Genomic DNA, 57,671 nt, shown 5'->3' on the forward strand with positions numbered 1-57,671 from the left:
TATCACGAACTGGAGTTGGGATGTAGGAGTCTACAGCATCCATCAATTCGTCGATTTTAGCTACATATTGAGCATCGCCTTCCAAAGCTTTCAACGCAGAACCTACAACGATAGGTACTTCGTCGCCAGGGAATTCGTAGGAAGAAAGAAGTTCACGAACTTCCATTTCTACCAATTCGATTAATTCTTCATCGTCAACCATGTCAGCTTTGTTCAAGAATACTACGATTGCAGGAACACCAACTTGGCGAGCCAACAAGATGTGTTCGCGAGTTTGTGGCATAGGGCCGTCAGCTGCGGAACATACCAAGATAGCGCCGTCCATTTGAGCCGCACCAGTGATCATGTTTTTAACATAGTCAGCATGGCCTGGGCAGTCAACGTGTGCATAGTGACGGTTAGCAGTTTCGTACTCAACGTGTGCAGTGTTGATTGTGATACCGCGTTCACGTTCTTCTGGAGCTTTATCGATCATGCTGTAATCTTGGAAGTCAGCTTGGCCTTTTTCAGCCAATACTTTTGTGATTGCAGCAGTCAAAGTAGTTTTACCATGGTCAACGTGACCGATAGTACCAATGTTAACATGCGGTTTCGTACGTTCAAATTTTTCTTTTGCCATTAGGAAATAATCCTCCTTCACAAAAACAAAATACTTTTATAGTAATACTATAATATAATAACCTAATTTAATCAACGGAATATACATTCCTACAGAATATTATATCATAATCTATAAAGATCAATAAACAAAAAATCATATCTAAGTTACAAATGTGTGTAGTTAGATATGATTCATTATTTAAATATAGATATAAAAAAAGCCTCACCAACGTGAGGTTTAATGGTGGCGGCACACGGATTTGAACCGCGGACACACCGGGTATGAACCGATTGCTCTAGCCAACTGAGCTATGCCGCCATGTATGGAGCTAGTGACCGGGATTGAACCGGTGACCTTATCCTTACCAAGGATACGCTCTGCCGACTGAGCTACACCAGCACAATGAACGTTCACTTCACTGCGAATATTTGTGGTTGCGGGGACAGGACTTGAACCTGCGACCTTCGGGTTATGAGCCCGACGAGCTACCAACTGCTCCACCCCGCTATAGATGGTGGAGGGAGAAGGATTCGAACCTTCGAAGTCGAAGACGGCAGATTTACAGTCTGCTCCCTTTGGCCGCTCGGGAATCCCTCCAGAAATAAAATGGAGCTGGCGATAGGAATTGAACCCACAACCTGCTGATTACAAGTCAGCTGCTCTACCTATTGAGCTACGCCAGCATCATTACGACAAAATGTATTGTAACATCCGCCTCACTAAGTGTCAAGAACTTTTTAAAAACTTTTTTAAAGTTTTTTCGTTCATTGCGGTGTCCCTTAGTGCTATATCAATATATCATGAAAGTTTTTTCGATGCAAGTATTTTTTTGAATTTTATTCAATTTCATTTTTCCCTCATAGGAAATCATAAATACAGGTGCATAATCGCTAATATAGGCACTATAATTCTATAATATCCAAAAGTAGATAAAGACGAACGGTTAAGGTACCACAAGAATACACTCTGTTATACCTTCTATAATACCTAAAATAAGGGCAATTATATATTAATCCATGATATCCACCCACCTTTTTATATGCGGTCATAACTCATGGCAATATATAATGCCCTCATCAATCAATATAACTGTAATTAGTCAATAACCATGACACGCTCAGGTTTTGTAATAGTAACCACTGCATGTTTTGGATCATTATTGTGTTCTAAGTACAATTGGTCACCTTCAAGATGACCACGCCAACCTACAACAATCGGATATGTTTTACTAATGGTCTTTAATAGTTCAAGAGGATTTAAGTTTAAAATAGGAGCAAATAATACATTAATGCCATCTAAAAGAAGTACTTCCGTATCACTACGACTTAATGCACGGCGAATAACATCTTCTGCAAGTTTTGGACGTTCATCACGAGGAACCAACAAAAATTCTTCTTCAATAAGTTGTTTTGCTTCTAAATATTTCCACCCTTTTTGCTCTGATAACTCACGAATTAACAAACTTTTACCAGAACCAGGGCCACCAACGATGAACAATATACGCTCATCACCATTTTGAATTTGTTCCCACCGTTCTTTCACATCTTGTACAGTAACCATATCCTTGCCTCCTCACTTAAGATGACCTACTTAACAGGTCGGTCAGATAACATCACTGATTTGATATATTGATTTTTATCATCTAAGGCGAACTGTAAATAAGAATTACTCGACCTTGGATTTTTATACTCATACACCGTTGCAGTGCCTGTATTTGTTGCAGACTCCACTATACGCGTCGGCATACCATATACAAATAGCAATAGATATTTTGTATCACCCATGGCAATACCACGACGTGTCGGTGTATAGACGTTTAACAACACACGATTGATAAGCGACTTATCATCTACGCTAACGCCATACTCATTATAGCCAATGAATGTAGCACCAAATAGCATTCCTTGAGTTCTCCACTCTGCATCCGCATCATTCACAAAATGTTGATTCAATCGTAAACCACGCAACACAAAATCATCGTCACTCAATTGCCCAGCATGGAAATGATACATCGGAGCCTTTGGCAATCCGAAACGGGTCCAAACCTGTCCATCCAAAATATCAACAGCCTCTATCACATTATTTTTAACGGTGAAAGCCACATAGGATTTTCCGTTTTGAATAGAATCTGGAGATTGGCTATTATTATTTGTATTCGCTACGAGAGAAGTAAATTCCTTTTTTTCTGTCCATGAATTTTCCGCATGACCTTCATATAAAAAGATATATGATTCATCGGATTGGTTCCGCCACATCGCATTAGGACTACCATAAGAGAAAATCATCTCCATGCGGGAACTACCTACACCAATATCACGAACAGTAACCAAACCTTTTTCTGTAGTATGTAAATTAGTAATAGTACCTACAGGAAATAAGTATGTAGCACCTTGTCCACGCAACTGATTTCCTTCTAGACGTGATTTATCCGGTCCAGTATACACCGTTATATCCATATCTTTTTCATGATACGTTGTAAATACACCTTTCACGGTCTTTTTAGTAGTAGCACTAGGCTTATATACATCACCAACGCGATATACAGGACCTATACTCGCAGTATCCTCGTCCGATTTCAAAGCTAAACTGTAGTCATCTTCTACACCAAGAGCTGGTAAATTATTAGATGTATACGAATGTCCTATATCAGATAAATTATTTTTTGAATCCTGTGGCATAACACCATCATTTTCGCTAGCAGCCTGCCAATATTGCAAAGAATCACCAAAAGCAGTAACTGCTAATTGTTCAGCTAGCCATCCACTTTTTGAGCGACTATCTGCAGCAGGTTCTTTCACAACAACTATAGTATTCTTGATTTCTGGCACCGTTGTTTCTGCATCAACAGCCCCTACCGATACAGTTCCCATTGCACTTAGCACGGTTATAGTCAATGCTGCATGAGATAAGATTTTTTTCATTATCGACTCTCCATTTGTTTTCTAAGCCATGTTAACCATGGTACCAGACCATCTTTAACGGTACAACTGATTTCAAACACTTGGCCTTGAGGATTTAAATTACGAATATCTTTGATTGCCTTTTCCTTATCGAATGGTACATATGGTAAAAGATCAATCTTATTGAGCAATATAGCCTTTGATTCTTTAAAGATAAGTGGATATTTTAAGGGCTTATCTTCACCTTCTGTAACAGACAACACTGTGACTTTCACAGCCTCACCTATATCGAATTCTGCAGGGCATACTAAATTCCCAACATTTTCTATAATTATCATATCTAATGCATCAAGATCTAAATCAGATATAGCATCTTGAATCATATTAGCATCTAAATGACAGCCGCCTACCGTGTTGATTTGAATGACAGGCACTCCAAGAGCATGAATGCGCTCAGCATCTTTAGAGGTAAATAAATCGCCTTCAATAACAGCCACATTATAATCTTTTGCTAAATCTTGTAATGTTGCTTCTAATAACGACGTCTTACCCGCACCTGGAGAGCCCATTAAATTAAATACAAAGATATGTTTTTCTTTAAATATTTGTTGCAACGATGATGCAATGGCATCATTTTTTGCCAATACATTTGTTTTTACTTCTACTTGCATATATACCTCAATCTATATCAATAGATGTCACTTGTAGTTCTCGACCACCTATAGTGTTCACAAGACGACTTTCACAATGAGGACAGATAAATTTATAGTCTTGCACATCAAAGATAGTATCACAGTCTAAACATTGTCCTGTAATAGGGATGGTGTGAATATCGATTTTAGATGTTTCTGCCGGAGTACCTTTTGTTACCGCATCCCAGCAAAAGAACAATGCATCAGGTTCTACGCCACTCATTAAACCTAAATCAAGTTGTACGGAATGAATGATAGATGCATCATTATTTCTCATTGTTTCTAAAGCGATATCTAAAATCCCCTCAGCGATTGACATTTCGTGCATGATACGCCTCATAAACTGCTTCCAACATCATCGTCGTTGTAACGGAACCAACGCCACCAGGAACCGGTGTCATAGCAGATGCAACACTACTCACCGCATCATAATCAACATCGCCTACTGTTTTACCATCTAGCTCATTGATACCTACATCAATAACAACGGCACCAGCCTTTACCATGTCTGCTGTAATCATATGTGCACGACCAGCTGCAGCGATTACGATGTCCGCCTCTTTAACATGACACGCCAAATCAGTCGTACGCGAATGACAGATGGATACTGTAGCATGACGTTCAAGAGCCATCAACGCTACTGGTTTACCAATAACTTGACTTCGACCCACAACAACTACATGTTTTCCTTCTAAAGAAATCCCATAATGATCTAATATAGCTAAACAAGCCTTAGCTGTACAAGGTGCAAAACCACCTTTACTAGCTGTTACGAGACCAATATTATAGGTCGTAAGACCATCGATATCTTTTTTAGGACTTAAAGCATCAATTAATTGCTCCGTATCGATATCCTTTGGCATCGGCATAAGTGGCAAAATACCATGTACTGCATCATCGTTATTTAATGACATCAATGCTTCATATACCTCTTCGTGACTTGCCGTACTAGGTAGTTGAGTGCGCACAAATCCATAGCCAAAATTCTTGGCTGTTTTTTCCATAAAATCAGCATACATGTTTGCACCATGATCATCACCAACAAGTAATACCGCCATTGTAATAGTACCCGCTTCAAGGTTTGTCATTTTTTCTTGCAAAATAGCTTTATGTGCATCAGCTACAGCTTTACCACGTAATTCAATCATAGTTATCTCCATTCTATTATACGCTATACAGAATTCTTATATAAAAAGGTGCCTATAGAGGCACCTTTAGTAATCTCTTATTCTATTATATAACGCTTTGTCTATAGTTGTAGGTTTAATTCCTATACTATATAAGTCATCAGTGACTAAATTGGACGACAATAGCGGTACCGGGAGACACCACTGTTCCTGGCAGTTGCTCTTGTGAAACCGCAGTCCCTGTACCATCAGGTTTAAAGTACAAGCCTGCCGTATGCAACCAATCGCGTACCTCCCCAAATGTATATCCTCTAAAGTCTGGCAATACTACATCACCATCACTATTTGGTTTTACTGACGGAAGTTTTGCTACTGGCGAGGCCACAACTGTAGCACCATCTTTAACAGATGGCGACATTTGATAGTATCTAACCAATTGAGACATGATATTTTTAAATACTGGGGCCGCAATTTGACCACCATAGATAGAACCTTTTTGAGGGTCATCAATAGCAACAAGAACTACAAACTTAGGATCTTCTACTGGGCCAAATCCAATAAAGGATGCTATATAATGGCCTGCTAAATAGCCTCCTCGTTTAGTATCGAGCTTCTCGGCAGTACCTGTTTTACCTCCAAAGTGATAGCCTTCTACCAAAGCTTTTGAACCGCCCCCCTCAGACACTTCTTTTTCAAGAATATCCGCAATTGTTTTTGCCGTTTCCTCTGGTATCGGTTGCCCCACTACTTCTGGATCAGTAGTACTCGTAATATCTCCCTTAACATTACTATAGGATTTAATAATGTGAGGCCGCATCATCTTACCACCATTAGCTACAGCTCCAAAAGCACGTACCATTTGTAACGGAGTAACCGCAATCCCTTGTCCAATAGACATAGTAGCTACGTCAAGCTTACTCATGTCTTCTGGTTCGTACAAGATACCTGCACCCTCACCAGGCAATTCAATACCTGTTGTAGAACCAAATCCATAATCACGAACATATTTAGACAATATATCTGCACCAGTAGTCGTACCGATTTCAGCCATACCGGTATTAATGGAGAACTTCAAAATATCGACCAATTTAACAGGGCCATAACCTTCACCATTCCAGTTTTGCATCACATGTCCATTGGCTACAAAGGCGCCCTTATCGTTATACACTTGATCTAGTTTCCATTTGCCAGATGCTAATGCGGCAGAGGCGATAAGAGGCTTAAATGTGGAACCTGGTTCATACAAATTAGTTACCGCAATATTCTTAAACGCTTCGTCAGAACTTTGACTATAATGATTAGGGTCATATGTAGGGCGATTGGCCATCGCTAAAATCTCCCCTGACTTAGGGTCCATAACAATAACACTCGCATGTTTAGCCCCCGTATCCTCCATCGCTTTATCCAGAGCTCGCTCTGCAATAAATTGAATACTTGCATCGATAGTTAAGGTCACACTTTTACCCTTATCAGGCAAATATTTGGACAACACGGAGCCAAAAATAGCATTCCCGTTTCTATCGGTCGCAACGAGTTCCTTTTGAATACCGCCTTTTAATTCATCGTCAAGTACCATCTCAAGACCATCAAGACCTTTATCATCGGTTCCAACAAAGCCTAATACTTGAGCTGCTAAATTACCATTTGGATAATATCGCTTTGATTCCTCTACGAAATTAAGACCTTTTAGCTTTTTCTCCTTAATCAACTGAGCTATAGCCTTCGATTTTTCTGGTTCCATCATACGGTCAATCCACACAAAGGCAGTATCCTCTTGTAAGGATTTTACAATATCCCCTTTTGCCATCGTTACATAAGGCTCAATAAGGTCAGCAATTTCATCGGGGGGTCTATCAATCATCTTCGGATCTGCATACAAGGATTTTGTAACAACGCTCATCGCTAATGGTCGGCCATTACGGTCATAAATCGTACCGCGAGGAGATTGTAATTTTCTATCCACCTGTACTTGGCTCAAATTCTTAGCCTGCAAATCAGACTTATCTATAATTTGTAAAAAGAATAAGCGCCCTACCAAAACAACGGCAATACATAGGAGTACGCGCACCGTATATTCAATTCGCTTATTATCATTCCCTGAAATATTCATTATGGTCTCCCACTAAAAGTATTAATATGATGTGCGTTGCAACTTGTGAATAATTGCATCATACAAATCATCAGGTTCATTTTTAACAACGCCATTTTGTACTTGTTGCATCAAATACTGTAGACATTGCGCTATATTTTCACCACACGCTGCAAGAACGCGCTTATCATATCGTAAATCCTTTGTATGAACAGGCATCTCCAAGCTCAAATCCGCCATACATTCTCCAAAGGCCAAAGTACCATCTGTAACGGAATACGGTTTCCCACAACCGAGAACATCGGCTGCACACACCTTAGCCAACTGTTGCCACGCTTCACGCATGCCTTGACTATCCCTAAACTCACCGCTACGAGCTTCCTTGCGAATCCATTTTTTCTCATCTGCCTCTTCATTTTGAACAAAGAAATGAAAACGCATATGATTCTTAACAATCCAAGATACACGACTGGCAAATTTTTTATTATACCCAAGGCGAATCAATATGTCATAAGCCATCTGAGATCCTAGATTATCATGTCCACGATCCGTATAACGTCCATTAATAACTTGTCTAATACTAGGCATCCCCTTTGCTACATCATGCAACAAAGCACCCCAACGGAGTGTCAAATCAGGTTCTGTTTCAGATACGACTGCTAATGTATGATACCATCCATCAAACTCATGAAATGCCTTTTCTTGTGGCAAACCCACTAGATGATATAACTCAGGTAAAATAGGAATTTCTCTACTTTCCCCATTTTCCACCATGCGACAGGTACATTCAGCCAAATGAGATTGTACGAATACATCTAAACCCTTTGCCACTGCAGGTTCTAATAATAGACGATCTATTTCACTTCGCACGCGTTCTAGTGAAAGTCCCGATACACGATGAAATGCTGTTGGCATTGCCTTTAATAATGCTTTATCAGGCATAAAATCGAGTTTTGCGATAAAGCGACAAGCTCTAAACAAACGCAACGCATCCTCTTGAAAACGTTCCTCAGGATTACCGATAGTGCGTAGCACCTTATGTTTAATATCATGACGTCCGCCAACAAGGTCAATAATCTCCTTATAGCGATTCATAGCCATACCATTAACAGTGAAATCACGACGCTTTACATCTTCTTCGAGTGTATCTGCATAGACGATTTTCTCTGGACGATGACTATCCACTCCATACCGTTCACTACGATACGTAGCAACTTCATAATGTTTATCCCCCACAGTAGCCACTACTACGCCGAACGTTTTCCCTATTAGACCCTTTGTCTCAATACCAGCATTAGCTAAAACAGACATAACCTGTTCTGGTCGGGCAGATGTAACGATGTCAAAATCGTGAGGCTCCACATGCATGAGCATATCTCGTACTGCACCGCCGATAATAAAAGCCTCAAAGCCCGCTTCTTCTAAAATTGTCAGCAAACGGATAGCCTGTTCCATACATCCACCCTCCCTTCTATTCATCTTTTTATTGTACTACAAATACGATAACGAAAAAAGGTTCACATGGTCTATGTAAGACAGTTTTTATCTTACCCAAACTATGTGAACCTATATATTATATAGTAGTTTATACTAGCTTTTATAAAGAACGCACCTTTTCAGCTATTGCTAAGCCAGTTTCCGTAACGGCCAACCCTCCATCACTAGTTTCACGAAGAGCTGCTGGCATTGCACGCCCAATATTATTCATGGCCTCAATAACCTCATCCGGTGGAATTTGACTTTCAATACCAGCCAATGCAAGCTCAGCCGCTGTAATGGCATGAACAGCATAGACACCATTCCGTTTAACGCAAGGCACCTCGACGAGACCTGCCACTGGATCACATGCAAGGCCTAATAAATTTTTCATACAAAGTGCAACAGCATGACCAACCTGACGAGCAGTCCCACCCATCATTTCTACTATAGCAGCGGCAGCCATACAAGCTGCAGTACCAACTTCGGCTTGGCACCCACCGACCGCACCTGCTACACAAGCTCGATTGGACACCACATTACCTACGCCTGCTGCAGCAAGAAAACCTTTCACCAATGTAGGTGTATCTAGTTCATAATGCTCCGCTACAGCCTGAACCGCACCTGGCATGACACCACAAGAACCAGCCGTAGGACAGGCTACGACCTTAAACATCTTCGCATTAGCTTCATTGACCGCAATAGCATACGACATAGCTTTATACGAAATATCACTCATGAATAGTGGTTTTCTTGCAATTAAACGAGCGGCCTCACCACCGGACATATTGGATTGGGTTCGTTTCAAATTACGTACCCCATCCTTGATAGAAGCCTTAAAAATATCTAAGCGATGTTTGATTTCTTTAGTAATCTCCTTTTCATTACGATCATACTGTTCCAATTCAGTGCGCATAACCACATCTCCAAAAGACAGGTTATGCTCTTCGCTAAGTCGGATAATATCAGCTATCGTTTCATAAGCGTAACTCATCATCTCCTCCTACAAAGCCTCAAAGGTCATTACATCTTGAATGCCTGGACACTCACGCATAAACTGTACAGTAATAGGGTTAACAACAGAATCGGTGGTAATAACCATAACCGCATCTTTATATTTACCCTTTCTAAAAACACGCATAGACGCAATATTGATGTCAGATTCACTTAAAGCCTGACTAATGAGCGAAATGGCACCAGGCTTGTCCTCATGAAATACAACAAGTGTAAATTCATCGCCTGTAATAGACATATCATTGCCGTCTACTTCAGTAATCATAATTTGACCACCACCGATGGAACGTCCTACTACAGACATATGACGCTCTTTTTCACCATACAAATCAAACTTCACTACATTAGGATGACCTATATCGAGTGGTGATTCGATGAAAGTATAATCTAAACTAGCTTCATCAGCTAATTCCTTCCCATTACGAATTCGCTTGTCGTCCTCTTTAAAACCTAATAATCCACCTAACAAGGCACGATCTGTACCGTGACCTTTATATGTTTTCGCAAATGACCCATACAAGGTCATCTCTACCTTTTTCGGCACACTCCCAAATATACAACGAGCCATCTTGCCAAGCCGCGCCGCACCAGCGGTGTGCGAGCTAGACGGACCAATCATAACGGGGCCGATAATATCAAAAATACTGTTCATATTGAACCTCTATACATACATAAATAAAGAAATAATTCACTTCTTAGCTATAGTATAGCAATCAATATTCATAGATGTCTATATACACAATAGAGGTATGTTTGTCCACTGTTGACAAACATGTTTGTTCACCCTCTCCATTAAAACCTTTATATACAATTTTATATGATTGAGACAAAAAAGGCTATACCATCAAAAGATGGCATAGCCTAATTTATATAGCAACAGCCCGAATCATATAAGAGAGAGGGGATTAGGGCCGCTGTTATTAAGATTTAATCCGATTAGCCCAAGATAGCTTTCATATCAGCTTCTGGAGTTGTAATTGGATGTAATTGGAATTTTTCTACCAAAATGTTCAATACATTGCTGGAGAAGAATTTAGGCAAGGAAGGTCCGATGTAGATGTTGCGGATACCCAATGCCAACAATGTTAACAAGATACATACTGCTTTTTGTTCGTACCAGGACAATACCAATGTTAATGGCAAGTCGTTTACATCACATTCAAAGGCACCAGCCAAAGCTACTGCTACTTGAATAGCGGAGTAAGCATCGTTACATTGGCCCATATCAAGGATACGAGGGATACCACCGATTTCACCGATGTTAAGGTCGTTGAAGCGGAATTTACCACAAGCCAATGTCAATACTACAGTATCATCTGGAGTTTGTTTTACGAATTCTGTGTAGTAGTTACGGCCTACTTTAGCACCGTCGCAACCACCAACTAAGAAGAAGTGTTTGATTGCACCAGCTTTTACAGCGTCGATTACTTTATCAGCAATCCCCAATACTGTACCATGACCGAAACCAGTAGTTACTTCGTGACCACCGTTGATACCAGTGAATTCTTGAGCTTCTTTGTAGCCGCCCAATTCGATTGCGCGTTCAATAACAGCGGAGAAGTCTTTAGTGCCATCAGCTTTTTCTTCTACATGTGCACAGCCGTCGAAACCTACCATATCTGTAGTGAAGATATTTGCTCTGTAGTTTTCTTTTGGTGGCATAATGCAGTTTGTAGTGAACAAGAATGCGCCAGGAACGTCAACGAATTCTTTTTGTTGATTTTGCCATGCAGTACCGAAGTTACCTTTCAATTGAGGATGTTTTTTCAATTCAGGGTAAGCGTGACAAGGTAACATTTCACCATGAGTATAGATGTTTACACCTTTACCATCAGTTTGTTCCAATAATTGATTCAAGTCGTGAAGGTCATGACCAGTTACAACGATGAAAGGACCTGGTTCTACAGTCAAAGGTACTGTAGTTGGTACTGGAGTGCCATATGTTTCAGTATTAGCTTTATCAAGAATAGCCATACATTTCAAGTTGATTTCGCCGAATTCCATCAAAAGACCAAGCCATTCTTCAGCGCTGTGATCTTTCGCCATTTCTACTAAACCTTTAACAAACCAAGCGTCAACGTCAGCATCGTGGAAACCAAGGCGAGCAGCATGCCATGCGTATGCAGCCATACCACGCATACCTAACAATAATGTGGAACGAAGGGATACGATATCTTCTTCACCTTTCCACAATTGTTCCCAATCGAAGTTTTGTTGAGTGCTGTCCACTTGTGCATGGTAAGCGTTTACTTCGTCGATGAACGCTTGAACGCGGTCTTCAGAGAAGTTAACGTTTGTTACACACATGAACAAACCACGCATTAAATAATCGATACCTTCTTTAGTGTGGCCTTTTACGTCTAAAGCGCGAGCCAAGCCCACCAAAGCAGCAGTTAATTCGTCTTGTAAGTTTGCAACTGGTGCAGTTTTACCGCATACACCTTGTACTGTACAACCAGCTGGTGCCGCAGATTGTTCGCATTGATAACAGAACATGCTCATTTAAAATCCTCCTTTGCGAGACTTTCTCGCATTCAAGCTAGATAATATAAAACCTATACATTACACTGATGAATTATCAGGTGTCTGATTGATTACATTTGAAAGTATAACGTAAAGGTGGTACAATTTCTGTAGCTTGAGCAACAATTAAAAACTTTTTCATTTTTTTGCTTTAATCCAACATTTATATTGGATTAAATGCTCATTTGAGCTATATTATTATACAATAATCATTACAATTTGCCTATAACAATCATCACAATCCAAGGATGAAATACTATGCTATCTAGGAGGTATATATGATCAAACAAGTTTTATCAGATGATATCATCAAACAATATCTACCTGTTTTAACAGCATGTCCTCTATTCAATACATTAGGGACTTCGGAATTAACAAGCTACTTACACAATGCAAAGGTCATTATAAATAACTATAAAAAGAATGACTTTATCGCCATATCTGGAGACCCTATGGAAGGTATCGGCATTATATTGGAAGGCAGTGCCATGCTAACTCGTGAAAATGTTCTCGGACAGCGTGTTATTATGGCAAATCTAGAAGCATCGTCCCTCTTTGGAGAAGCGCTTCTATTTAGTAAACGACCTCTCTGGCCTGCTACTATAAAAGCAATGAAGTCTACCAAAATCATGTTCATCCCACTAGAAACATTCATTGAAACATTGCCAGATTGCCACCAATGCCAAACAAAAATCCTTTCAAATTTATTAGAAGATTTATCTGAAAAAGCAATACTCCTCACCAAGAAGGTTCACTATTTAACATTAAAAGGGATGCGAGAAAAGATTTACGCTTACCTTACTGATATTTATACGATGCAACATACGGAAAAACTCCTTCTACCACATAACCGAGAACAAATGGCAGAAGCCCTTAATGTATCTCGTACAGCATTAAGTCGTGAACTTGGCCGACTACGTGACGAAGGTATCATCGAAATCAACGGACGCCATGTTACATTATTGGATCCACAAGAAATTATAGAATTCGGCTTTAATAATTAAACAATAAGATTTACATAACACAAAACCGCCCAAGACTTACCTGGGCGGTTTGTTTTATATATAAATGTAATTAGAACCAATGAGATAAATCAAATTCTTCTCCAATGGTAGCTTTCACATGAGCTCGACCTAAATAGAGGCCTAGCAAGGTAAGTGAAATAGAGCACATAGGACTCGCATCATAGACGCTAGCTAAATCTGAAAGAACTGGACTAATATCATCCATGATTTGACGAGCCTCTTCACCTCTAAACGCAGTAGGCTTACTCTTCATCAAAGCTAGGAGATCACGTTGTATCATCGCATCAGAAATACGTGCTTCTCTAAAGAAGCGCGGTGCTAATGATTCATCAACGACAGCGAGTTTATACAGATTAGAATTTAAGCTACGTACCACAAATCGTGGATCTACACCGCGACCATCAGTAGCACGAAATAATTCTTCCTTCGTAAAACCACGATAGTTAAATACGAATGGATACGAATTTCCCAACAGTTGCGTCAAGGACACCGGTTCGCGTTCTTGCTGTGTACAACGCAAATAATCAAGTTGACGATAGAACGATTGATCATAAGGCAAATCAGAAATAAATGGCTCAATATATTTCTCTACATAATGTTGGAAATGAATACGACCATAATTGTTAGAGTTTCTAGAGTACTGCAACAGCAAAGTCAATGCCATGACTTGGAAGTGGCCAAGTGTAAGATGTGGCAAGACACGCAATGCATCAAAGGCCACCAAATACGGCGTGCTAGACTTAGGCGATTGTACTACATCTAAAAAAGCCTCTAGAGCAGCCGTCTTCATCCATGGAGTTGGAGTACCCGCATAGGCTTTTTGCATCGACATTAACGCTTCTTGAATTACAATATTTTGCAATAGTAAATTAACTTCACTGCCTTTAGTGATTCCTAATGCAATTAAAGCATCTCGTGTAATCTCACTAACAACATGCATCGTATCATTTTGAACAACACCAAAAGCATGAACAAAAGGCTCGACCGCCATAGCGACACGTTTATCCTCTTGTGCAATTTGAGCCCATGGGCCACTCACCTCTGGCTCTACCTCTTCTTCTATATTACCCAAATGTTCATTGATTTCATCAGCATTAAACATTCTTGTTTCTTCTAAAGCAGATGGGCCTTGTGGTTGTGCAACCTCGCTAGACTCATTGCCAAACATTTGCGTTGCATCCGCTTCAAATTGACTGGTAGCAGACATCATATCTGGAGATTCACCTAAGGCAATCGTATCCTCTGTAAAACTATCGACTACAGGAATTTCCAATGTTTGCTCTGTAATAATTTCATCCTCAACAGCATATACGTCAACGCCATCATGGGGTTGTTTTTGCGTTACATGTATTGTTTCTTCTTCATATACATTTTGCTTACGCACATCTTTGTGTGAAACATCTTTTTCTAGATTTGTTTCATTATCACTTTCACTCTTATTAAAAACTGCATAACACACAGCAAAGAAACCGAGTATCACAACAGCTAATACAACATATGGAATAATCCCAGACATTATCTTCTCCTCTTACAATAATGCGTCATTATAAACGGCACGACTACCGCCAATACTCTTAGGTCGAACGCGACAAGCTGTCACATGAGCTTCCCCAATTTTCTTAATGTCTAAACGCACAGGAACTGCTACATGTTTCATATGCATACCTATGAAAGTATCCCCAATATCAATACCAGCATCAGCTTGTACAAATTCAACAATAACAGGGTCTTTAAAGCGATTATAAGCCGTCATTGCCATAGCACCACCTGCATGAATTTGAGGTATTACATTACATTCTTCTTCCCAAGTTAGCGCATCTCGTTCCATTACTAGCGCACGATTCAAATGTTCACAACATTGAACAGCTAAGTGTAACCCTTTATCTGTTACAAGCTTGTATATTTCATCAAATAATACAGCAGCTACATCCTCATGTGAATCTGTGCCAATCTTTTTACCACACACTTCACTAGTCGAACAACCAACTACCAATAATTGTCCTTCACGTACCTTTGCTACTGTTAATAGTTCATCTATAGCAGCATGCACCTCTTGTCTAATTGATTCAATAGAATGCATTATATCGCCCCTTTTTTAATATTCAAATATATAAATATATTATCATAAAAAATATGTCTTTTATAGACCAAACTATGTTGTAACTGTGTGAAATTCCTTTAATAAACCTGATATATCCTGTAACTATACGGTTTTATACGAAAACAACAAAAAGAGGCTCGCGAAAGCAAGCCTCTTTTAATCGCTCAATGGCGAATATTAGATTCTTCTGTAAGGTTTTTGACCTTCTTCGTAGAAGTTGTTACCTTCAGTATCACCAACTACGATGCATGGGAAGTCTTCAACTGTCAATTCAGCCAAAGCTTCTGGACCAAGTTCACCATATGCAAGTACTTCGTATTTTTTGATGGATTTTGCAATCAATGCTGCAGCGCCACCAACTGCTGCGAAATATGTGCAACCATTTTTCTTCATGGATTCAACTACTTCTGGTTTACGGGAACCTTTACCAATCATGCCTTTGATACCTTGATCAAGCATTGTTGGTGTGTAAGCATCCATACGACCGGAAGTTGTAGGACCAGCGGAACCAATTGGATCACCAGGTTTTGCAGGTGTTGGGCCAAGATAGTAAACGAATTTATTAGTCCAATCGATTGGTAATTTTTCACCACGTGCCAAAGCTTCAGTCATAACTTTATGAGCAGCGTCACGAGCGGAGTAAATTTTGCCAGTGATAAGAACGCTATCACCAACTTTTAATTTACGGGAAAACTCTTCATTATATTCTTCAGTATTAATGCGAATTGTTTCAGACATATTATTTACCTCCTATCGATTAAAGTTCTACGTGAGCATGACGAGCAGCATGACACATAATAGTAACTGCAACAGGAAGACCTGCGATATGAGTTGGGCCCCATTCGATGTTTACACCAAGGCAAGTTGTAGTACCGCCCAATTGTGGTCCGATACCAGTTTTGTTAACCATTTCCAAAATTTCTTCTTCCAATTTTGCATAGTCTGCATCTTTGTGAGGTGTGCTAATGTCGCGAAGCAAAGCTTTTTTGGACAATACAGCAGCTTGGTCCATAGTACCACCGATACCTACGCCAAGTACGATTGGAGGGCATGGGTTAGGGCCAGCTTTTTTAACGATTTCAAGAACCGCATTTTTAACGCCTGCAACGCCGTCAGCTGGAACAAGCATAGCTACGCCAGATTTGTTTTCGGAACCGAAACCTTTAAGTTCTACTTGGATATCTACTTTATCGCCAGGAACGATGTCTGTGTAGATGATAGCAGGTGTATTGTCTTGTGTGTTTTTACGGTTGAACAATGGTTCACCTACAACGGATTTACGAAGGTAACCTTCGATGTAACCAGCTGCAACACCAGCATTGATAGCTTCAGTAAGATCGCCACCAACGAAATGTACATCTTGACCTACTTTTAGGAATACCATTGTCATACCAGTATCTTGGCAGTATGGACGATCTTCTTTATCAGCAATTTCTGCATTTTCGATAAGTTGATCAAGAACAATACGACCTACTGGAGACTCTTCTGTTTCGCGGCCTTTTTTCAAGCCTTCATAAATGTCTTTTGGCAAGTGGTAAGCTGCATCCATACATAATTGACGGATTGTTTTTGTGATTTCAGATACATTAATCTCGCGCAAGATAATCCCTCCTCAGGAAAATAATTGGATATTAACTCTAATACCATGAGATACATTTTTCTCAAAGCGTTAAGCTAAGATTAACTCTATGCCTCCATACTAGCACACTACTGAAAGGCTTTCAACGCTTTACCTATACACTTTTCACAATGAAATTTATCGATTTGATAATTATTTTCACTGATTAATTATACCAAATTTATGCACTTTAATAACTATCTCGAGACCCTTTAAAAGCCTGTTTAACGCGTTATATCTGTAACTAATATCACATATTACACTTGTATATGATTCGTTACCAATCATTAGATACCTTATCTATGAACCATATTTCATCAATTAATGAGATTAGCTATCAATTTAGAGAGAAAAGATTTTAATTATGAGTGCATATAATATCTATGCTCAATACAATTTATTTACTAACTTACCTCTATTCCAACAGCATAAAAAAGCCAGGAATACGCTTAAACACTGAATTTATGGTTACACAATATGTTTATCATATTTTATTGCTAACTCATCAATTTTATTTATCACGTTAAAAACTCATTGTATTATGTGTTTTAGTTATAGCATATGCTAAAAATTTTTAACTTTTTATATCATTTCCTCTTGCTATTCTTGTACGGTTCATTTATAATAATCACTATATTATTCCTCGATAGCTCAGTCGGTAGAGCAATCGGCTGTTAACCGATCGGTCGTAGGTTCGAGTCCTACTCGGGGAGCCAATATTGGCCCGTTGGTCAAGCGGTTAAGACACCGCCCTTTCACGGCGGTATCCCGGGTTCGATTCCCGGACGGGTCACCACATGGACGATTAGCTCAGCTGGGAGAGCGCCTGCCTTACAAGCAGGATGTCGGCAGTTCGATCCTGTCATCGTCCACCACATTAAGAAGCAAGCTGAGGCTTGCTTCTTTTTTATTATAACTATGGTATACTGTTACATATAGTTAAAGATTTATTCATCTCAAGGAGAGTTTGACATGAAATTAAGAGAAGTCACAACGCGTGTCAGTCTCTGTCTAGCACTAGCTTTTGTTTCTACTTTTACAATTGCTAACGCTGCACAAAATGACACACAATCTAAAAACACTCGTTCTATTCCTATTGCACCAGTAAAAATTATTCCCGCGCCTAGTACAATTGGTACTTCATCTATTCAAATTACATCTACAACATCTAATACACCTTCAACAATTGGAAAAGCCAATTATGATGGTCATCTAGATAATTTTCCATCCCGCAAAGCAACACTTGTAGTACCTACTACACTACGTAATGAAAGCACAGCAGCTTTTAGGAAATATTTATCTGATTCTGTAGCAAGTGTATTACGCTACCCTTATTATGATACGGTTGTAGTTAGTACAAACACTCCTCTCAGCCAAATTACAGCTGTTGATTTAGCTGAAATTGCAGCTACGCAACAATCTGAAATCGTAATCATGCCGGTTCCTATGCAAGATATTTATGTTCAATTACCTGTAACATATCTTAGCCAATACCACCGCGATGATAGTGATGATATTCACATCCAAGCAAAAGTAAATGCTATGATTTATTACTACGATACTAACGAGGGTATTGTGCATACCATTCGCAGCGGTTTTAATCAAGTAGATGATTCTCTCACTATGCCTACCCATAAATCTGTATGGAATAAGGTTATCAAGGATCTACTCGACAAACTACCATACAAACGTGTTCCTACAGATCGTGACCGTTATCAATCTCCTGGTATCAACGCGGAAATGCCTGTTGTACCAGACTATGAATTCCAAGTTGAACAACCTAAAAATACCGCTTACTCCTTAAGAGGCGTTAGCGTATTATAATAAAAACGAAAAAAGCAGATATAGCATGCCTATTAGGCATGCTATATCTGCTTTTATTTGTAATTGCATAATTATATGCGTTTTGTTACTTTTAAGCGAAGCAAAGCTCGAGCTAACGCATGTTCAGCACGTTCTACATCAATATCCGGTGTCGGATTCGACAAACGACCTTCTGCACGTTCTTTTGCACGTTCCGCACGATCTATATCGATGGCTTCAGGACTTTCACAATTTGGTGTAATGATACTTACCTTATTGTTTTCAATCTCAACAAATCCACCAAAAACAGCGAAGGTTTGTTTTTTCCCTTCAGGGTCATCAATGCGTAATGGCGCCACATCAAGGGCGATAATCATAGGTGCATGATTTGGTAAAACACCAAATTCACCATCAATAGCACGTCCCACGAAAAAATTAGCTTTACCATCATATACAACCGCATCAGGTGTAATTATCGTTAGGGTCATAGGTTCCGCCATGGATTATTCCCCCTTCTCTTGCATTTCCTTTGCTTTTGCAACGGCTTCATCAATGGTACCAACCATATAGAATGCGCCTTCTGGTAAATCATCATGTTTACCATCAAGGATTTCTTTAAAGCCACGCAATGTTTCTTGTAACGGTACATACTTACCAGGAGAACCAGTAAATACCTCTGCTACGAAGAATGGTTGACTCAAGAAACGTTGGATTTTACGAGCTCGAGATACAGTCAGTTTATCTTCATCAGATAATTCTTCCATACCAAGGATTGCGATAATATCTTGTAAATCGCGATATTTTTGCAACACTTCTTGAACGCCACGAGCAACATTATAATGTTCTTCCCCTAGTACATGAGGGTCCAAAATACGGCTAGTAGAGTCAAGTGGATCCACCGCTGGATAAATACCAAGTTCAGCGATAGAACGAGACAATACAGTTGTCGCATCCAAGTGAGCAAATGTAGCTGCTGGTGCAGGGTCAGTCAAGTCATCGGCAGGTACGTATACAGCTTGTACAGAAGTAATGGAACCTTCTTTTGTAGATGTAATACGTTCTTGTAATGCACCTACGTCATTAGCCAATGTAGGTTGGTAACCTACGGCAGATGGCATACGACCTAAGAGGGCAGATACTTCAGAACCAGCTTGAATGAAACGGAAGATGTTATCGATGAACAAAAGCACGTCTTGTTTTTTTACATCACGGAAATATTCAGCCATTGTAAGGCCAGTCAAACCAACGCGCATACGAGCCCCAGGTGGTTCATTCATTTGACCATATACGAGAGCTGTTTTATTGATAACGCCGGATTCCTTCATTTCGTTCCAAAGGTCATTACCTTCACGTGTACGTTCACCTACACCGGAGAATACGGAATAGCCACCATGTTCTGTTGCCACATTGTGAATCAATTCCATAATCAATACGGTTTTACCTACTCCGGCACCGCCGAACAAACCAATTTTACCACCTTTTACATATGGTGCAATCAAGTCTACGACTTTGATACCAGTTTCAAGAATTTGTGTGTCTGGTGAAAGATCATCAAATTTAGGTGCTGGACGATGGATAGGCCATTTTTCATCAGCCACAACTGGAGCCGGATCATGGTCAACAGTTTCCCCTAACACATTAAAGATACGACCCAATACACCTTCACCAACAGGAATGGAAATTGCAGCACCCATATCTTCTGCTTCCATACCACGGGTCATACCATCAGTAGAACTCATAGCAACGCAACGAACCATATCGTCACCTAAATGTTGCATAACTTCTACTACAATTTTTTGTCTATCGTGAGCTTTATGGTCATGGTAGATGTGGATGGCGTTATAGATAGCTGGCAAATGACCAGCTTCAAAACGCACGTCTACAACTGGGCCAATGACCTGCACCACTTTCCCAATATTATTACTCATTAAGAGGTCTCTCCTTATCTATTGCAAGGCATTTGCACCGCCAACAATTTCAGAAATTTCATTAGTAATACTGGATTGACGTAACTTGTTGTATTCAAGGCCTAAGGAGCTAATGAGTTCCCCAGCATTATCGGTAGCAGATGTCATAGCTGTCATACGAGCACCTAATTCACTAGCCGCCGCTTGTAATAATCCATTATATAAAGTAATTTCTAAATATTTTGGCAATAGTGCATCCAAAACTGATGCAGGATCTGGCATGAATTCATATTCTTCACCCTTAACCTCATCATCTGGTTGCTCTAACGGTAGAATGCGCTCTGCCTGTGCAATTTGCGTCATAGAATTTACAAAACGCGTATAAATCATGATAACTTCGTCAACTTCATGACTTTCGTACATTGAAAGTGCATGTTCCATGATAGATCGCGAATGTTCGTAACTCGGTTTATCGGAAAAACCACTGTACGATTTATCAATATGATAGTGACGTGATTTCAAGCTATCCTTTGGTTTTCGTCCAGTTGTAATAATGCAATATTCATCAGGTGTTTTTTGTCCGATTTGTTCTATTGCCATTTTTAATACATTGGACGAGTAAGCCCCTGCCAAACCTTTATCAGCACCGATAACGATATAACAAGTGCGTTTTACAGGTCTAGTTTCAAGGAGAGGACTTACGTAATCTTGTAAATCACTACTGGAGATATGACGCAAGATTTGCCCTATTTTTTCTGCGTACGGCCGCGTTGCATCAGCTTTCGCTTGAGCCCTACGAAGACGAGCAGAAGCTACCATCTTCATCGCTTTTGTAATTTGTTGCGTATTGGTAACACTCTTTATGCGCTTTCGCAAATCTTGTGCACTAGCCATACATTACGCCTCCTTACGGGAAACTAATGTATGTGTAGCACCAAAGGCTTCTACACATTCTGGAATAGCTTGTTTCAACAAGTTTTCAGTTGCTTCATCAAGTTTATTTGTAGTTTCAATATTACTGATGATTTCAGGATAATTAGCACGAATAAAGCGTAATAATTCAGATTCAAAAGCTAATACATCAGCAACTTGAATATTGGCTAAGTACCCTTTTGTACCAGCATACAAATTAATAACCATTTCAGCCACACTCATTGGTTCGTATTGACCTTGTTTTAACATTTCAGTCAATCGTTCACCACGGTCTAACTGTGCTTTTGTAGCTGCATCAAGATCGGAGCCGAACTGAGCAAAAGCAGCCAATTCACGATATTGTGCAAGGTCCAAACGCAATTGGCCTGCAACTTGTTTCATCGCTTTAGTTTGCGCACTACCACCTACACGGGATACGGACAAACCAACGTCAACAGCTGGACGAATACCAGAATAGAACATATCTGTGCCCAAGAAAATTTGACCATCAGTGATGGAAATTACGTTTGTTGGAATATACGCAGATACGTCACCCGCTTGTGTTTCAATGATAGGCAACGCCGTAATTGAACCACCACCTAGTTCAGGTGATAACTTAGCAGCACGTTCTAATAGACGGCTGTGTAAGTAGAATACGTCGCCTGGATACGCTTCGCGCCCTGGTGGACGGCGTAATAATAGGGACATAGCGCGGTATGCAGCCGCTTGTTTAGTTAAGTCATCATATACACAAAGTACATGTTTACCTTTGTACATAAAATATTCGCCCATCGCAACACCTGCATATGGGGCGATATATTGTAATGGTGCCCCTGTAGAAGCACTAGCAGAAACTACGATTGTATAGTCTAATGCACCAGTTTCTTCTAATTTTTGTACTACACGAGCTACGGTAGATTCTTTTTGACCAATAGCTACATAGATACAAATAACATCTTTACCCTTTTGGTTGATGATTGTATCGAGAGCGATTGCTGTTTTACCTGTGCCACGGTCACCGATGATAAGCTCACGTTGGCCACGGCCAATCGGTACCATGGAGTCAATTGCTTTCAAACCAGTTTGTAATGGTTCATTAACAGATTGACGATCCGCAATACCAGGCGCTGGATGTTCTACAGGACGACGTTCTGTAGATTGAATAGCACCCTTGCCATCAATAGGTTGACCCAATGGGTTAACAACACGACCAATGAGGGCATCCCCTACTGGTACATCCATAATTTTGCCAGTCCGACGTACTTCGTCGCCTTCTTTAATCAAGAAGTCGTCACCAAGTAGTACGGCACCAACATTATCTAATTCCAAGTTCAAAACCAAGCCATATACGCCGTGTGGCAATTCTAACAATTCACCGGCCATGGCTCTTTCAAGACCATAAATATGGGCGATGCCATCCCCCACGTCAAGGACAGTACCCACGTCATCGACATTAAGGTCAACATCATAGTCCTGAATCTGCTGTTTGATTATAGCAGTGATTTCTTCAGGCTTCATTTTCATATATACCCATTCACCCCAATCTAATAGAGTCAGTTCGTACTAACGTTTTTTTCAATTCGTCTAAGCGACGTGCAATCGAGCCATCAATGCGTTTATCACCAATTTGAATGATAATACCACCCATGATTGTAGAATCTTGACGCATCGATATAATGACATCTTTGCCAGTCATCGCTTGTAATTTAGCTTGTACATCATCACGCAATGTATCAGTTAACGGTTCTGCTACAGTAACAATAGCCTCCAAAATTCCACGTGCTTCGCGAGATTTTTTTATGAAAGCTCTAATTGTATCTTGCAAATAACGATATCTACCACGTTTAACCATGACATACATAAAATGAAGTACTGTCTTTTCTACAGCAGTATCAAAGACCTTTCCAAGTAGAGAAATCTTTGCATCTGCTTCTACAATAGGATTATTAATAAACCCTACCAATTCTGGTTGTTCATTAAGAACAGAGGCCACATATAAAAGATTTTCTTCTGTAGTTACTAAATTACCTTGTTCTTGAGCTAGCTCTAACATAGCTGAACTGTATTTATCTGCTACAATTTCTGTGCTCATAATATCACAACCCTATCGTTTTACTATCAAGTTTCGCAATAGCGTCTTCAATTAGTTTTGTATTAGTTTCGCTGTCCATATCTTTTGCCACAACTTTAGTCGCCATTGCAACAGATAAGGAAATAACTTCGTTGCGCAAATTATTCATAGCACGATCACGTTCATTTACAATATCTTGACGAGCTCGTTCTTTCTCACGTTCAATTTGTTCACGAGCTGCTGCCAATTGTTCACGTGTAGTCGCTTCTGCTTGTTGCACCGCCTTTTCAACGATTTGTTGAGCCTCTTGGCGAGCATTTGCAATTTGCGCAGCATAATCAGCTTTGAATTGTTCCGCTTCAGTTCGAGCAGCTTGAGCATCTGCTAAATCCTTAGCAATGCGTTCTTTGCGCTCTTGCATCATAGAAACCAATGGTTTATATGCAAAGCGTGCTAAAATCCAAACTAATATAAAAAAGTTTAGCATTTGAGCAAGAATTGTCCCTAGCGTTAAATCTACCAAGGTCGTTCCTCCTCGCTATTATCTGAACAATAAAATGAAAGCAACTACTACGCCGATGATAGGCATAGCTTCGATTAAGCCGATAGCTACGAACATTGTGGACATTAATTGACCGCGCAATTCAGGTTGACGTGTAATACCTTCAATAACTTTACTAGCTACCATGCCGTCACCGATACCAGCCGCGATAGCACCACAACCTACTGCGATTGCCGCAGCTAATGCGAATAAACCTTGAACTTCCATAATAAATCCTCCATTAAAATTAATGTTCTTCACTTAATGCCATGCCTAAATAGTTGGCTGTTAGAACTGTAAAAATAAAAGCTTGAATGATACCAATAAACAAACTAAAAGCAATCCAAATCCATGGTACCGGTACGAACCAAGGCAAATTATAAAGAATTTCCAATAAAATTTCGCCGGCCACAATATTACCAAATAGACGGAAAGCTAATGTGATAGGTTTTGCTATTTCTTCAAAAATATTTAGAACTAGCATAGCCTTATAAGGCTGTAAAAAATGATTAAAATAAGATAGTCCCTTAATTTTAATTCCCATTCCCCAGACTATAAAGCTACTACACAATGCGAGTGCTGCTGTTGTATTAATATCCGCCGTAGGCGAAGTAACAGCATGTAGCGTTGGCAATAACCCAAGTTCATTACCAACAAAGATAAATAAAAAGAATGTGAATAACAATGAACTCACCATCGGCCAGTGTTTACCAAGCGTTGGCGATAATTGACCTTCTAATGCTTCCAATATAGTCTCCACTACATTTTGAACACCCGAAGGCACTAATACTCGATTTCGCGTAGCAAGCATGGAAATTATGATGACGATCGCCATCGTAATCCATGTGGCAATTAATGTATCGATATTAAACGATAACCCCAACCACTGTACTACTTGATGGTGACCTGCATGCAGTTCCACAAACTCAACCCCTTTCTCACGTAGCAATATAAATTTTATATATATCCCTATAATATATATCTATGTATTATCATACCTCTTTATAGGTATATAATCAACACTTCTAGAGTAAACAATTCATAAATTACATACCAAAAATGCATTTTACGCATTCAAAAAAATTATGTTAGAGGTATGTTTAGCCCTTATATCATGCGTTTTAACCTCATCATTCAATGTAATAAATTTTATTACTTACTTAATCGCCAAAATATGATATACAAGATAGGCTGTATAAGTACAATTGCAATGAATAAACTCTCAACTTTTACACCAGGCATTTGTAACCCTATAACGACAAATGCGCCAATCAGCGTAAATCGCCACATCATTTGACGACGCGCCTTTGCCACAGCCTGATGTGGGTTTCCATAGGCCAATCCTTTATTATGTAAACCTAATAGCACTAAATAAACCATCATGGTCAACATGCCCCACAACCAACCGAGCATATACTGATTCCATCCAACTACATATTGGATAAGTAGGCCTAAAAAGGTAACAAAAAAACAGGCCCATAGTACATGACGTATGAATTTAATGTATTGATTCATAAATACCTCACTATTTAACCTGTTTATATAACATATAAAAGCCTGTTACAGCACCGATTAAACCAAGAATAACCATGCATAATGGCATAGTATCCATCCAGGTATCCAGTTTATATCCTATCCAGATAAATCCACCGATACAAAATAGAAGGGTCAGCCCTGCCGATGTAGCCATCGCCAGAGCTTTCACCATATCCTTGTCCATATTATTTACCAAATCGATCTGGTCGATTAGCATCGCCCAAGAATTCATGACGCAAAGCTTGTAAAATCCGTTCAGATGCCTTGCCATCACCATATGGATTGACGGAATTAGACATCGTTTTATATGCCTCTTCGTCATGTAACAGCTCATATGCAGCCTTATACACGGCATCTTTATTGGTACCCACAAGACGAACTGTGCCCGCATCAACAGCTTCTGGGCGCTCTGTAGTATCACGCAATACAAGAACTGGTTTACCAAGAGCAGGCGCTTCCTCTTGAATGCCACCGGAATCAGTTAAAATCAAGTAAGACTTAGCCATTAAATTTGCAAATGGTTCATAGTCTAAAGGATCAATTAATATTACACGATCAACATCACCTAGTTCCTCTTGTACCACTTGACGTACCTTAGGATTCTTATGCACAGGAAATACCACTTGAATATCAACAAAATCATTTAGTAAATCGCGAATAGCTTGATATACGTGACGCATAGGTTCCCCTAGATTTTCACGACGATGAGTTGTAACAAGTACAGTTCTTTTATTTGAATCAAGCGCATTGATTGCGGCATCGCTAAATATGTAGTTATCTTTTACAGTTGTATCTAATGCATCAATTACAGTATTACCTGTTACATATAGATGGTCTGTATTAATATTTTCTCGTTTCAAATTCGCTTCAGAACTAGCAGTAGGAGCAAAATGATAGGTTGCCAAAGAACCGGTCAACTTGCGGTTCATTTCTTCTGGGAATGGAGAGTAAATATCACCTGTACGAAGACCAGCTTCAACATGACCTACAGGAATCTCTTGATAAAAAGATGCTAATGCACCAGCGAAAGTAGTCGTCGTATCACCATGAACGAGTACTACATCGGGTTTAGCCTCTTCTAAAACAGATTTCAACCCCATCAATGCACGATTGGTTACATCATAAAGAGTTTGACCTTGACTCATGATATTCAAATCATAATCAGGTGTAATATCAAATAAGCGCAACACTTGATCGAGCATATCCCGATGTTGTGCTGTTACAGTTACAATCGGTTCCATATCAGGTGCTGCCTCTAAGGCCTTTACAAGAGGAGCCATTTTGATTGCCTCTGGTCTAGTACCAAAGATTGTCATTACTTTTAACATTTACTCATCCTCCACGGAGTCTAATAAAAAAGGGGCGCTAAGCGCCCCTACAGTGGTTACTCTTTTTTAGAATCATCCTCTGAATGTTCTAATACTTTCGCCAATTCTTCGCGATCAAAGGAAATCGTTTCATCTAAATCGCTACGTTCAATTGTAGGGCTTGGTAATGGGTGCCCCGCCGCATCACTGTGCGTAATAACACCCAAGCGACGAGCCACATAGATACTACATAGGAAAATAGCTAAGACTAGTACGCAACCAATCCAAGCATTAACCTCTGCTACGATAACAGAAACACCGCCAAAGAGCGCTGTAACTGCATACATCATAAGCACAGCCTGTTTTTGAGATAAACCTTGTGCTAACAAACGATGATGCACATGACCTTTATCAGGTTTAAAGATAGGTCGTCCACTAATCTTACGACGTACGATAGCAAACAAAGTATCTAGTATTGGTAAACCAAGAACAATAGCGGGAACCACTAATGCTATAGTAGCCGCTGTCTTAACAGCGCCCATCACAGATATAGCAGCTAAGGTATATCCTAATAGCATTGAACCAGTATCACCCATAAATATTTTAGCGGGATTAAAATTATAACGCAAGAAACCTACAGTAGCACCAGCTAATGCTAATGCAATACAAGCTAAATCAATTTGACCTAATTGCAATGTCATAGCACATACTGCGACACAAGCGATGAAAGAAATCCCCGCCGCTAATCCATCAAGTCCATCGATAAGGTTGACGATATTCGTAAATCCTACAATCCAGAAAATCGTCAATGGAATAGCCCAGTATTTCAAATATACAACGCCACCCCATGGTAAATTGATAAAATCAACGCGAATATCATAGGCCACGAGAATAGCAGCCGCAATAATTTGCCCCATCAACTTAGTCTTTGGTTCGATTTGTCGGATATCATCCCAAATACCAACGAGTACCAAAATAACGGTACCTAGCACGAACCCAAATAATTTATGGTCATGAGGAATACTATCATTGAATAATACAGACCCCATATACCCAAGAAAAATCGCTAACCCGCCAAGGCGTGGTATAGCCCCTTGATGCACTTTACGAGCATCAGGTTTATCAATGGCCCCTACGGCAACCGCAAAGCGTTTCACCAAAGGGGTAAGTGCATAAGTTATGACGAGAGCCAACACAAAGGCCCACACATAATCAGGCACATACTCACTCATAAGTACACCTCCAACAACTCGAATTCACTAAATTCGAGGTTTCAACTTAGTTTGTTAAGCTGCGAATAGGTGCTGGGATACGACCACCACGAGCAATAAATTCAGCTGCACTATAAGGGCTTACTTCAATGATTGGCGCATAACCTAAAAGACCGCCAAATTCAACAACTTCGCCCACAGTTTTACCAGGAACTGGAATAACACGTACAGCTGTCGTTTTATTATTAATCATACCAATTGCAGATTCATCAGCGATGATTGCAGAAATTGTATCTGCTGTTGTATCACCAGGAATAGCAATCATATCTAAACCTACAGAGCATACACAAGTCATAGCCTCGAGTTTATCAAGCGATAAACTACCACAAGCTACTGCATCAATCATACCCGCATCTTCAGATACAGGAATGAAAGCACCACTCAAACCACCTACGTGAGAAGACGCCATAAGGCCGCCTTTTTTAACCGCATCATTCAAAAGAGCTAATGCAGCCGTAGTACCATGGCAACCACAAGAGGATAAACCCATTTCTTCAAGTACATGAGCTACGGAGTCACCTACTGCAGGCGTTGGTGCCAAGGACAAGTCGATAATGCCAAATGGTTTACCAAGGCGACGAGAAGCCTCTTGTGCCACCAATTGACCAACACGAGTAATTTTAAAAGCAGTGCGTTTAATCGTTTCCGCTACTACATCAAATGGTTCGCCACGAACAGCTTCAAGAGCATGTTTTACAACACCTGGGCCAGATACACCTACGGAAATAGCGCTATCACCTTCGGTTACGCCGAAGAAAGCACCTGCCATAAATGGATTATCTTCTACAGGATTACAGAAAATAACGAGCTTAGCACAACCAAGTGCATCATTATCTTTAGTAAGGTCAGCCGTCTTTTTAACGATAATGCCCATATCACGAACCGCATCCATATTGATGCCCGTTTTAGTGGAACCAACACCTACAGAACTACATACGATATCTGTAGTTGCCAATGCTTCTGGAATAGAGTCGATAAGAATGCGATCAGCCTTTGTAGCACCTTTTGTAACAAGAGCAGAAAAACCACCAATAAAGTTAACACCTACGGTTTTAGCCGCACGATCAAGTGCCTCAGCGATTGGCACATAAGATGTCAAATCACTACCACCGGCCACTAAGGAAATTGGTGTAACGGAAATACGTTTATTAATGATAGGTACACCGAACTCACGTTCAATATCTTCACCGGTCCTTACCAAGTGCTCTGCCTCTTTAGTAATGCGATCATAAATGCGGTCACATAGTTCTTTGCCAGAGCTAGATGCACATTCTAACAAGCTAATCCCCATTGTAATGGTCCGCACATCGAGCTTGTTGTCGTGAATCATCTGATTTGTTTCAAGAATATTGTCGATAGATAACATGGGCGCCTCCTTATCCTACGCGATGCATGCTAAGGAAGATATCAGCATGTTGTGCACGAATTTCTACGCCCAATGTATTACCTAGTTGAGTTAAAGCGTCTTGAATTGATGTTAAGTCCTTCGCTTCTTCTGTTTCAGTCTCACACATCATAATCATATTAAATAAACCGTCTAGAATGGTTTGATTAATAGATAAAATATTCACTTTATGTTCAGCTAATACAGTGCTAACACCTGCGATAATACCTACGCGGTCTACACCCACTACGGTAACTACTAATTTCATAAAATCACCTTTTCTGACTCACTACAAACTATGCAAATGTAAATCCATGCAAACTAAGCACATGGAAATCCATTCATTCTATAAACTATATTAATATATTATATCATATATATCACAATAACAGCGTGAAAAGTTTATGAGAATACTTACTCAGCGTCTATCTTTCCATTCAGGGCAGCATTAACGATTTCTTCTCCAGCTGTTAGCAACGCAACGAGACCTAAATCGCCTTTATAGCTTTCACCATAAATTTTGTATAAATCTTCCGTACCTGAAGGTCTTGCCACAAACCATCCTTTATCGGTTTCAACCCGGACACCATCAATTGGCATATTATTATACATTGATGTGGTACGAATACCAGTAATAGGGTCTCCATCAACCGATGTGGCAGTAATCAATTCTGCACTCAATTGTTTTAAAATTTGCTTTTGCTCTTTTTTGCACGGTGCATCGATACGACCGAAGCGTGGTTCCCCATAGTTCTCAGCAAAATCATCTGCCATTTTCAATGCAGATTTCCCCATAACAGCCATGATTTCCATGCCGAGCAAAGCCATAATGATACCATCCTTATCAGTGGTCCATACAGTTCCATCCTTCTTCAAGAAAGAGGCCCCTGCACTTTCTTCTCCACCAATACCAATGACACCATCAAATAAAAGTTGTGAGAAATATTTAAAGCCTACAGGCACTTCAAAAACCGGAATTTCAACACCTGCAGCCCATTTGTCTATCATCGTAGTACATACAACAGTTTTACCAATGCCTTTATTTTTCCATCCGCGCGTTGTAAATAAATAGCGTGCTGCCATTGTGAGAAATGAATTAGCGGAGACTAAACCACTAGATATAACAATGCCATAGCGATCATAGTCCGGATCATTACCAACGGCTAAATCAAAATCGCCAATTCTATTAATAACCGACTCCATTACATATGGAGAAGAGCAATCCATTCGCACCTTACCATCATGGTCATAGGTCATAAAACTAAAGGTTGGATCATATTCGTCATGAATAATCGTTAAATCAAGACCATATCGTTCCTTAATGGCCTTCCAATACGAAGCCCCACTACCGCCTAATGTATCAACTAAGGTCTTAGGACCAGCCGCTTTAATGGCCTCCATATTAATGACTTCGCTCAATTCCTCTACATAAAGACCTTTATAGTCATACGGAACTTGAGCCGTAGGTTCAATATTATCTACGCTAATGCGCTTGAAATTTTCACTTTCACAATAAGCAGTCAAATACTCATTCGCACGCATTTCAATCCATTTTGTAACTACCGTATCAGCAGGTCCGCCGATAATCGTGTTATATTTGATGCCCCCATTATCGGGAGGATTATGAGATGGTGTAATAATAATGCCATCCGCCTTAACATCATGTTGTATATTATAGCGAATAATAGCGCGCGACACCGATGGTGTAGGTACAAAATCCATGTCACAATCAACCATAGCTGTCACACCATTACCCGCTAACACCTCAAGCACGGTTACAAGCGCGGGTTGCGACAAAGCATGTGTATCTTGTCCTACAAACACAGGCCCCGTAGCACCAAATTGCTTACGGCCATCGCAAATAGCTTGTGTTATAGCCGCCACATGAAGATCCGTAAATGTACCATCCACGGATGTACCACGGTGCCCAGACGTACCAAAGGACACTAACTGTGTGGGATTTGTCATATCTGGAACATTGTCAAAATAGGCATCTACAATCGTTTGAATATCTATAATATCTTGTTCACGAACAGGAGTTCCTGCTAATGCATGAGCCATACTAGCCTCCTTAGATTAATTCTTATCTTTTCCTTCTATATAATTAGCATTCTCCTCACATTCTTTAACAAGATTTTCTATAGACGTCGGTACTATCGGTGTAGTAAACCCTTTGCCAATAACCTCTTGCGCATCTGTGATGAGAATGAAAGCCTCATTATCGACCTCTTCGATAGCTTCTTTCAATTTATTAACCTGTAGTAAATTAACAGCTACCATAACGATTTGCTTCGGCGTTCTTGTATACGCACCAATGCCATTAATAATCGTAGCGCCGCGACCCACCTTACTGATAACTGCATTACATACGTCATAAGTTCTGTAAGTAATGATGAAAGCTACCTTTCGTTGATTAAAGCCAATAACGACCTTATTAGTAATAATCGTATACACATAAAGCGATACCAGTGTTACCGCTACAGCTTCAAAACCAACAACCCAAATAGCGGCAGCTAAAATGATACCATTAATAGCACTATTGATAGACCCCATTTGAAGGCCGTAATATTTTCGTACAATAAGGGCTATTGGATCAAGCCCCCCCGTATTACCGCCAACTCGATAAACAATTCCAAGGCCAACCCCAGTAGTAACACCAGCCATCATAGAACTCAGTAAAGGATCAGATATGACCATATCATATTGAAGAAAGTCAAAGGCATCGACCATCCAGGACAACATAACCGTGCCATATAATGTATTGATAATGACCTTCTTACCTAGCCAATGCCAAGCGGCCCAGAAAATCGGTATGTTCAAAACTACGTTCCACGTACCAATGGATAAACCGGTAAGATAATAAAGGATAAGTCCAATCCCACTAATACCAGTACTAACCAATTTATGAGGTAGCACAAAAGCATCAAGACCGGCACCAAAGATAGCACAACCAACAGCAACCATTACACATTGGTATAGAGTATCTTTATATTTAGACCACATATAGGCCTCCCTAAATTGCTATTTCACTATAAATATTTTATAATTAACTAATTAGATATACAGCAAAAACGCGGTATATTTACATACACATACAATTTCATCATAAACTACTTAATGTATATTTTCAATCACTTTTCATCATATGTACGACCTCTACATAGATTCGTACAATATCATGTAAAACATCGAGGATTTTATGTCAAAAAGTATCGAACAACTGGGTTTTAGCAAAATCAATATCGGCCTTGCTATTACAGGCAAACGCGATGATGGCTATCACAATATCGACAGTATTTTCCAGTCCATCCGACTCGCGGATTCCATCTATTTTGCAAAACATCATTCCGTCGTATTCTCCGGTATAGCACCTGAGCTACCACAATACATTCAAGACCTCATTCCCTATGACGAACGCAACTTGGCACTAAAGGCATTGCGTGAGCTTCAAGCCTATACAGGGTGTAAGGCTGGTGCCGCCATCCATTTGTTAAAACGCGTACCTGCCGCAGCAGGTCTTGGCGGTGGCAGTGCCGATGCAGCTGCTATGTTATTAGGTCTCAACAAATTTTGGGATTTACGCCTTACAACAGATGAACTGATGACACTAGGTGCTAAACTAGGTTCAGATGTACCATTTCTATTAAAAGGTGGTACTGCTCGCGGCACAGGGCGCGGCGAAAAACTTATGTATCATTCATCCCCAGAACCTCATTGGTTATTACTTGTTAAGCCAGAAGTATCCGTATCTACTGCGGCCGCCTATGGACATTACAAGGGACAATCAAAAGCATCGTCTGACACAATTACAACTGTATTATCACACTTAAAAAATAATGATTTATATGCTGCTTTTACGAGTAGTGCCAATACCTTCGAAGAGTTGCTATTCCCTGATCACGAAGAACTCATTTCATGTAAAGAATTCTTCACAAGTCGTGGGTACCCTACTATCATGACCGGCAGCGGTCCAACTATGGTCGTTTTATTAGATAAGGCAACTCAAGCATTAGCCTTACAAGAGGAAATTAAAAACGCCGGCCATAATTGGCTTTCACTCATCACCAAAACATGCACACAGGAGGATGTTCAATGACAAAACGATTACAACCTATACGCTTAGATGCATATAAGCCATTGAGCGAAGTGGTAAGCGAAACACTACGCCAAGCCATTCAAGATGGTACCCTCAAACCTGGTGAGCGTTTGATGGAAATCCCCCTTGCCGAAGAACTCGGTGTTAGTCGTACACCGATTCGCGAAGCTATTCGCAAGCTCGAGTTGGAGGGATTTGTCGTTATGGTTCCACGACGTGGTACCTATGTAGCCAATATTTCATTAAAAGATATTACTCAAGTATTTGAAATTCGTTCAGCCCTTGAAGAATTAGCAGCAGGTCTTGCAGCAGAGCGCATTACGAGCGAAGAAATTGAAACTTTGGAGCGCATGCTTGTAGAAATTGGCGATTACATGGAAAACAAAGATATGGAAAGCGTAGTGGCCGCTGATGTGGCATTCCATGAAGTGCTCTACAAAGCGTCCCGTAACGAACGTCTAGCAGATATCGTCCATAATTTACGTGAACAAACCTATCGCTTCCGCAGTTTTTCCATGAATCAACCAGGACGCTTGCGTAAAACTTGGGAGGAACATCGTCAATTAGTAGAAGCGATTGCAGCTCATAATGCAGTGCAAGCCCGTAAACTCGCACAAATTCATATGGAACATTCCGAGCAAACCCTATTACAAGGTATGGAGAATGCTGAATCCTTCAACACTGATCTATAACCTATTCCAATACATACGAATAGATTAATATATAAACCGCATGCATGGTGCTAATTTTCTACCATATATGCGGTTTTATTATATTCTATAGAACTTTCCCTCATTTTCTGATACAATAGATACACATTTTATGATTTTATTTAGCGAAAGGTGAGTTTTATGGAAACCCTACTTAATAATGCAGTCTCCACGGTCAATACCTATCTGTGGAACTACTTAATCATCTTCATTCTCATCGGTGCAGGTCTATTCTTTACCATGACTACTGGCGCCGTACAAGTTCGTATGTTCAAGGAAATGGTGCGCCTCGTTGCATCGGGCGCAGGTTCAAAAACAGAAAAGAACCATGTTTCTTCCTTCCAAGCATTCTGTGTTAGTACCGCATCCCGCGTAGGTGTAGGTAATATCGCAGGTATCGCTATTGCCGTTGTACTTGGCGGCCCTGGTGCTGTCTTTTGGATGTGGGTGATTGCCTTCATCGGTTCCGCTACTGGTTTTATTGAAAGTACACTAGCTCAAATTTACAAGGAACCAGTTGCTAAAGGCGGTTTCTATGGCGGCCCTGCGTACTACATCCGCTACGGTCTTAACAACAAATCGCTAGCTGTTTTATTTGCTATTTTGATTAGTATTACATATGGCTGGATTTATAATTCTGTACAAGCTAATACATTAGCTGCGTCTCTTCAAATCTTTAATTTTGATGTATCCTACACAGGTGCCATTGTAGCTGCTCTTGTAGGTATTATTATCTTTGGTGGTATCCATCGCGTTGCTAAAGCATCTGAAGTTATCGTTCCAATCATGGCTGTGCTTTATATTGCTACCGCATTATTTGTAGTCCTCATGAACATTGAGCACTTCCCACATGTAATCTATACAATCATTACATCTGCCTTTGATTCAACTGCAGCAGGCGGTGGTCTCTTGGGTGCAACCATCATGAACGGTATCAAACGTGGCCTCTTCTCCAACGAAGCCGGTGAAGGTTCTGTACCAAATGCAGCAGCCACAGCAGCTGTTAATCACCCAGTTGAACAAGGACTTGTTCAAGCCTTTGGTGTATTCCTTGATACATTTATCATCTGTACTGCGTCTGCTTTTATCGTTCTCATAGTAGGCGACTATAGCACAACGGGCCTTACAGGTGTAGCCCTTGTACAACATAACCTAGCACAACAATTAGGCTCTTGGGCGCCTGCAGCAGTAGCTATTTTCATCGTTATGTTCTCCTTTAGTTCCCTTATCGGTAACTATTATTATGGGGAAATCAATATTAGCCACTTAACTGACAAAAAATATTGTCTCCATTTATTCCGTATTGGCGTAATTCTTATGACATTTGTTGGCTCTATCGCATCCCTCGACCTCGTATGGAACCTAGCCGATTTGTTCATGGCATTTTTAGTGCTCACAAATGTTAGCTCCATCGTACGTATGGGCCGCACAGCAGGTCTTGCACTCGACGATTACATCAAGCAACGTAAAGCTGGTATCGAAACACCAGTGTTCAACCGTTCTGTCCTAAATCATACCTATGGTATTGTATGGTGGGGTGACGGTCAAACTACAGACTCCTCTGTACCGGCTACACCTGTAGAAGATACAGTAGAAAAATAAAATCTATTGATTTCATGAGGATGATGAAAACGTTTTTCATCGTCCTCTTTTATTTTGAAACCATTTAACTATAGAATATAGTTCTTATTTCATGTAGGTTATTCGATAGCCAATGTCGAATATAGTAAGTAGCAAGGCTTTTAAACTATCAATTCAATTCTGAAATCTCAGGAGGAACTTATATGCAAAATTATAATCCATACGAAAACATGTTAAACACACTTGATGTAGCTGCTGAAAGACTTGGCTACACAAGAAATGATTACGAAGTATTACGCCATCCAGAGAGGGAACTCAAGGTGGCTGTTCCATTACAATTAGACAATGGCGAAGTTCGCGTATATGAAGGTTATCGTTGCCAGCACTCCACATTGCGTGGTAGTGCGAAAGGCGGGCTTCGTTTCCATCCAGATTCTGATGAAAACGAAGTACGTGCATTAGCTGCTTGGATGACAATCAAAAATGCTATTGCCAATATCCCTTATGGTGGTGGTAAAGGCGGTATCAAGGTTGATCCTAAAACATTGAACCCTCGCGAATTAGAACGCTTAACACGTAACTTCGTTCGTCGCATTGCGCCTATCATCGGCGTTAATACAGACGTTCCTGCACCAGATGTAAATACTAATGCGCAAATCATGAGCTGGATTGCTGATGAATACAGCACATTAAAAGGTGAATGGAGCCCTGGCATCGTTACAGGTAAACCTATCGAAGTAGGTGGCTCCCTAGGTCGTAACGAAGCAACTGGTCGTGGTTGCCTCATCGCATTGCAATGCTACTTAGCTAAAAAAGGCTTAGATATTAAAAATATGACAGTTGCGGTTCAAGGTTTCGGTAATGTAGGCTCCGTAGGTGCTCGTCTTATCGCAGAAGCAGGTGCTAAGGTTGTCGCAATTGGTGACGTAGCTGTTAACCTTTACAATCCGAATGGTCTTGATGTAGAAAAAGCATATGAATACGCTAACTCTCATGGTCGTTCTTTAGTAGGTTACTCCGAACCAGGAATGACAACTATTTCTGGTCAAGAATTATTAGCACAAGATGTAGATATACTCTATCTTGCAGCTCTTGAAAACCAACTCAACAAGGACAACATGGAAAATGTACGAGCTAAGATTATCTTAGAAGGTGCTAATGGCCCTACGACAAATGATGCAGACAAATACTTCTTCGAAAAAGGCATCGATATCATTCCTGACGTACTTGCTAATGGCGGTGGTGTAGTTGTATCCTACTATGAATGGGTCCAAAACAAGGCAGGATTCTACTGGTCCCTTGAAGAGGTTAATGAACGCCTCACTAAGAATATGCAAAACAGCTTTGAAGCAGTATGGCAAATGCAACAAAAATACAATGTTGCGCCTCGCTTAGCTGCATATATGGTAGCCCTCGAAAGACTTGTCATTGAAACAACACTTCGCGGCTACAATTGCTAAGGTTTTTCTCCCAAAATTTCATATAACGAAAAGGACTGGCTTTCATTTGAAAGTCAGTCCTTTTCAGTTACATATTATGTAATTATTTAATAGAGCCCATCAAAGCAACCATTGTGCGACGAGATACGAGTGCTTTCACCAAAGTGGCCCCTACTACGCCAGGAATCGTTTGACCAATTAATAAATTGATTACCAATGCCCAATACGGCACACCAATAAGTGGGCTAAGCCATAATGGTACGCATAGAGCTGGTACCAAGATGATTGGAATCATCGCCCACCATGCGCTAAAACCAGCGCGACGCATCAATACGATGATTCCCGTCGTCAATATACCGACACCAAAGCCGCCTACCATATCAAGGATACCAAGTCCGCCGAATAAAAAGTTAGAAATGAGGTTACCTATGCCCATAGGAACGATTAAGAACGGAAAGGCATAAGCAAGTGCATATAAAGATGTGGCTATACGAATTTGGTACGCCCCAAAGGAAATACCTTGAGTAATATAAATAAGAACAATATACAATGCTACTACCATAGCAGAAATCGTTAACTTTCGTGTAGAAATCATGCACTCACCTCCTTTTCAATAAAAAAGAGCATGGCAAAACTACCATACTCGAATGTGCTTATGTTTTCCGTAGTTTTGTTTAGAGACAGGATGGTTTCAAACTGTCTTATGTAGTTTTTGGCCTTTCGGCAACACGTCTATAATATCATATATTTACTGCTATAGCAATAAAGCAGGGGCCGACTAGGTCCTCCCCAAAGCCTCCACCGGCCGGGTCTGACTTCGGCCTACGGCCTTCGCAGGGCCAAAGTCGTTTTGGGAAAGACCTAGTCGACCTCACTCTATACGTATAGCAATCATAATCTATGATTTTCTATCCACGTACTCGAAAGGCTACAAACTACAAAGCTAGCAATTTCTCGTAGAAGAAGGCCTTAACCTGCTAATTTGCAGGGTCTTCTACACCGTTTGCGCGGAAGGCTTCTAACCGGTCGATGCAGGTGCCGCAATGACCGCATGGGTGGTCGCCGCCTTCGTAGCAGGACCAAGTGAGTTCGTATGGCACGCCTAGGCGCAAGCCCTCGCGGACTATGTCGGCTTTGTTGCTATTAATAAATGGTGCCTCTAGAGAGCATTCTTTGTCGGAGCCTTCAAAGATGGCATTACCCATAAATGCGTAGAATGTTTCTGTGCAGTCTGGGTATGCATTGCCAGCTGCATCATCGGCATGGGCGCCATAATAGATATAGCCACAATCGAGGGATAAGGCTAAGGATGCCGCAGCGGATAGGAATAGGCCGTTTCTAAATGGTACATAGGTGCTAACGGGTCCGTCCCCATGTTCATCTTGTTGTTCCTTGTAGGAACCAGTAGGGACGTCCTCTGTAGACTGCTTCAATAGGGATGAATTACTGAATGCAAACAGTTTTGTTACATCCATCGTTTTGCCTTCTATGCCGTAGTATGATAATACGTTGGCTGCAGCCTCTAATTCCTTGCTATGTTTTTGGCCGTATTGTATGGATAAGGGCACTACATTTTCTTTCCCAAATCGCTCAATGGCGAGCGCCAAACAGGTTGTGCTGTCTACGCCGCCACTAAATAATACAACGGCTTTTTGCTTTTGTGCCATCGTTCCTCCTTATGAAAGCCTCATCCGCAGATGAGGCTTTGTTAGTTAATTTAGACATCTATGAAATTATACTTTCACTATGCCACATATTATAGTTCAATATCGAGTTCTACTGGACAGTGATCGCTGCCAAATACTTGTTGATGGATTTTAGCCTCTTTAATCTTATCATCTAAGCGTTTAGATGTAATAAAGTAGTCAATTCTCCATCCTACGTTTCTATCGCGGGCTTTCCCCATGTAGGACCACCAGCTATATTCATCAACCGCATCAGGATAGAGATAGCGGAATGTGTCGGTAAAACCAGACTCTAACAATTCTGTCATCTTAGCCCGTTCTTCATCGGAGAAGCCAGCGTTTTTCCGATTTGTTTTAGGGTTCTTCAAGTCGATTTCATTGTGAGCCACATTGAGGTCACCGCAAAGAATAACAGGTTTCTTTTTATCTAATTCTAATAGATATTCGCGGAAAGCATCTTCCCAGGACATACGATACTCAAGACGCGCTAATTCACGTTGGCTATTGGGCGTATAGCAGCAAACGAGATAGAAATTATCGTATTCAGCAGTAATAACGCGACCCTCTTGATCATGCTCTTCAATGCCAATACCATTCGTTACGGCAATCGGTTTAACACGCGTGAACACAGCCGTTCCACTATAGCCTTTTTTTACGGCACTATTCCAAAATTGTTCATAGCCCGGTAATTCTAATTCGATTTGATGAGGTTGTAATTTTGTTTCTTGTAAGCAGAAAATATCTGCATCTAATTGATTAAAGGAGTCCATAAAGCCTTTTGTTACGGCTGCACGTAATCCATTTACATTCCAAGATATTAATTTCATAAATACTCCTTATTAGGTATATAAACATTATTATTTTTGTGAAAGTTAGCTTTCACGAGCACGTTTATGTTTTCGATCATGCTTAGCTTGAGCACGGGCTTGGCGAGCCGCTTCATTGGCTTTCAGCTCATTTTCCTTGCGATATCTAAAATAATTCGCCACAACGGATAGTAGGAAAATAACCATAACGGTTACATTAAACAATCCGGGGCCATAGGTGTACAGATGGTAACATAAATACGAAAAAGCAATGACAGATAATATATGGTTTAACATTCTCATAGCGTTTCAACCCCCGTTTGAATTGGGAAATCATCGTAGGTTACCCAATCACTGGAACTACCCACATATAAGGCAGACGCAAGACCAACCTCACTCATAACGAGCAAGGTGTTACAAGCGGTAACACCAGAACCACAATAGCTAACTATAGGCTTTTGCTGATGAAGTTCCTTCTCGAATTCAATTTCTAAATCCTTAATAGGACGTGGTCCTTCAGCGGTATAACCACTTTCATAAAAATGATTAATAGCACCTGGTATATGTCCGGTCATGCCGTCCATTACATCTATTACAGATCCATCATAGCGTTCAGGCGCACGAGCATCGATAATAACATGAGAACCGGATTGGCTCGCCGCCAACACCTCGTCACGACTCATAGTCATATGTGTTTGCAATGTATAGTTGAAAGTTGTCGTTTCCACAGGCAATGGTGTAGGATCCTTAGTAAGCAAATGACCTTCCTTAACCCATCTTTCAATACCACCGGATAAAACTCGTACATCTGTAAGCCCTAGATAACGTAAGGTCCACCAAAGACGTCCAGCCAAGAATAGCCAAGAATCATACACAACAACCTTAGCATGCTCATTAACGCCAAATGCTTCTAAGGTTCTAGCCAACTGGTCCATATCTGGCAATGGATGGCGACCACCATGCTCACCGATAGGCCCCGTTAAATCCTTAGTTATATCCACGGGGAAAGAACCCGTAATATGCCCTCGTTCATAATCTTGAAAGCCTCTTGCATCGAGGATGATAACCTCATCCATGATAGGTAATAATTCGTTAGGAGTAATGAAATTAGACATAATGACTCCTTTCATGTGATTATATCGAAAAATACAAATCTGTTAATACCATTATATACGAGGGGAGTATAGAATACAATCTGCAACGATTATTACGTAAAAAAGAGGCTATAAAAGCCTCTTTAATACTACATCTTATCTATTTTCTGTAATTCATCGCCAATGCGTTTAACAATACCAGTTACTAGTGCATTTCCCATAAAGAACATTCTCATTCGATCTGATACTTCTTCAACTTCACCCTTAGCATTAAGTTTGAACTTGGTCCAGTCATCAGGAAAATCTTGTAATCGTTCAGCTTCAATTGGTGTAATCAAACGATAATTTCCATTAATTTTTAATAGATGAGTCGAGCGATTGACACTACCTTCCGATGTGAGCATGGTTCTTCCAGGTAATTCCAATGAGTCATAATCACTCATGCCACCTTCAGCATAAGTATATTCATGACCATCCGCAGAAGTTCGCGTTATTTTTTTTGGACCTCGAAGATATTTGAACTTTTCAAGCTTTTCACCTATAATATAATATTTCGCATCAACTGTATCTTCTGGAACTACTATATCCCCCATTGTAATTGGATTTTCAACAATTGGATCTGTTTCAATAGTATAATAATATCCATTTGTCATAAGCCCAGAATTCCAAAACTTACCATCATTAAATGTTTCAGAAACCTCTGCAATATCGCCTATTAAGTGATTAGCGTTAATACGTTTTTTAACAGCCATATCCTTTACTGGAAACTGGCGTCCAAATAAACCATCTGCAAAAATATAATTCTGGTATTGTGCTAAGCGTTCTTCTGTAGTTGCTTTTTTAGGTAGATTAGACTCATATGTCTTATGTAATCGTTTTCCCCATTTTGTATCATTTCTAAATACAAAGAAGAAAACCCGACGACGTCTTTGTGCACGCCCATAATCAGCTGCATTAATAACACGCCACTCAACAGAATATCCCAACTCATTAAATGCGGCTAACATAACAGCAAAATCTCTACCGCGCTGACTAGAGGGAGCCTTTAATAATCGGTCTACATTTTCGAGGATTAAATATTTAGGCTTAATAACCTCGGTCGCACGGACAATCTCCCAAAAAAGGACCCCCTTTTTTCCTTCAATGCCAAGTTCATTCTTTTTACTTCGCGCAACAGAATAATCCTGGCATGGAAATCCACCTACAATCATATCTACACCATTTTTGCCCATCTCTTCAAATTTTTCATTTGAAATTAGTGCAACATCGGTACCGATATGTTCCATATTAGGAAATCTATATAGGCCTACTTCGTAAGCATCTTGTATCTTTCTTGATGGTTCATACTGATTAGAATATAGTGTTTTAAAAATCTCTTTACTTGAGTTTTCTAGACCGACTATAAACCCACCAACGCCATCAAACATAGAAAATATCTTCATCATAACCCCTTATCAATAAATTACTCGAACATATTATATCAGATTTTAGAGATAAGATCAAGATCTATTTCTATTATTTATCTAATCTTATGGGTCCTTTTCTCGTTACTAACCAATGCGATTTGGCTAATTTTTCTAATTGATTCTTATAAAGAAGTATATTTAAAGGTTGCTCTGATAATATATTCCCGCCAGTTAAATACCACTTTGGATATGTCTCTTCCCCTACAGGTTCAGAAATTTTATCAAGTGCTTTTTGCAAGATTTTTTCTTCTAAACTTACTCTTTTATCAGAAACTACAGCATGAAACTTTACGATATCTGTATCAGCAGTGACTATTTCCATAATATAGTTTTGAATATCAGCCTTTTCAAAAAACATAGCTTCAATTTGAACAATGTCATCATACTTTATACGCCATTTATTCGTGCCATCCTGAACCCATAACCAACACAATAAATATCTTTGTGTTGAACTATATTTAGAGTTAGTCAACCAGCCCTCTTTTAATTGACCATTATGCATATACGATACTTCAAAGGCAAATGTAGGCATAGCTTTTTCTTTTAAATTAGTCTTAGCATAATGGATAGCTGCTTTTTCATCTACAACAAGACTTTTTCCACTCTTAAGAGTAAGAATAACATCACTACCTGCATGTTGTTTATTTAACTCTCTCGAAACCTCAAAATCAATAATATCGCCTTTTTCTTTGAGTTTTTCATAAAAAAAATCTACCAAAAATTTATTTACAGCCTGTTCACCCAATAGATCATCTGTAAAATTAAATCTATCTTTCTTATTAAAATTCATAAATTATAACCCGCGCACTATCTCTGCAATATACTCTCGATTTAACCAATAGGTTTGTTTCGTAATCATTTGCCCATCAGGCAACTGAACTTTATCAGCAGCATTAGCCGCTTTTGGTCTAATATGGCACACTCCATTAAATTTAGATCCTGGCAAATTGTTTTTGACACCTCTTGGTGTTTGTGTTAGTTCAACCCCAGCCTCTAATATGTCATGCACAGTTTTCCATAAATCTTTTAATTCAGTATCAATAACTTGCTCTGGCATATTCCACAGCTTAATACCTTTTAAATAAGGTACTCTATTAGGATTCTCTCGTTCGGCCTCAGTAAATTGAAAAACAACAAATAAGAATTTAGTATTTTCAAATGTTTCATATACTTGAGATTCTTCCCATGATGCATCAAGCCATCTATCAAAATCAATCTGTTCAAATGACATATGCTCACGAGGGACACCATTAGGTTCTAATCGAATTGTTTTAAATTTTATATTAGCCTTAGCAAACTCCTCTGTATCATCTAAATTTGTACCTTTAATTCCTAACAGATCACTAATAAGACTTGCATACATTGCTTTATTCTTATTTTCTGCAAGATTAATATGTTTTTTTAATTCATATATAGTGCGACCAATATAAGGTGCAAACCGTTCTTGTAATAAAGCTTCAACTGATTTGGACTGTAATTCTTCTGGTTTAAAAACGGATATAACATCCTCATCCATAAGAATTCGCCGTGCATAAGCAGTCATATATGAGCTTTTTAAAGAATAGGCTCTCTGTTTTGCTGGTATGTCCGAAAAAGGTTGTTGACGCATAGACTTTGCATTAGCGCCCTTAGTACAAGCAGCAAGATACATCGTATCGCTCTCTGAAATCTCATGAGCCTTACCCGCTTTGATTTTGTCTATGATAATTTGCCAATCTTGCTTAACAACAGCTAAATCTGCATCTGTAAACTGGTGAATCACTGATTTAAGTATAGGAAAATCTCCTTTACTTATCTCATCAATCCATTGATAAAACATGATAAGAATATTTTTATTCTTATGCCATAAAGAAGACTCTTCAAAGATATGCTTATACTCTTCCATATAATCAATTATATTAAGTACAAGGCGCTCTTTTGCAGAAAAAGAAGTTTGCTTTGCATTACTTTTTAAACCAGTTACCTTCAATTCAAGATCTAAATTCGCAAAATCTGCTTCAGCACGACTATTAACAGCTCTCTGAAAAAGACCTTCTTCAATAATTTGACCTATGCCACCCTTATTCTTTTTACTTTCTAGTCGATTGTTTACATCAAATTCTTTAACAAGTTTCCCCTCTGCAGATTTTGCAACTTCTAATACTTCTTCAATAGAATTATAATGACGTTCAAACTCCATGCTGACCACCTCCCATTTATTAATTTGATTATACCAATATACGAATATGAAATAAACTTACATTGTACTGCATATCAATAAATACTTTCACATACAACATTGCTAAACAGCATCCTTAATTTATATTTATTTAATAATTTATCATTTATATGTATCTTTTTTGCCCCCTGATTCTATGCTATAATAAAGGTACTATCGAGTATATAGAATATATAAAATATAGATATATTTACAAAAATACTTACATAAACGGATTTTACAAGGAGTATAGGCAATTGAAAAAGGGTTATATTAAATTAATCTTAGCCATAATTCTAGGGATTGCTGTAATTAGTGGCGGGATTTATTGTGCATATCACTTCCTCTCTAATAAATCAACGACAATATTATATCGTTCTACTATCGAGGATAAAATTAATGCCTTACGACCTTATATTGAGGCAGCCGATACGTTTAATATGAATAGTGTTGCCTATACATATCAATTACAACCAACCCTTGAAGAATTACGTAATCATTCGCACAATACGACTGTAACATTACCTAATTACAAAGAGTTAAAATCTCAACTCGAAGCAGCAAAACAAGAAAGCTCTACACCTTATGAGGATGTTAATAAAGCGACCGATGAATTGCTTGCTATTTTAACACAATTAATTCCTGTATCCGAGCAAATCCAAAATTACTATACAGACCGTACCTTTGAAAAGGACAATTATGTGGGTAGTGATAATTTAGCAAATCAATATGTTCCACTTGCAGACCAATTCAATGCAGCTTATAACGCCTTTGATTTAACCCTTGAAAATCGTAACAATGAATTGTACTCTGAGCGTATGAAAGAATTTGCTAAAGAAAATCGTGTCAATGCAGTTAACTTCATTGAGCTCAATATCCTATTATCTCAAACAGTAGATATCATCGATCCTGATGGTAATACAGATACACAAAAGGTAGAAACAAATCTACAAGATATTACTAAACGCATAAACGCATTACAACCAGGTACTAAACCTGAAACGCAAGCCGCTGTTAAACTATACCAAGATGCAGTAAAGGAATTTATTGCAGAAGCAAGAAATTACATCATTATTAACTCCTCCTATGGCGAAGCATATACACAATTATATGTAAAATATAATCGTATGATTAGTCGTGCCAACGAGGTTGATATGAATGATCTTGATGCGGTAGATAGTAAAAAATAATATTTGCACAGCACAAAGGACTAGTCCAAAGACTAGTCCTTTTATTGCATTATAAATAGTAAACCTTATTCTTTTTTCAAGTCTTTTGTAATGATGTAATATTCACTAGGTGAAATCTTAAGCCCTTTTATATAGCTTTTACAAATCATATTAATCTTAGGATAACCTAAGAACAAGGATGCACTATCGTCTAACAAAATCTGTTGTGCCTCAACAATCGCATTATATCGTTGTGTATCATCAACAGTAGTTTCAGCCAAAGCTAGTAATTCATCATATTTAGGATTACTAAAACCAGACACATTGGTCGGATTTGAGCCATCTATGTTGCTCCCCCAATATTGTTTTAAGAACCATACAGGACTACCAGTGCTAGCAGTTGAAACACTGGTTATTGCCAAGTCATAATCACCAGAACGTGTCACCTTATCCACTACACTAGAATCAACAATCTCTACATTAACATCTATACCAATTTTTTTATAATCAACCTGCAATGCTTCTGCATATAAGATAACCTCAGGTCTAGCTGTGTAGGTATAGAAATTAAGGCGTAATTTCTTGCCATCCTTATCTACATAACCATCTCCATCAGTATCTACCCATCCAGACTGTGCCAATAAAGCTTTTGCACGTTCTACATTATACGTTTCAGGAATTTTAATGTCGTTATATCCATAATTTAAACTTGGTGGCAACGGAGTTCTCCCCGCTACAAAAGTATCTTTAAATAGTTTTTTTGCATAATTCTCACGATCTGCTCCTGCCACTAAAGCACGTCTTACATTAATATCGTTCAAATATCCATTATGATTCATTCGAACCATAACAACACGCAATGATGGGGTTTCTTCAATAATATAATCCTTATTATCTTTAAATAATCCATACTCACCAGCGGCGATATTAACAGCCATATCAATATCCCCTGCTTGCAACGCCATAGCACGAGAATTTACATCATTAATAGAATCTACCACTACATGTTTAAATCCCACATCACCATCCCAATAATTTTCGTTCTTATCTAACTCAATGCGTTCTTTAGTAAAAGATATAGGCACATAAGGGCCCGTAGCAATAGGGCCTTCTTTACTAAAATCACGGCCATCTCGTTCTGATTGAACATCTACAATTAAAAATAAAGGATCCCCTAGTAGTCCGGGTAGATTAGGATACACCTTATCGGTGTGAATGGTTAAAGTCTGTCCATTTGCTTCCATGGAGTCATAGGCAAAAAAGGATTTTGCCCGTTTACTTTTTTCAAATGTACGCTCTAAGGATTCCTTAACAGCTTGTGCCGTAACCTTACGACCATTAGAGAAATTTACCTTATCATTGATAGAAAAAGTCCAAGTCTTGTAATCATCTCCGACTGACCACGAAGACGCAATCCATGGTTGTGGTTTCATAGAATCATCAAATTTAACGAGATTCTCTCCAATTCCATAACGAACAATTCCCCAACTAAAGTAATTCTCCGTAGGCTCTAAAGTCTCTGCATAGGACATAGCACCTACTTTTAATGTATCTTTATTCGTATCTTTTCCACATCCTGAAAAGATTAAAGCTCCCACTAATAATATGAAAGCACCAAACAATGAATACTTTTTAAACCCCATGTTAACCTCCTACTATACGTTTAACTTTTTCAATAATTATCGATATAAATAAATTATTATATCAGTATAAAAACACTATAATCTATAATATTTAGTTAAGCAAATGAGAACTATTTATATAATTATAACTGGGATAAATAATTTGTTACGCAAAACACTCATTAATATAAAATAACGCATAACAAAAAGACTATACCATAATACAGTTTAAGTGCATTATAATATAGCCCCACAAGTATCATAAATACTAACTAAGAGATGCGATTATTTTCGTTTTAAATCTTTCGTAATCATATAGTATTCGAATGGTGTTATCTTAATACCATCGATGTGTTTATTGCCTACGATATTAATTTTAGGATATCCAAGGAACAATGCTACAGATTCATCTAGCATAAGTTGTTGCGCATTAATAACGGCATTACGTCGTATAACTGGATCGGCCCCGCTTTCACCAAGAGCTATCAATTCATCAAAGCGCGGACTGGAGAAACCAGAACCATTATATTCAACGCCTGTGCCCCAATATTGTTTTAAGAACCTTTATTATAGAGCCTGAAAAAATAGCAGTTAGCCTCTCAACTAACTGCTATTTTACTTAACCTATACACTTTAATTTATTTTAAAGTGAGCCTCATGCATATACTATTATGCCTCTAATGCAGCTTCTTCTAATGTAAGTGGTTTATGATCTTGACCAATTTCAAAGATAGAACTCAATAGAACCTTTGTATAAGGATGCTTCGCATCAGCTAAATGGAATGCATCTAATTCTTCAACGATAGCACCTTTGTACATAACAACCACTTTGTGGCACATTGTACGAATGAAAGCAATATCATGAGCAATAAATAGGTATGTTAAATTTTTCTTTTTTTGTAAGCGAGCCAATAGGTACGCTATGGAATCCTGTACGGATACGTCAAGAGCACTTGTTGCTTCATCTAATACTAGGATTTCAGGTTCTAATACGATAGCACGAGCAATGGCTACACGTTGACGTTGACCACCAGACATTTCATGTGGGAATCGATGCATAAACTCACGCGGTAAATCTACCATTTCAAGGTAATCCCCAGCGATTTGTTCTTCTTTTCCCTTTTCAAGAAGCCCAAAATTATATAGTGGTTCAAGAATAATATCCTTAACCTTCATACGTGGATTAAAAGCTGCCGATGGATCTTGGAATACCATTTGAATTTTTTGACGATATTCTCTAGTTTGTTCTGTATTCATGTGTTGAATCTCAACACCATCAACGTAGATTTCACCTTCTGTAATAGGTAACATCTTCATAATCATACGAACCAATGTTGTTTTACCAGAACCAGATTCACCTACAATACCAAGAGACTGCCCTTTTTCAAGGGTAATGTTGATATCTTTACATGCTTCTAGCTCTCCGCCAGTCGGAAGAGGGAATCGTTTGTATACATTTTTAATTTCTACAGCGTATTTAGTCAATGTAACGACCTCCTCCCAATGTCGGCACAGCGTCTTTCAACTGTTTCGTATATTCGTTAGAAGGATTTTCTAAGATATCCTTTGGAGCACCTGCATCAACAACACGGCCCTTTTTCATAACGATGATGTAATCAGACATATAGGCAGCTACACCAAGATTATGCGTTACCATAACGATAGCTGAGTTATGTTCTCTAGACAATTCTAACATTTGCATAACAACTTGAGATTGAGTCGTTACATCTAGTGCTGATGTTGGTTCATCACCAATGAGCAATGCTGGGTCCAAGGCTAACGCCATGGCAATACCGACACGTTGGCGTTGACCACCAGATAACTCATGGGGGTAACGACAAAGAATATCCGCACCATTAGGAAGGGAAACAGATTCTAATAACTCAATAGCACGACGATCACATTCGTCATTATCGATTTCTATGTGAGACTTATATAATTCTCTGAACTGTTTACCAATGCGTACAATTGGATCTAGTGCACTACCACTATCTTGGAAAATCATGGCCATATCTTTGCCACGAATAGAACGCCATTCATCTTTAGAAAGGTTACGCAAGTCCTGACCATTAAATAATAGTTTTCCTTCTGTCACCTCACCACCGACTGGTAATAACCCCATAAGGGCCCGGATTACAGTGGTTTTACCGGATCCGGATTCCCCTACGATAGTCAATACCTTACCGCGTTCCAAGGTAAAATTCACATCCATAACAGCAGGCACGCCTTGATACGCGATACTAAGGTTTTCTACTGTGAGTACGTTTTCTGCCATTATAGCTCCTTATTATTTAGAAATTTTGTTTGTAATCCAGTAGTAATCACTTGGGTACATGACTGCACCTTTCAAGTAAGAACCAGTAACGATATTAGTTTTAGGGTAACCTAAGAATAAAGCAGCGCCATCATTCATCAATAATTGTTGAATTTGAATTGCATATTCACGGCGTTTAGCAGGATCGAATTCTGTTTCAGCTGCATCTAACAATTGGTCAACTTGAGGATTAGAGTAACCAGAACCATTTTGTGGGTTGGAACCATCGATATTAGTATGCCAATAGTTAGCCAAGAACCAGATTGGGTCACCTGTATTAGCTGTTACGATATTGGAGATAAGCATATCATAGTCGCCTTCTTGGCCCATTTTATCAATCAAGTTATAGTCAACTGTTTGAATTTTCATATCGATACCAACTTTTTTGAGGTCAGCTTGAACGGCTTCTGCATAAAGTGGTAATTCTGCACGAGAATTATATACTACGAAGTTGAATGTTAATGGTTTGCCATCTTTATCAAGAATGCCGTCGCCATCAGTATCTTTCCAACCATCTTCGGCTAACAATTGTTTAGAACGTTCAGGATTGTACGCATTAGGATCTTTCAAATCTTTGAAACCATAGTCCATGGATGGTGGAATTGGAGCGGAACCAGGAATGAATGTACCTTTAAGCAATACATCTGCATAATTTTTGCGATCTGTTGCGGAAATAACAGCTGCACGAACTTTGTCATCACCAAGAACGCCTTTTTGGTTAATACGAGCCAATACTACGCGAAGGGATGCGATTTCATCAACCTTAAACTTATTGTTATTTTGGAATAAGCCCATTTCACCAGGACCGATGTTAACCGCCATATCAACATCGCCAGATTGCAAGCTCATAGCACGCGTATTAGGATCGTCGATAGAAGGAATTTCTACAGTTTTGAAAGGTACTGTGCCATCCCAGTAGTTTTCGTTGGCTGCCATATCAGCACGTTCTTTTGTGAAAGATTTAACTACGTATGGGCCTGTACCGATAGGACCTTCTTTAGCAAAGTTACGGCCATCTTTTTCAGCTTGTACATCAACAATTAGGAACAATGGGTCAGCTAAAAGACCAGGCATATTAGGATATTCTTTCTTCGTATGAATTACCAATTGTTGGCCATTTGCTTCGATGGAATCATATTCGAAGAATGTTTTTGCACGATTGGATTTTTCAAAAGCCCGTTCGATAGATGCTTTTACAGCTGCTGCATCAACCTTTTTACCGTTGGAGAATTTTACCTTATCATTGATAGTAAACGTCCACGTTTTATGGTCTGGGGATACTTCCCATTTAGATGCAATCCATGGTTGAGGTTTCATTTGTTCGTCAAACTTAGCCAATGTTTCACCCACACCATAACGCATAACAACCCATGCAAAGAAGTTTTCTGTAGGTTCTAATGTAGATGCAAAGTTAGTTACACCAACTTTTAAAACGTCCTTATTAGCAGCACCATTATTATTGGAACCACAACCTGCGATGAAGGAACCCATCATCACAACACTAAGACCTGCTAAAAGAGCCTTTTTCCAAGATTTTTTCATTTAAAATCTCCTTGTTAACACAATATACAAAGCTTATATATCATTATTACGCCGCAAAGGCCTAATAAAGATTCCAAAAACTAAGATTAACCTTGATTCTTAGGATCCACTACATCGCGTAAAGAATCAGACCAAAGATTGAAAATAGCTACTACGATTAAAATAGACATACCAGGGAAGGCCATGAGCCAAGGACTTGTTTGCAAGTATTGACGACCTTCATTTAGCATAAGCCCCCATTCTGGTGTAGGTGGCTGTGCACCAAAACCAAGGAAGGAAAGACCTGCTACTTCAATCATAATCGCCCCAATATCGAGGGCCCCTGTTGTAACAACGAGTGGCATAATATTAGGAATAATATGGCGACGTAAAATAGTCGATGTGGATGCGCCCATCATAACAGCTGCTGTTACATATTCTTCACCGCGTACTTTCAATGTCATGGAACGTACGAGACGAGCATATTTCGCCCAACCTACAACAGATAGTGCAAGAATGGTATTCACAATACTACCACCTAAGATACCGGCAATAGCAATGGCGAGCACAACACCTGGGAAGGATAACATAATATCCGCCAAGCGCATAAGAACCATCTCAACCTTACTGCCAAAATAGCCCGCTACGGCACCAATAACAGTACCAATAGACACCATAATCACTACAATGGATACGCCCATAAACAAGGATAATTGAGTGCCATAAATGATACGAGATAATACGTCACGACCCAATTTATCAGTACCAAACCAATGTTGACTACTTGGCGCTTGCAATGCTTGACTCATATTGGAGGTGAACGCATCACCTGGTGCAAGCCATGGTGCAAATATGGCGATGAATACAATAATAAGCATCAGAATTGTATAGAAAGAGAACAATCTATTTTTTTGAATAAATTTTTTCATTATGCTCTCTCCCTTTTTAATCTAGGGTCTAATAGAACATATGATGCATCAACAAGTGCATTGATACACATGTATGCTAAGGCAACCCATAACACAAACCCTTCGATCAACGGATAGTCACGCATGGTGATGGCATAGATCGCCATGTTTCCTAGACCCGGCCAAGAGAATACCATTTCAACTACCGCTACACCACCCAATAACCAACCAATGAGAACACCTAAGATAGTAATCAATGGCAATACAGCATTAGGTAATATATGACCGAATAAAATCTTCATTTCACTCACGCCACGTGCCCTTGCACCAATAACATAATCCTTTTGCATTTCTTCAAGGATAACGAGGCGAACCTGGCGCATATATTTAGAGCCTACAACAATCGCCAATGTAACGGCTGGCAAAATAACGCCTGTCGCTGTTACACGAGATGATGCAATTGGCACCAAACCTAGTTTTAAACCGAAAATGTAGATTAATACGAGTCCTAACCAGAATGTCGGCATAGATACACCTACAAAGGAAAGGCTTCTCAGCACATAATCTATCCATTTATTTCGATTGTACGCGCTCAGTATCCCCGCTGGCAAAGCATAGATAATGGTAAATACCAATGCAGTACCTGCTAACGCAAGTGTGCCAGGTAATGATTCTAGCATACGGTCTACTACAGGTTTTTTAGCAGAATAACTCATCCCTAAATCACCTTGAGCTGCATTGACCACCCAGTTTGCATACTGTACAATAAACGGCTTGTCTAACCCTAATTGAGCACGGGTTTCATCAATCAGTTCTTGAGATACAATAGTATCTGCCGTTTCCAATAGCATGGTAACCGGATCCCCTGGAGCTAAATAGGTGAGACAAAATGTCAAAAATGTGATGCCAAACAGAGTGACAATAAATTGCCCCAATTGCTTGACAAAGCGTTTGCCCATAGGCACCTCCTATACCCTTTTCAAATAAAAACACATAATAGTGAATAAACATAAACACGCATAAAAGCCAACAATAACATTATGGTGCCATATAAGAAAATAGCGAAAAAAAGATTAGCCTACCTGACTAACCTAAACAAAAGATAGCACACAAATGTATACTATTCTATTAGATTGAGCAGGCTTTCTGACTATTGATTCATCACAACATCTCTGCCTTCCCAGTTTCCCAGTGACACTAAAATGAAATATTGCTCCTCATTACAGCTACTTTCATAGTATAGGATTTACACCCATTTTCCTCTTTTACGCTCGGTAAAACCGACACTCAGTTTATTCACTTTTATTAATTATAAATATACTATATTTATGATTTACTAACAATACATATACCCCCTATGGTAATAAATAATAAATAAATAATAAATAGATAATATTCTCATAATTATACGCGCAAAAAATACAAAGTCGCATTTCACATTACAATTCTGTATGAAACATCACTATATATTATATTAAGAATACATATCTTCAAATATATATAAGTATCTATGCATATGCATACCAAACTTATAGAATATATTTTCTTCATAAGTTTTAAGAATTAGCCTATATTTCTAAGTTATTTTAATACACTCATAACTTTAAGTATGTCAAATAGTCATCAAGACAAAAAGAGACTATTACCGAAGTAATAGCCTCTATTAGACGAGAGAAATATTCAATTAATCGATACTTTGTTGTAGTCTTTGAGCTCGGTATGCTAACCAGCCTTTACGCACTACATAGATGCACATACCAATAACTACCGCAACAGTACTACCAACCATCGCTTCAACACCACACGCATATACTGCATAAGCACAGTATACTACGCCGATACCAGCAACGATGTAGAAACGTTCAATGCGGCGCTCTGCAACGCCAGACATTTGCATCATAGTTGGTACTGCAAGAATGCAGAGGATATAAGGTACAACATTAGTTACAACCGCAAGGTTTACCAATGTTTCGAATTGACCGCGTAAGGAGTCATTTGCTGTGAACAATGTAAGAATTGTTTCGATAGCAAGTAAGATGAATACGCCACGAACAGGAGCATCCTTGCTGTTTACACGAGCAAATACTTTAGGGAAGTAGCCTGCTTCTGCAGCATTTTTAAATACGCGAGACAATGTGAATTGCCAACAAAGCAAAGCACCACAGCAAGAAACAATCATAAGCGCCATAATAACATTTGCGATTGTATCATTGAACATATATGCGAATGTTAGACCAAATGGTGCATTAGAATTTAGTAATTCAGCGTTAGGCACAATGCCGGCCATAACGTTTGTGGACAAGATGTAAATCACCGCCACTGCTAATGTACCTGCAAAAGTTGCAATCGGCACATTTTTCTTTGGATTTTCTACAGCATCTGCATTTGCTGCTGCTGATTCAAATCCTAGGAAGCCCCACAATGTTAAAGCAATAGATTGTTTAATTGCTTCAAAGAACGGCAAGTCGTTTGGATTCCATGCCGCCAAGTACGTATCTGGGTTAAACCAGAACCAACCAATTGTACCGATTAGAAGAACCGGCACAACACAACCCCAAATCGTAATATTGCTGAGCTGACCTGTAAAGCGATTTCCTCTAAAATTCAAAATCGCTGCAAACCATAACAAAACGATTGTTACTTGACTTGTTTGCGTTGCATTTAGATCAACACCAAAGAATTCTGAGCCATAGCCAACTGCAGACACTGCAATAGCTATATTAGCAATGATGAGAGATATGCTGTAAGCATAGCTCGCCATAAAATGTCCAGTTTTACCGAAGCGATGTTCTGCATAACCGCCCATGCCGCCCTTAATTTGGGAGAACATACCCGCTTTAGCAAAAATATACGCTAATAAAAGCGCACCCACAGCTGTCACGAGCCAAGACAAAACTGAAATAGTACCAACTTGAGCCAAATTAGTTGGTAACATAATGATTCCAGCTCCTAGCATATTGGCTGCTACCATTGTGGTTAGCTGGAATACAGACATTTTTTTAGCGGTGGTTTTCATGTATCAATCCCCTTTCGTAAGGTGAATTTTTTCTCGTCCATAATTCACTTGTAATATATATTAAACCGCTAAGTACATTCAGTTCCTGCTGTAATGGGCGGGAATGTGAAAGTACCGTTTTTATTTTTATTTCGAATTAATAATAACACCATAAGAGTTAAATGAAAAGTACTTTATTGGTGGACAAAGTATATTACACGAATTGAATAAAATTATAGTAATAATATATTTTTTCCGGTAAGAAATGGTATGAAAACGGTAAGACTATCATTTTCTTTCAGTTTAATCAATTAATTATATAGAAAACCCCTATCTATTCAAATTATAGTTTCGTACTACAAGACCATTTTCCAGTATAAGTCCACTCAATAAGGACAAATTTTAAATGAGAAATACAAAAAATTTGGCCCCACCAAATGGTGGAGCCAAATGATATATCGTATATAAGATTAAGTTGATTTTAAATGGAACTGTTACTCCTGTACAGAGTTCACAATAGCTTTCCAACTATCAATCTGTACTTCTTCATTAGCAATAACTTGCTTGCCATTATTACGTTGTCTTTCAACACATTCTGGAGCTGTGCCGGAGTAATTGTTACGACCTGCTACACAAGCTTCGATAGAAATGGCATCTAGAATATCCGCATCAAAGTGATTAGAGATAGCTTTGAAGTCCTCAACAGATAGATCAAGCAATACACAACCTTTTTCGATACAATGATGTACGGCATTGCCTACAATTTCGTGCGCTTCACGGAATGGAACGCCTTTTTTCGCAAGGTAATCGGCCATATCTGTAGCATTAGAAAAATCATCATCGAGGACAGCTTTCATATGCGCCCCATTGACCTTCATACCACGGACCATAGCCGCATTAATGGATAATGCAAAGTGTACTGTATCAATAGCATCAAAAATGCCCTCTTTATCCTCTTGCATATCTTTGTTGTAAGTAAGTGGCAAGCCTTTTAATGTAGTTAATAAACCTAATAAATGTCCATAGGTACGACCTGTTTTACCACGTACCAGTTCACATACATCAGGGTTTTTCTTTTGTGGCATGATGCTAGAACCCGTACAGTGAGCATCATCAAGCTCAATAAAATTAAACTCATTAGAGGACCACAAAATTAACTCTTCACTAAGGCGACTTAAATGCATCATCACTATAGATGCAAAGGATAAGAATTCTACTACATAATCACGATCGGATACAGCATCCATACTATTTTCGTAAATACGAGAGAATCCTAACAATTCTTGTGTATACGTTTGATCGATACCATAGGTAGAGCCAGCTAATGCACCTGCCCCAAGAGGCATAATGTCTGCATGCTTAAATACCATCAACAAACGATCAAAGTCACGTTCTAGCATAGAGAAATAGGCCATCATATGGTGACCAAATAATACTGGTTGTGCCCGTTGCAAATGGGTATAACCAGGCATAATAACATCACTGTATTTTTCAGCTGTTTCAATGAGTGCCTTTTGCATATCTACAATAAGCTCACCCATCTCGATAACGGCCTTACGTACATACATATGTAAATCTACCGCACATTGGTCATTACGGCTACGGCCTGTATGTAGACGGCCACCAGCCTCACCGATATCATCGGTTAAATGTTTTTCAATATTCATATGAATATCTTCAAGAGCTACAGAGAATGGGAATTCACCTTTGTCGATTTGCCCCTTAATCTTTGTTAAGCCAGCCACAATAGCATCGCAATCCTCTTGAGAGATAATATTTTGTTTTGCTAACATCTTAGCATGCGCTTTACTGCCCGCAATATCTTCGGCGTACATTCTAGCATCAAAAGCGATAGAGGATGTAAAATCCTCTACCGCTTTATCTGTGCCTTTTGTGAAACGCCCGCCCCACAATTTAGCCATTATTTACCTGCCTTTTCTTTCATTAATGCATTAATTTTAAGAGGTAAACCAAACAAGTTGATAAAACCAGCCGCATCAGCTTGGTTATATACATCATCTTCTTCGAATGTTACAAAATCTTCGCTGTACAAGGAGTATGGAGATGTAGCACCAGCAGAGATAATGTTACCTTTGTATAATTTAAGTTTTACATCACCAGTTACAATTTTTTGAGTTTCATCGACGAATGCTTGCAACGCATACATCAA

Annotated in this window: 56 protein-coding genes, 8 tRNA genes and 1 riboswitch (1 of these 65 running past the window's edge); of the genes, 10 read left to right on the plus strand and 54 right to left on the minus strand. The window is 39.3% G+C overall.

Features of this window, described 5'->3' with window-relative positions; all coding sequences use genetic code 11:
- The 16 genes from VEI_RS09365 to hcp form a co-directional block, all read right to left on the minus strand.
- Positions 1-619, minus strand: a 619-nt coding sequence (locus VEI_RS09365; protein WP_145749521.1) for a GTP-binding protein, incomplete at its 3' end; no start/stop codon positions are given.
- A 223-nt stretch (positions 620-842) separates the two neighbouring features.
- Positions 843-919 (minus strand) — tRNA-Met (locus VEI_RS09370).
- A gap of 5 nt (positions 920-924) precedes the next feature.
- A tRNA-Thr gene (locus tag VEI_RS09375) sits at positions 925-1,000 on the minus strand.
- A gap of 32 nt (positions 1,001-1,032) precedes the next feature.
- Positions 1,033-1,108 (minus strand) — tRNA-Met (locus VEI_RS09380).
- Positions 1,109-1,113: 5 nt separating this feature from the next.
- Positions 1,114-1,198, minus strand: a tRNA-Tyr gene (locus VEI_RS09385).
- Between the two features lie 10 nt (positions 1,199-1,208).
- Positions 1,209-1,284, minus strand: a tRNA-Thr gene (locus VEI_RS09390).
- A gap of 412 nt (positions 1,285-1,696) precedes the next feature.
- A complete protein-coding gene (gene brxF / locus VEI_RS09395) occupies positions 1,697-2,161 on the minus strand; it encodes a BREX-3 system P-loop-containing protein BrxF (protein ID WP_059364593.1) in 465 nt (154 codons plus the stop codon).
- Between the two features lie 26 nt (positions 2,162-2,187).
- Entirely contained in the window at positions 2,188-3,522 is a 1,335-nt protein-coding gene (locus tag VEI_RS09400) for a hypothetical protein (RefSeq protein ID WP_059364595.1), read from the minus strand.
- Positions 3,522-4,172, minus strand: coding sequence for a hydrogenase nickel incorporation protein HypB (hypB, locus tag VEI_RS09405; RefSeq protein WP_059364597.1), 651 nt, complete (start codon positions 4,170-4,172; stop codon positions 3,522-3,524). The genes VEI_RS09400 and hypB overlap by 1 nt, the downstream gene beginning before the upstream one ends.
- Positions 4,173-4,179: 7 nt before the next feature.
- A complete protein-coding gene (locus VEI_RS09410) occupies positions 4,180-4,521 on the minus strand; it encodes a hydrogenase maturation nickel metallochaperone HypA/HybF (protein ID WP_059364600.1) in 342 nt (113 codons plus the stop codon).
- Positions 4,499-5,341: a bifunctional 5,10-methylenetetrahydrofolate dehydrogenase/5,10-methenyltetrahydrofolate cyclohydrolase gene (locus tag VEI_RS09415; RefSeq protein WP_059364602.1), complete on the minus strand. Its 843-nt coding sequence runs from the start codon at positions 5,339-5,341 to the stop codon at positions 4,499-4,501. The genes VEI_RS09410 and VEI_RS09415 overlap by 23 nt, the downstream gene beginning before the upstream one ends.
- A 139-nt stretch (positions 5,342-5,480) precedes the next feature.
- Positions 5,481-7,430 carry a penicillin-binding protein gene (locus VEI_RS09420; protein WP_059364605.1) on the minus strand — a complete coding sequence of 650 codons (1,950 nt, stop codon included), beginning with the start codon at positions 7,428-7,430 and terminating at the stop codon, positions 5,481-5,483.
- Positions 7,431-7,451: 21 nt separating this feature from the next.
- Complete coding sequence (locus VEI_RS09425; protein WP_059364607.1) at positions 7,452-8,864, minus strand: CCA tRNA nucleotidyltransferase; 1,413 nt, start codon at positions 8,862-8,864, stop codon at positions 7,452-7,454.
- Between the two features lie 142 nt (positions 8,865-9,006).
- The gene (gene sdaAA, locus VEI_RS09430; RefSeq protein ID WP_082161479.1) at positions 9,007-9,879 is read right to left on the minus strand and encodes an L-serine ammonia-lyase, iron-sulfur-dependent, subunit alpha; all 873 of its coding nucleotides are present in this window, start codon (positions 9,877-9,879) and stop codon (positions 9,007-9,009) included.
- 9 nt (positions 9,880-9,888) lie between these two features.
- A complete protein-coding gene (gene sdaAB / locus VEI_RS09435; RefSeq protein ID WP_059364610.1) occupies positions 9,889-10,551 on the minus strand; it encodes an L-serine ammonia-lyase, iron-sulfur-dependent subunit beta in 663 nt (220 codons plus the stop codon).
- Positions 10,552-10,835: 284 nt separating this feature from the next.
- On the minus strand, positions 10,836-12,401 hold the full coding sequence (gene hcp / locus VEI_RS09440; RefSeq protein WP_059364612.1) for a hydroxylamine reductase: 1,566 nt from the start codon (positions 12,399-12,401) through the stop codon (positions 10,836-10,838).
- A gap of 299 nt (positions 12,402-12,700) precedes the next feature.
- Here hcp and VEI_RS09445 point away from each other — a divergent pair, with 299 nt between their 5' ends.
- Positions 12,701-13,426 (plus strand): Crp/Fnr family transcriptional regulator, encoded by a 726-nt coding sequence (locus tag VEI_RS09445; RefSeq protein ID WP_059364614.1) that lies wholly within the window; start codon positions 12,701-12,703, stop codon positions 13,424-13,426.
- Positions 13,427-13,496: 70 nt separating this feature from the next.
- Here VEI_RS09445 and VEI_RS09450 read toward each other — a convergent pair whose 3' ends face one another.
- From VEI_RS09450 to VEI_RS09465, 4 genes are all read right to left on the minus strand, one after another.
- Positions 13,497-14,963 (minus strand): LPO_1073/Vpar_1526 family protein, encoded by a 1,467-nt coding sequence (locus tag VEI_RS09450; RefSeq protein WP_059364616.1) that lies wholly within the window; start codon positions 14,961-14,963, stop codon positions 13,497-13,499.
- Between the two features lie 12 nt (positions 14,964-14,975).
- Positions 14,976-15,527, minus strand: a complete 552-nt coding sequence (locus VEI_RS09455; RefSeq protein WP_059364618.1) for a TIGR01440 family protein — start codon at positions 15,525-15,527, stop codon at positions 14,976-14,978.
- Positions 15,528-15,725: 198 nt separating this feature from the next.
- Positions 15,726-16,286 (minus strand): Fe-S-containing hydro-lyase, encoded by a 561-nt coding sequence (locus VEI_RS09460; RefSeq protein ID WP_059364620.1) that lies wholly within the window; start codon positions 16,284-16,286, stop codon positions 15,726-15,728.
- A 19-nt stretch (positions 16,287-16,305) separates the two neighbouring features.
- Complete coding sequence (locus tag VEI_RS09465; RefSeq protein ID WP_059364622.1) at positions 16,306-17,148, minus strand: fumarate hydratase; 843 nt, start codon at positions 17,146-17,148, stop codon at positions 16,306-16,308.
- A 658-nt stretch (positions 17,149-17,806) separates the two neighbouring features.
- On the opposite strand from VEI_RS09465, the gene VEI_RS09470 reads away from it, so the two are divergent.
- From VEI_RS09470 to VEI_RS09485, 4 genes are all read left to right on the plus strand, one after another.
- A tRNA-Asn gene (locus tag VEI_RS09470) sits at positions 17,807-17,882 on the plus strand.
- A 5-nt stretch (positions 17,883-17,887) separates the two neighbouring features.
- Positions 17,888-17,962 (plus strand) — tRNA-Glu (locus tag VEI_RS09475).
- Positions 17,963-17,965: 3 nt separating this feature from the next.
- Positions 17,966-18,041 (plus strand) — tRNA-Val (locus VEI_RS09480).
- Positions 18,042-18,138: 97 nt separating this feature from the next.
- Entirely contained in the window at positions 18,139-18,990 is an 852-nt protein-coding gene (locus tag VEI_RS09485; RefSeq protein ID WP_059364624.1) for a hypothetical protein, read from the plus strand.
- 71 nt (positions 18,991-19,061) lie between these two features.
- Here VEI_RS09485 and atpC read toward each other — a convergent pair whose 3' ends face one another.
- The 16 genes from atpC to VEI_RS09565 form a co-directional block, all read right to left on the minus strand.
- Positions 19,062-19,469, minus strand: coding sequence for an ATP synthase F1 subunit epsilon (atpC, locus tag VEI_RS09490; protein WP_059364626.1), 408 nt, complete (start codon positions 19,467-19,469; stop codon positions 19,062-19,064).
- Between the two features lie 3 nt (positions 19,470-19,472).
- Positions 19,473-20,897 carry a F0F1 ATP synthase subunit beta gene (gene atpD, locus VEI_RS09495; protein ID WP_059364628.1) on the minus strand — a complete coding sequence of 475 codons (1,425 nt, stop codon included), beginning with the start codon at positions 20,895-20,897 and terminating at the stop codon, positions 19,473-19,475.
- Positions 20,898-20,915: 18 nt separating this feature from the next.
- On the minus strand, positions 20,916-21,770 hold the full coding sequence (gene atpG / locus VEI_RS09500) for an ATP synthase F1 subunit gamma (protein ID WP_059364630.1): 855 nt from the start codon (positions 21,768-21,770) through the stop codon (positions 20,916-20,918).
- Positions 21,771-21,773: 3 nt separating this feature from the next.
- Entirely contained in the window at positions 21,774-23,312 is a 1,539-nt protein-coding gene (gene atpA / locus VEI_RS09505) for a F0F1 ATP synthase subunit alpha (protein WP_059364632.1), read from the minus strand.
- Positions 23,313-23,322: 10 nt separating this feature from the next.
- Complete coding sequence (gene atpH, locus VEI_RS09510; RefSeq protein WP_059364634.1) at positions 23,323-23,880, minus strand: ATP synthase F1 subunit delta; 558 nt, start codon at positions 23,878-23,880, stop codon at positions 23,323-23,325.
- A 4-nt stretch (positions 23,881-23,884) separates the two neighbouring features.
- Complete coding sequence (atpF, locus tag VEI_RS09515; protein WP_059364636.1) at positions 23,885-24,382, minus strand: F0F1 ATP synthase subunit B; 498 nt, start codon at positions 24,380-24,382, stop codon at positions 23,885-23,887.
- An 18-nt stretch (positions 24,383-24,400) separates the two neighbouring features.
- Positions 24,401-24,628 carry a F0F1 ATP synthase subunit C gene (gene atpE / locus VEI_RS09520; RefSeq protein WP_005377043.1) on the minus strand — a complete coding sequence of 76 codons (228 nt, stop codon included), beginning with the start codon at positions 24,626-24,628 and terminating at the stop codon, positions 24,401-24,403.
- 19 nt (positions 24,629-24,647) lie between these two features.
- The gene (gene atpB / locus VEI_RS09525; protein ID WP_059364639.1) at positions 24,648-25,322 is read right to left on the minus strand and encodes a F0F1 ATP synthase subunit A; all 675 of its coding nucleotides are present in this window, start codon (positions 25,320-25,322) and stop codon (positions 24,648-24,650) included.
- A gap of 230 nt (positions 25,323-25,552) precedes the next feature.
- Positions 25,553-25,915 (minus strand): hypothetical protein, encoded by a 363-nt coding sequence (locus VEI_RS09530; protein WP_059364640.1) that lies wholly within the window; start codon positions 25,913-25,915, stop codon positions 25,553-25,555.
- Positions 25,916-25,925: 10 nt separating this feature from the next.
- The gene (locus VEI_RS09535) at positions 25,926-26,120 is read right to left on the minus strand and encodes an AtpZ/AtpI family protein (protein ID WP_038148240.1); all 195 of its coding nucleotides are present in this window, start codon (positions 26,118-26,120) and stop codon (positions 25,926-25,928) included.
- Between the two features lies 1 nt (position 26,121).
- Entirely contained in the window at positions 26,122-27,264 is a 1,143-nt protein-coding gene (wecB, locus tag VEI_RS09540; RefSeq protein WP_059364641.1) for a non-hydrolyzing UDP-N-acetylglucosamine 2-epimerase, read from the minus strand.
- A gap of 56 nt (positions 27,265-27,320) precedes the next feature.
- Positions 27,321-28,475, minus strand: coding sequence for a glycosyltransferase family 4 protein (locus VEI_RS09545; RefSeq protein WP_059364642.1), 1,155 nt, complete (start codon positions 28,473-28,475; stop codon positions 27,321-27,323).
- Between the two features lie 46 nt (positions 28,476-28,521).
- Positions 28,522-29,880, minus strand: coding sequence for a PFL family protein (locus VEI_RS09550; protein WP_059364643.1), 1,359 nt, complete (start codon positions 29,878-29,880; stop codon positions 28,522-28,524).
- Between the two features lie 10 nt (positions 29,881-29,890).
- Positions 29,891-30,166: an ACT domain-containing protein gene (locus VEI_RS09555; RefSeq protein ID WP_059364644.1), complete on the minus strand. Its 276-nt coding sequence runs from the start codon at positions 30,164-30,166 to the stop codon at positions 29,891-29,893.
- A 146-nt stretch (positions 30,167-30,312) separates the two neighbouring features.
- Positions 30,313-31,959 (minus strand): phosphoglucomutase, encoded by a 1,647-nt coding sequence (locus tag VEI_RS09560; protein ID WP_059364646.1) that lies wholly within the window; start codon positions 31,957-31,959, stop codon positions 30,313-30,315.
- A gap of 15 nt (positions 31,960-31,974) precedes the next feature.
- Complete coding sequence (locus VEI_RS09565) at positions 31,975-32,901, minus strand: YitT family protein (RefSeq protein WP_059364648.1); 927 nt, start codon at positions 32,899-32,901, stop codon at positions 31,975-31,977.
- Between the two features lie 196 nt (positions 32,902-33,097).
- Here VEI_RS09565 and ispE point away from each other — a divergent pair, with 196 nt between their 5' ends.
- The 4 genes from ispE (at position 33,098) to VEI_RS09585 (ending at position 37,745) form a co-directional block, all read left to right on the plus strand.
- Entirely contained in the window at positions 33,098-33,994 is an 897-nt protein-coding gene (ispE, locus tag VEI_RS09570; protein WP_059364650.1) for a 4-(cytidine 5'-diphospho)-2-C-methyl-D-erythritol kinase, read from the plus strand.
- Positions 33,991-34,686, plus strand: coding sequence for a GntR family transcriptional regulator (locus tag VEI_RS09575; protein WP_059364652.1), 696 nt, complete (start codon positions 33,991-33,993; stop codon positions 34,684-34,686). The genes ispE and VEI_RS09575 overlap by 4 nt, the downstream gene beginning before the upstream one ends.
- A gap of 159 nt (positions 34,687-34,845) precedes the next feature.
- Positions 34,846-36,306: an alanine/glycine:cation symporter family protein gene (locus VEI_RS09580; protein ID WP_059364654.1), complete on the plus strand. Its 1,461-nt coding sequence runs from the start codon at positions 34,846-34,848 to the stop codon at positions 36,304-36,306.
- 182 nt (positions 36,307-36,488) lie between these two features.
- Positions 36,489-37,745 (plus strand): Glu/Leu/Phe/Val family dehydrogenase, encoded by a 1,257-nt coding sequence (locus VEI_RS09585; protein ID WP_059364655.1) that lies wholly within the window; start codon positions 36,489-36,491, stop codon positions 37,743-37,745.
- An 82-nt stretch (positions 37,746-37,827) separates the two neighbouring features.
- On the opposite strand, the gene VEI_RS09590 is transcribed toward VEI_RS09585, so the two are convergent.
- The 8 genes from VEI_RS09590 to VEI_RS09625 all read right to left on the minus strand — a co-directional run bounded on the left by VEI_RS09590 (position 37,828) and on the right by VEI_RS09625 (position 44,954).
- On the minus strand, positions 37,828-38,319 hold the full coding sequence (locus tag VEI_RS09590) for a QueT transporter family protein (protein ID WP_059364657.1): 492 nt from the start codon (positions 38,317-38,319) through the stop codon (positions 37,828-37,830).
- Between the two features lie 382 nt (positions 38,320-38,701).
- Positions 38,702-39,391, minus strand: a complete 690-nt coding sequence (gene queC / locus VEI_RS09595; protein ID WP_059364659.1) for a 7-cyano-7-deazaguanine synthase QueC — start codon at positions 39,389-39,391, stop codon at positions 38,702-38,704.
- A gap of 89 nt (positions 39,392-39,480) precedes the next feature.
- A complete protein-coding gene (locus VEI_RS09600) occupies positions 39,481-40,236 on the minus strand; it encodes an exodeoxyribonuclease III (protein WP_059364661.1) in 756 nt (251 codons plus the stop codon).
- Positions 40,237-40,281: 45 nt separating this feature from the next.
- Positions 40,282-40,518 carry a hypothetical protein gene (locus VEI_RS09605; protein WP_059364663.1) on the minus strand — a complete coding sequence of 79 codons (237 nt, stop codon included), beginning with the start codon at positions 40,516-40,518 and terminating at the stop codon, positions 40,282-40,284.
- The gene (locus VEI_RS09610; protein WP_059364664.1) at positions 40,515-41,330 is read right to left on the minus strand and encodes a sulfurtransferase; all 816 of its coding nucleotides are present in this window, start codon (positions 41,328-41,330) and stop codon (positions 40,515-40,517) included. The genes VEI_RS09605 and VEI_RS09610 overlap by 4 nt, the downstream gene beginning before the upstream one ends.
- Positions 41,331-41,458: 128 nt before the next feature.
- On the minus strand, positions 41,459-42,754 hold the full coding sequence (gene dcm, locus VEI_RS09615; RefSeq protein ID WP_223209367.1) for a DNA (cytosine-5-)-methyltransferase: 1,296 nt from the start codon (positions 42,752-42,754) through the stop codon (positions 41,459-41,461).
- A gap of 70 nt (positions 42,755-42,824) precedes the next feature.
- Positions 42,825-43,565, minus strand: a complete 741-nt coding sequence (locus VEI_RS09620) for a hypothetical protein (RefSeq protein ID WP_059364669.1) — start codon at positions 43,563-43,565, stop codon at positions 42,825-42,827.
- Positions 43,566-43,568: 3 nt separating this feature from the next.
- Positions 43,569-44,954 (minus strand): Sau3AI family type II restriction endonuclease, encoded by a 1,386-nt coding sequence (locus VEI_RS09625; protein ID WP_059364672.1) that lies wholly within the window; start codon positions 44,952-44,954, stop codon positions 43,569-43,571.
- A gap of 275 nt (positions 44,955-45,229) precedes the next feature.
- Between VEI_RS09625 and VEI_RS09630 the strand changes: the two genes are divergently transcribed.
- The gene (locus VEI_RS09630) at positions 45,230-46,162 is read left to right on the plus strand and encodes a DUF3829 domain-containing protein (protein ID WP_059364675.1); all 933 of its coding nucleotides are present in this window, start codon (positions 45,230-45,232) and stop codon (positions 46,160-46,162) included.
- Positions 46,163-46,227: 65 nt separating this feature from the next.
- Here the strand turns inward: VEI_RS09630 and VEI_RS09635 are convergent, their stop codons facing one another.
- The 10 genes from VEI_RS09635 to VEI_RS09680 form a co-directional block, all read right to left on the minus strand.
- Positions 46,228-47,784 (minus strand): ABC transporter substrate-binding protein, encoded by a 1,557-nt coding sequence (locus VEI_RS09635; protein WP_059364676.1) that lies wholly within the window; start codon positions 47,782-47,784, stop codon positions 46,228-46,230.
- Between the two features lie 264 nt (positions 47,785-48,048).
- Positions 48,049-48,252, minus strand: coding sequence for a hypothetical protein (locus tag VEI_RS09640; protein ID WP_059364679.1), 204 nt, complete (start codon positions 48,250-48,252; stop codon positions 48,049-48,051).
- A 180-nt stretch (positions 48,253-48,432) separates the two neighbouring features.
- Entirely contained in the window at positions 48,433-49,248 is an 816-nt protein-coding gene (locus tag VEI_RS09645; RefSeq protein ID WP_059364681.1) for an ABC transporter ATP-binding protein, read from the minus strand.
- Positions 49,241-50,038 (minus strand): ABC transporter ATP-binding protein, encoded by a 798-nt coding sequence (locus VEI_RS09650; protein WP_059364683.1) that lies wholly within the window; start codon positions 50,036-50,038, stop codon positions 49,241-49,243. Before VEI_RS09650 ends, VEI_RS09645 begins: the two co-directional genes overlap by 8 nt.
- A gap of 12 nt (positions 50,039-50,050) precedes the next feature.
- Positions 50,051-51,619, minus strand: coding sequence for an ABC transporter substrate-binding protein (locus tag VEI_RS09655; RefSeq protein ID WP_059364686.1), 1,569 nt, complete (start codon positions 51,617-51,619; stop codon positions 50,051-50,053).
- Between the two features lie 86 nt (positions 51,620-51,705).
- Positions 51,706-52,527, minus strand: a complete 822-nt coding sequence (gene nikC, locus VEI_RS09660) for a nickel transporter permease (protein WP_059364689.1) — start codon at positions 52,525-52,527, stop codon at positions 51,706-51,708.
- Complete coding sequence (gene nikB / locus VEI_RS09665) at positions 52,527-53,465, minus strand: nickel ABC transporter permease (RefSeq protein ID WP_059364691.1); 939 nt, start codon at positions 53,463-53,465, stop codon at positions 52,527-52,529. Before nikB ends, nikC begins: the two co-directional genes overlap by 1 nt.
- 160 nt (positions 53,466-53,625) lie before the next feature.
- Positions 53,626-53,812, minus strand: a riboswitch (cobalamin riboswitch).
- A 378-nt stretch (positions 53,813-54,190) separates the two neighbouring features.
- A complete protein-coding gene (potE, locus tag VEI_RS09670) occupies positions 54,191-55,522 on the minus strand; it encodes a putrescine-ornithine antiporter (RefSeq protein ID WP_059364696.1) in 1,332 nt (443 codons plus the stop codon).
- A gap of 473 nt (positions 55,523-55,995) precedes the next feature.
- Positions 55,996-57,423, minus strand: coding sequence for an argininosuccinate lyase (gene argH, locus VEI_RS09675; protein WP_059364700.1), 1,428 nt, complete (start codon positions 57,421-57,423; stop codon positions 55,996-55,998).
- Positions 57,423-57,671, minus strand: the 3' end of a protein-coding gene (locus VEI_RS09680; protein WP_059364703.1) for an argininosuccinate synthase. The gene runs 963 nt beyond the window's last position; 249 of the gene's 1,212 nt are visible here — the last part of the coding sequence; its start codon lies beyond the right edge, outside the window — the gene reads right to left on this strand; it ends in the stop codon at positions 57,423-57,425. Before VEI_RS09680 ends, argH begins: the two co-directional genes overlap by 1 nt.

The sequence above is a fragment of the Veillonella tobetsuensis genome, assembly GCF_001078375.1.
GTDB classification, from domain to species: domain Bacteria; phylum Bacillota; class Negativicutes; order Veillonellales; family Veillonellaceae; genus Veillonella; species Veillonella tobetsuensis.

Excerpts from the sequence above, each read along its gene's own strand:
- VEI_RS09545 (WP_059364642.1), bottom strand. The coding sequence starts at position 28,475 with ATGAGTGAGTATGTGCCTGATTATGTGTGGGCCTTTGTGTTGGCTCTC.
- atpG (WP_059364630.1), bottom strand. The coding sequence starts at position 21,770 with ATGGCTAGTGCACAAGATTTGCGAAAGCGCATAAAGAGTGTTACCAAT.
- atpE (WP_005377043.1), bottom strand. The coding sequence starts at position 24,628 with ATGGAAGTTCAAGGTTTATTCGCATTAGCTGCGGCAATCGCAGTAGGT.
- VEI_RS09655 (WP_059364686.1), bottom strand. The coding sequence starts at position 51,619 with ATGAAAAAATCTTGGAAAAAGGCTCTTTTAGCAGGTCTTAGTGTTGTG.
- VEI_RS09400 (WP_059364595.1), bottom strand. The coding sequence starts at position 3,522 with ATGAAAAAAATCTTATCTCATGCAGCATTGACTATAACCGTGCTAAGT.
- queC (WP_059364659.1), bottom strand. The coding sequence starts at position 39,391 with ATGGCACAAAAGCAAAAAGCCGTTGTATTATTTAGTGGCGGCGTAGAC.
- nikC (WP_059364689.1), bottom strand. The coding sequence starts at position 52,527 with ATGAAAAAATTTATTCAAAAAAATAGATTGTTCTCTTTCTATACAATT.
- VEI_RS09585 (WP_059364655.1), top strand. The coding sequence starts at position 36,489 with ATGCAAAATTATAATCCATACGAAAACATGTTAAACACACTTGATGTA.
- brxF (WP_059364593.1), bottom strand. The coding sequence starts at position 2,161 with ATGGTTACTGTACAAGATGTGAAAGAACGGTGGGAACAAATTCAAAAT.
- VEI_RS09610 (WP_059364664.1), bottom strand. The coding sequence starts at position 41,330 with ATGTCTAATTTCATTACTCCTAACGAATTATTACCTATCATGGATGAG.
- nikB (WP_059364691.1), bottom strand. The coding sequence starts at position 53,465 with ATGGGCAAACGCTTTGTCAAGCAATTGGGGCAATTTATTGTCACTCTG.
- VEI_RS09635 (WP_059364676.1), bottom strand. The coding sequence starts at position 47,784 with ATGGGGTTTAAAAAGTATTCATTGTTTGGTGCTTTCATATTATTAGTG.
- VEI_RS09460 (WP_059364620.1), bottom strand. The coding sequence starts at position 16,286 with ATGTCTGAAACAATTCGCATTAATACTGAAGAATATAATGAAGAGTTT.
- atpC (WP_059364626.1), bottom strand. The coding sequence starts at position 19,469 with ATGGCGGAACCTATGACCCTAACGATAATTACACCTGATGCGGTTGTA.
- dcm (WP_223209367.1), bottom strand. The coding sequence starts at position 42,754 with ATGATGAAGATATTTTCTATGTTTGATGGCGTTGGTGGGTTTATAGTC.
- VEI_RS09550 (WP_059364643.1), bottom strand. The coding sequence starts at position 29,880 with ATGTTATCTATCGACAATATTCTTGAAACAAATCAGATGATTCACGAC.
- VEI_RS09420 (WP_059364605.1), bottom strand. The coding sequence starts at position 7,430 with ATGAATATTTCAGGGAATGATAATAAGCGAATTGAATATACGGTGCGC.
- VEI_RS09415 (WP_059364602.1), bottom strand. The coding sequence starts at position 5,341 with ATGATTGAATTACGTGGTAAAGCTGTAGCTGATGCACATAAAGCTATT.
- VEI_RS09590 (WP_059364657.1), bottom strand. The coding sequence starts at position 38,319 with ATGATTTCTACACGAAAGTTAACGATTTCTGCTATGGTAGTAGCATTG.
- VEI_RS09445 (WP_059364614.1), top strand. The coding sequence starts at position 12,701 with ATGATCAAACAAGTTTTATCAGATGATATCATCAAACAATATCTACCT.
- VEI_RS09425 (WP_059364607.1), bottom strand. The coding sequence starts at position 8,864 with ATGGAACAGGCTATCCGTTTGCTGACAATTTTAGAAGAAGCGGGCTTT.
- sdaAA (WP_082161479.1), bottom strand. The coding sequence starts at position 9,879 with ATGAGTTACGCTTATGAAACGATAGCTGATATTATCCGACTTAGCGAA.
- VEI_RS09605 (WP_059364663.1), bottom strand. The coding sequence starts at position 40,518 with ATGAGAATGTTAAACCATATATTATCTGTCATTGCTTTTTCGTATTTA.
- sdaAB (WP_059364610.1), bottom strand. The coding sequence starts at position 10,551 with ATGAACAGTATTTTTGATATTATCGGCCCCGTTATGATTGGTCCGTCT.
- wecB (WP_059364641.1), bottom strand. The coding sequence starts at position 27,264 with ATGTTAAAAGTAATGACAATCTTTGGTACTAGACCAGAGGCAATCAAA.
- VEI_RS09535 (WP_038148240.1), bottom strand. The coding sequence starts at position 26,120 with ATGGACAAGGATATGGTGAAAGCTCTGGCGATGGCTACATCGGCAGGG.
- VEI_RS09600 (WP_059364661.1), bottom strand. The coding sequence starts at position 40,236 with ATGAAATTAATATCTTGGAATGTAAATGGATTACGTGCAGCCGTAACA.
- VEI_RS09580 (WP_059364654.1), top strand. The coding sequence starts at position 34,846 with ATGGAAACCCTACTTAATAATGCAGTCTCCACGGTCAATACCTATCTG.
- atpH (WP_059364634.1), bottom strand. The coding sequence starts at position 23,880 with ATGAGCACAGAAATTGTAGCAGATAAATACAGTTCAGCTATGTTAGAG.
- VEI_RS09620 (WP_059364669.1), bottom strand. The coding sequence starts at position 43,565 with ATGAATTTTAATAAGAAAGATAGATTTAATTTTACAGATGATCTATTG.
- hypB (WP_059364597.1), bottom strand. The coding sequence starts at position 4,172 with ATGCAAGTAGAAGTAAAAACAAATGTATTGGCAAAAAATGATGCCATT.
- ispE (WP_059364650.1), top strand. The coding sequence starts at position 33,098 with ATGTCAAAAAGTATCGAACAACTGGGTTTTAGCAAAATCAATATCGGC.
- VEI_RS09565 (WP_059364648.1), bottom strand. The coding sequence starts at position 32,901 with ATGTGGTCTAAATATAAAGATACTCTATACCAATGTGTAATGGTTGCT.
- VEI_RS09650 (WP_059364683.1), bottom strand. The coding sequence starts at position 50,038 with ATGGCAGAAAACGTACTCACAGTAGAAAACCTTAGTATCGCGTATCAA.
- atpA (WP_059364632.1), bottom strand. The coding sequence starts at position 23,312 with ATGAAAATGAAGCCTGAAGAAATCACTGCTATAATCAAACAGCAGATT.
- VEI_RS09530 (WP_059364640.1), bottom strand. The coding sequence starts at position 25,915 with ATGAATCAATACATTAAATTCATACGTCATGTACTATGGGCCTGTTTT.
- VEI_RS09625 (WP_059364672.1), bottom strand. The coding sequence starts at position 44,954 with ATGGAGTTTGAACGTCATTATAATTCTATTGAAGAAGTATTAGAAGTT.
- VEI_RS09575 (WP_059364652.1), top strand. The coding sequence starts at position 33,991 with ATGACAAAACGATTACAACCTATACGCTTAGATGCATATAAGCCATTG.
- VEI_RS09410 (WP_059364600.1), bottom strand. The coding sequence starts at position 4,521 with ATGCACGAAATGTCAATCGCTGAGGGGATTTTAGATATCGCTTTAGAA.
- VEI_RS09485 (WP_059364624.1), top strand. The coding sequence starts at position 18,139 with ATGAAATTAAGAGAAGTCACAACGCGTGTCAGTCTCTGTCTAGCACTA.
- atpD (WP_059364628.1), bottom strand. The coding sequence starts at position 20,897 with ATGAGTAATAATATTGGGAAAGTGGTGCAGGTCATTGGCCCAGTTGTA.
- VEI_RS09560 (WP_059364646.1), bottom strand. The coding sequence starts at position 31,959 with ATGGCTCATGCATTAGCAGGAACTCCTGTTCGTGAACAAGATATTATA.
- potE (WP_059364696.1), bottom strand. The coding sequence starts at position 55,522 with ATGAAAACCACCGCTAAAAAAATGTCTGTATTCCAGCTAACCACAATG.
- hcp (WP_059364612.1), bottom strand. The coding sequence starts at position 12,401 with ATGAGCATGTTCTGTTATCAATGCGAACAATCTGCGGCACCAGCTGGT.
- VEI_RS09450 (WP_059364616.1), bottom strand. The coding sequence starts at position 14,963 with ATGTCTGGGATTATTCCATATGTTGTATTAGCTGTTGTGATACTCGGT.
- VEI_RS09555 (WP_059364644.1), bottom strand. The coding sequence starts at position 30,166 with ATGAAATTAGTAGTTACCGTAGTGGGTGTAGACCGCGTAGGTATTATC.
- argH (WP_059364700.1), bottom strand. The coding sequence starts at position 57,423 with ATGGCTAAATTGTGGGGCGGGCGTTTCACAAAAGGCACAGATAAAGCG.
- VEI_RS09455 (WP_059364618.1), bottom strand. The coding sequence starts at position 15,527 with ATGCATTCTATTGAATCAATTAGACAAGAGGTGCATGCTGCTATAGAT.